The sequence below is a fragment of the Sphingomonas sp. genome (genome assembly GCF_025353885.1).
Classification (GTDB): domain Bacteria; phylum Pseudomonadota; class Alphaproteobacteria; order Sphingomonadales; family Sphingomonadaceae; genus Sphingomonas_O.
In genome coordinates, this window is the sequence record NZ_JANXNX010000107.1 from 1 (window position 1) to 41,378 (window position 41,378).

At 59.6% G+C, this 41,378-nt stretch carries 39 protein-coding genes, 1 tRNA gene and 4 pseudogenes; 23 read left to right on the top strand and 21 right to left on the bottom strand.

What is annotated here, in order from left to right; translation table 11 throughout:
• Nucleotides 1-253 (bottom strand): hypothetical protein (locus Q0R02_RS11715; protein ID WP_293883711.1); only part of this gene is annotated, 253 nt, incomplete at its 3' end.
• Nucleotides 254-269: 16 nt separating this feature from the next.
• Between Q0R02_RS11715 and Q0R02_RS11720 the strand changes: the two genes are divergently transcribed.
• Together Q0R02_RS11720 and Q0R02_RS11725 are read left to right on the top strand one after the other, a co-directional pair.
• Nucleotides 270-416, top strand: coding sequence for a hypothetical protein (locus Q0R02_RS11720; protein ID WP_293883712.1), 147 nt, complete (start codon nucleotides 270-272; stop codon nucleotides 414-416).
• Nucleotides 413-655, top strand: coding sequence for a hypothetical protein (locus Q0R02_RS11725; RefSeq protein ID WP_293883713.1), 243 nt, complete (start codon nucleotides 413-415; stop codon nucleotides 653-655). The genes Q0R02_RS11720 and Q0R02_RS11725 overlap by 4 nt, the downstream gene beginning before the upstream one ends.
• 38 nt (nucleotides 656-693) lie before the next feature.
• Here the strand turns inward: Q0R02_RS11725 and Q0R02_RS11730 are convergent.
• Nucleotides 694-769 (bottom strand) — tRNA-Ala (locus tag Q0R02_RS11730).
• A gap of 207 nt (nucleotides 770-976) precedes the next feature.
• Between Q0R02_RS11730 and Q0R02_RS11735 the strand changes: the two genes are divergently transcribed.
• Nucleotides 977-1,768: a DUF2171 domain-containing protein gene (locus Q0R02_RS11735; RefSeq protein ID WP_293883715.1), complete on the top strand. Its 792-nt coding sequence runs from the start codon at nucleotides 977-979 to the stop codon at nucleotides 1,766-1,768.
• A 110-nt stretch (nucleotides 1,769-1,878) separates the two neighbouring features.
• Nucleotides 1,879-2,865 (top strand): NADP-dependent oxidoreductase, encoded by a 987-nt coding sequence (locus Q0R02_RS11740; RefSeq protein ID WP_293883716.1) that lies wholly within the window; start codon nucleotides 1,879-1,881, stop codon nucleotides 2,863-2,865.
• A gap of 5 nt (nucleotides 2,866-2,870) precedes the next feature.
• Here Q0R02_RS11740 and Q0R02_RS11745 read toward each other — a convergent pair whose 3' ends face one another.
• Nucleotides 2,871-3,761 carry a neutral zinc metallopeptidase gene (locus tag Q0R02_RS11745; RefSeq protein WP_293883718.1) on the bottom strand — a complete coding sequence of 297 codons (891 nt, stop codon included), beginning with the start codon at nucleotides 3,759-3,761 and terminating at the stop codon, nucleotides 2,871-2,873.
• 84 nt (nucleotides 3,762-3,845) lie between these two features.
• Between Q0R02_RS11745 and Q0R02_RS11750 the strand changes: the two genes are divergently transcribed.
• The 4 genes from Q0R02_RS11750 (at nucleotide 3,846) to Q0R02_RS11765 (ending at nucleotide 9,207) form a co-directional block, all read left to right on the top strand.
• Nucleotides 3,846-4,994: a patatin-like phospholipase family protein gene (locus tag Q0R02_RS11750; protein ID WP_293883720.1), complete on the top strand. Its 1,149-nt coding sequence runs from the start codon at nucleotides 3,846-3,848 to the stop codon at nucleotides 4,992-4,994.
• 52 nt (nucleotides 4,995-5,046) lie between these two features.
• Nucleotides 5,047-7,650, top strand: a complete 2,604-nt coding sequence (locus tag Q0R02_RS11755; RefSeq protein WP_293883722.1) for a M1 family metallopeptidase — start codon at nucleotides 5,047-5,049, stop codon at nucleotides 7,648-7,650.
• A gap of 73 nt (nucleotides 7,651-7,723) precedes the next feature.
• A complete protein-coding gene (locus Q0R02_RS11760) occupies nucleotides 7,724-8,509 on the top strand; it encodes a 3-hydroxybutyrate dehydrogenase (protein WP_293883724.1) in 786 nt (261 codons plus the stop codon).
• A 74-nt stretch (nucleotides 8,510-8,583) separates the two neighbouring features.
• A complete protein-coding gene (locus tag Q0R02_RS11765) occupies nucleotides 8,584-9,207 on the top strand; it encodes a DUF4893 domain-containing protein (protein WP_293883726.1) in 624 nt (207 codons plus the stop codon).
• On the opposite strand, the gene Q0R02_RS11770 is transcribed toward Q0R02_RS11765, so the two are convergent.
• Nucleotides 9,153-9,569, bottom strand: coding sequence for a response regulator (locus tag Q0R02_RS11770; RefSeq protein WP_293883728.1), 417 nt, complete (start codon nucleotides 9,567-9,569; stop codon nucleotides 9,153-9,155). The genes Q0R02_RS11765 and Q0R02_RS11770 overlap by 55 nt on opposite strands.
• A 343-nt stretch (nucleotides 9,570-9,912) precedes the next feature.
• Between Q0R02_RS11770 and Q0R02_RS11775 the strand changes: the two genes are divergently transcribed.
• Nucleotides 9,913-11,301, top strand: a complete 1,389-nt coding sequence (locus Q0R02_RS11775) for a short-chain fatty acyl-CoA regulator family protein (protein ID WP_293883730.1) — start codon at nucleotides 9,913-9,915, stop codon at nucleotides 11,299-11,301.
• On the opposite strand, the gene Q0R02_RS11780 is transcribed toward Q0R02_RS11775, so the two are convergent.
• Complete coding sequence (locus tag Q0R02_RS11780; protein ID WP_293883732.1) at nucleotides 11,298-12,368, bottom strand: mannose-1-phosphate guanylyltransferase/mannose-6-phosphate isomerase; 1,071 nt, start codon at nucleotides 12,366-12,368, stop codon at nucleotides 11,298-11,300. The two genes, Q0R02_RS11775 and Q0R02_RS11780, sit on opposite strands and share 4 nt — an antisense overlap.
• A gap of 122 nt (nucleotides 12,369-12,490) precedes the next feature.
• Here Q0R02_RS11780 and Q0R02_RS11785 point away from each other — a divergent pair, with 122 nt between their 5' ends.
• The 5 genes from Q0R02_RS11785 to Q0R02_RS11805 are packed head-to-tail and all read left to right on the top strand — an operon-like array spanning nucleotide 12,491 to nucleotide 18,821.
• A complete protein-coding gene (locus tag Q0R02_RS11785; RefSeq protein ID WP_293883734.1) occupies nucleotides 12,491-13,879 on the top strand; it encodes a TIGR03013 family XrtA/PEP-CTERM system glycosyltransferase in 1,389 nt (462 codons plus the stop codon).
• Nucleotides 13,879-15,303, top strand: coding sequence for an XrtA/PEP-CTERM system histidine kinase PrsK (gene prsK / locus Q0R02_RS11790; RefSeq protein WP_293883736.1), 1,425 nt, complete (start codon nucleotides 13,879-13,881; stop codon nucleotides 15,301-15,303). Before Q0R02_RS11785 ends, prsK begins: the two co-directional genes overlap by 1 nt.
• The gene (gene prsR, locus Q0R02_RS11795; protein ID WP_293883738.1) at nucleotides 15,300-16,652 is read left to right on the top strand and encodes a PEP-CTERM-box response regulator transcription factor; all 1,353 of its coding nucleotides are present in this window, start codon (nucleotides 15,300-15,302) and stop codon (nucleotides 16,650-16,652) included. Before prsK ends, prsR begins: the two co-directional genes overlap by 4 nt.
• Nucleotides 16,636-17,964: a hypothetical protein gene (locus Q0R02_RS11800; RefSeq protein WP_293883740.1), complete on the top strand. Its 1,329-nt coding sequence runs from the start codon at nucleotides 16,636-16,638 to the stop codon at nucleotides 17,962-17,964. The genes prsR and Q0R02_RS11800 overlap by 17 nt, the downstream gene beginning before the upstream one ends.
• Nucleotides 17,965-17,996: 32 nt before the next feature.
• Nucleotides 17,997-18,821, top strand: coding sequence for a DUF815 domain-containing protein (locus Q0R02_RS11805; RefSeq protein WP_293883742.1), 825 nt, complete (start codon nucleotides 17,997-17,999; stop codon nucleotides 18,819-18,821).
• Here Q0R02_RS11805 and Q0R02_RS11810 read toward each other — a convergent pair.
• Both Q0R02_RS11810 and Q0R02_RS11815 read right to left on the bottom strand, forming a co-directional pair.
• Entirely contained in the window at nucleotides 18,818-21,508 is a 2,691-nt protein-coding gene (locus tag Q0R02_RS11810) for a TonB-dependent receptor (protein ID WP_293883744.1), read from the bottom strand. The genes Q0R02_RS11805 and Q0R02_RS11810 overlap by 4 nt on opposite strands.
• A gap of 78 nt (nucleotides 21,509-21,586) precedes the next feature.
• A complete protein-coding gene (locus tag Q0R02_RS11815) occupies nucleotides 21,587-22,132 on the bottom strand; it encodes a DedA family protein (RefSeq protein WP_293883746.1) in 546 nt (181 codons plus the stop codon).
• A gap of 115 nt (nucleotides 22,133-22,247) precedes the next feature.
• Here Q0R02_RS11815 and Q0R02_RS11820 point away from each other — a divergent pair, with 115 nt between their 5' ends.
• Entirely contained in the window at nucleotides 22,248-22,712 is a 465-nt protein-coding gene (locus tag Q0R02_RS11820; protein ID WP_293883748.1) for a GreA/GreB family elongation factor, read from the top strand.
• 147 nt (nucleotides 22,713-22,859) lie between these two features.
• On the opposite strand, the gene Q0R02_RS11825 is transcribed toward Q0R02_RS11820, so the two are convergent.
• A complete protein-coding gene (locus Q0R02_RS11825) occupies nucleotides 22,860-24,080 on the bottom strand; it encodes a polyhydroxyalkanoate depolymerase (protein WP_293883750.1) in 1,221 nt (406 codons plus the stop codon).
• A gap of 169 nt (nucleotides 24,081-24,249) precedes the next feature.
• Here Q0R02_RS11825 and Q0R02_RS11830 point away from each other — a divergent pair, with 169 nt between their 5' ends.
• Nucleotides 24,250-24,756 carry a DUF1993 family protein gene (locus Q0R02_RS11830; RefSeq protein ID WP_293883752.1) on the top strand — a complete coding sequence of 169 codons (507 nt, stop codon included), beginning with the start codon at nucleotides 24,250-24,252 and terminating at the stop codon, nucleotides 24,754-24,756.
• Nucleotides 24,757-24,788: 32 nt separating this feature from the next.
• Here the strand turns inward: Q0R02_RS11830 and Q0R02_RS11835 are convergent, their stop codons facing one another.
• From Q0R02_RS11835 to Q0R02_RS11865, 7 genes are all read right to left on the bottom strand, one after another.
• The gene (locus tag Q0R02_RS11835; protein WP_367271468.1) at nucleotides 24,789-25,295 is read right to left on the bottom strand and encodes an NUDIX hydrolase; all 507 of its coding nucleotides are present in this window, start codon (nucleotides 25,293-25,295) and stop codon (nucleotides 24,789-24,791) included.
• An 80-nt stretch (nucleotides 25,296-25,375) separates the two neighbouring features.
• Nucleotides 25,376-27,346 (bottom strand): acetyl/propionyl/methylcrotonyl-CoA carboxylase subunit alpha, encoded by a 1,971-nt coding sequence (locus tag Q0R02_RS11840; protein ID WP_293883754.1) that lies wholly within the window; start codon nucleotides 27,344-27,346, stop codon nucleotides 25,376-25,378.
• Nucleotides 27,347-27,399: 53 nt separating this feature from the next.
• Nucleotides 27,400-28,401, bottom strand: coding sequence for a biotin synthase BioB (bioB, locus tag Q0R02_RS11845; RefSeq protein WP_293883756.1), 1,002 nt, complete (start codon nucleotides 28,399-28,401; stop codon nucleotides 27,400-27,402).
• Nucleotides 28,402-28,442: 41 nt separating this feature from the next.
• Nucleotides 28,443-28,811, bottom strand: coding sequence for a lysozyme inhibitor LprI family protein (locus Q0R02_RS11850; protein WP_293883758.1), 369 nt, complete (start codon nucleotides 28,809-28,811; stop codon nucleotides 28,443-28,445).
• On the bottom strand, nucleotides 28,808-30,955 hold the full coding sequence (gene scpA, locus Q0R02_RS11855; protein ID WP_293883760.1) for a methylmalonyl-CoA mutase: 2,148 nt from the start codon (nucleotides 30,953-30,955) through the stop codon (nucleotides 28,808-28,810). Before scpA ends, Q0R02_RS11850 begins: the two co-directional genes overlap by 4 nt.
• Entirely contained in the window at nucleotides 30,945-31,361 is a 417-nt protein-coding gene (gene mce / locus Q0R02_RS11860; RefSeq protein WP_293883762.1) for a methylmalonyl-CoA epimerase, read from the bottom strand. The genes scpA and mce overlap by 11 nt, the downstream gene beginning before the upstream one ends.
• Nucleotides 31,362-31,371: 10 nt before the next feature.
• Nucleotides 31,372-32,898 (bottom strand): acyl-CoA carboxylase subunit beta, encoded by a 1,527-nt coding sequence (locus Q0R02_RS11865; protein WP_293883764.1) that lies wholly within the window; start codon nucleotides 32,896-32,898, stop codon nucleotides 31,372-31,374.
• Between the two features lie 231 nt (nucleotides 32,899-33,129).
• Here Q0R02_RS11865 and Q0R02_RS11870 point away from each other — a divergent pair, with 231 nt between their 5' ends.
• Entirely contained in the window at nucleotides 33,130-33,531 is a 402-nt protein-coding gene (locus tag Q0R02_RS11870; RefSeq protein ID WP_293883766.1) for a hypothetical protein, read from the top strand.
• Nucleotides 33,532-33,533: 2 nt separating this feature from the next.
• Here Q0R02_RS11870 and Q0R02_RS11875 read toward each other — a convergent pair whose 3' ends face one another.
• Nucleotides 33,534-33,926: a PaaI family thioesterase gene (locus Q0R02_RS11875; protein ID WP_293883768.1), complete on the bottom strand. Its 393-nt coding sequence runs from the start codon at nucleotides 33,924-33,926 to the stop codon at nucleotides 33,534-33,536.
• Entirely contained in the window at nucleotides 33,916-34,344 is a 429-nt protein-coding gene (locus Q0R02_RS11880; protein ID WP_293883770.1) for a PaaI family thioesterase, read from the bottom strand. Before Q0R02_RS11880 ends, Q0R02_RS11875 begins: the two co-directional genes overlap by 11 nt.
• A gap of 84 nt (nucleotides 34,345-34,428) precedes the next feature.
• Here Q0R02_RS11880 and Q0R02_RS11885 point away from each other — a divergent pair, with 84 nt between their 5' ends.
• The 3 genes from Q0R02_RS11885 to Q0R02_RS11895 all read left to right on the top strand — a co-directional run bounded on the left by Q0R02_RS11885 (nucleotide 34,429) and on the right by Q0R02_RS11895 (nucleotide 36,455).
• Nucleotides 34,429-35,226, top strand: coding sequence for a crotonase/enoyl-CoA hydratase family protein (locus Q0R02_RS11885; RefSeq protein ID WP_293883784.1), 798 nt, complete (start codon nucleotides 34,429-34,431; stop codon nucleotides 35,224-35,226).
• A 387-nt stretch (nucleotides 35,227-35,613) separates the two neighbouring features.
• Nucleotides 35,614-36,063 carry a DNA/RNA non-specific endonuclease gene (locus Q0R02_RS11890; protein WP_293883786.1) on the top strand — a complete coding sequence of 150 codons (450 nt, stop codon included), beginning with the start codon at nucleotides 35,614-35,616 and terminating at the stop codon, nucleotides 36,061-36,063.
• Between the two features lie 92 nt (nucleotides 36,064-36,155).
• Complete coding sequence (locus Q0R02_RS11895; protein ID WP_293883772.1) at nucleotides 36,156-36,455, top strand: hypothetical protein; 300 nt, start codon at nucleotides 36,156-36,158, stop codon at nucleotides 36,453-36,455.
• A 22-nt stretch (nucleotides 36,456-36,477) separates the two neighbouring features.
• Here Q0R02_RS11895 and Q0R02_RS11900 read toward each other — a convergent pair whose 3' ends face one another.
• Nucleotides 36,478-37,014, bottom strand: coding sequence for a DUF3617 domain-containing protein (locus Q0R02_RS11900; protein ID WP_293883774.1), 537 nt, complete (start codon nucleotides 37,012-37,014; stop codon nucleotides 36,478-36,480).
• 62 nt (nucleotides 37,015-37,076) lie between these two features.
• Here Q0R02_RS11900 and uvrB point away from each other — a divergent pair, with 62 nt between their 5' ends.
• Nucleotides 37,077-39,272 (top strand): excinuclease ABC subunit UvrB, encoded by a 2,196-nt coding sequence (gene uvrB / locus Q0R02_RS11905; RefSeq protein ID WP_293883776.1) that lies wholly within the window; start codon nucleotides 37,077-37,079, stop codon nucleotides 39,270-39,272.
• Between the two features lie 80 nt (nucleotides 39,273-39,352).
• Here uvrB and Q0R02_RS13845 read toward each other — a convergent pair.
• A pseudogene (locus Q0R02_RS13845) lies at nucleotides 39,353-39,972 on the bottom strand (enoyl-CoA hydratase-related protein).
• Nucleotides 39,973-40,282: 310 nt separating this feature from the next.
• Here Q0R02_RS13845 and Q0R02_RS11920 point away from each other — a divergent pair.
• Nucleotides 40,283-40,687, top strand: coding sequence for a hypothetical protein (locus Q0R02_RS11920; protein WP_293883780.1), 405 nt, complete (start codon nucleotides 40,283-40,285; stop codon nucleotides 40,685-40,687).
• Here the strand turns inward: Q0R02_RS11920 and Q0R02_RS11925 are convergent.
• Nucleotides 40,657-40,773 (bottom strand): annotated as a pseudogene (locus Q0R02_RS11925) (IS5/IS1182 family transposase); the annotation flags it as partial. The gene Q0R02_RS11920 and the pseudogene Q0R02_RS11925 overlap by 31 nt on opposite strands.
• Nucleotides 40,772-41,026: pseudogene (locus Q0R02_RS11930) on the bottom strand (transposase); the annotation flags it as partial. The pseudogenes Q0R02_RS11930 and Q0R02_RS11925, both read right to left, overlap by 2 nt.
• A gap of 131 nt (nucleotides 41,027-41,157) precedes the next feature.
• On the opposite strand from Q0R02_RS11930, the pseudogene Q0R02_RS11935 reads away from it, so the two are divergent.
• Nucleotides 41,158-41,378 (top strand): annotated as a pseudogene (locus Q0R02_RS11935) (hypothetical protein); the annotation flags it as partial.

Sequence of the window (41,378 nt, forward strand, 5' to 3'; positions counted from 1 at the left end):
CGCTGAAATCGAGTTCGGCAAGTGAAGTGAAGACCCTATCTCTTACCGCTTGGCTGTCGGTGGTGGCATGAAAATAGTCACCCACTGCGATGCCTTCATGTATAAGCGAGTGCCGAAGATCTTGGAGGGCCATAGCAGCTGGTCGCCAATCATCCAAAACCACCGTAGCTATAATAAAGTACTTACTTATATTATTGTTGCGATTGAACGTGAGGCAACCAGCCTCATCAGCATATATGAATTTCTTGGACATGTGTTAGCGTAGTTGCATGGCAAATTCTGAAAAACAAGAAACCCAACTCGACAAGTTCAAAGCCGCCGCGCGCGAGCATGAAACCGACGACGATCCTGCGCGCTTCAAGGAGAGGCTGGCGAATCTGGTGAAGCATAAGCCCGCGCCGGAGAAGCCAGAGTGATCGTTCTTGCCTTAGCGGCAGCAGCGGCGGCGATGCCGATACCACCTTCGCACACAGCAAAAGATGCGCGCGACATTCGCGCAAAGTGCCACGTCCCTCGCTCTTGGGTGAGCTTTACGGGCGGGGCGCTTCGCCTGACTCCACCTAAAGGTGCGTCAGATGATAAGATTGAATGCATCTTAGCGGAGGCGACCAAAAACTTTCCAAAAGACGCTTTCATCGGCAATGAACAGCAGTAGGTTTGTAAAGTACATAATCGCCAAATATTTTAACTGCCTGGTGGAGCTGAGCGGGATCGAACCGCTGACCTCGTCATTGCGAACGACGCGCTCTCCCAACTGAGCTACAGCCCCTCACCAGGTTCGCACATCCCCTGCGAGGGGACGACCATATCGTGGCAATGGCACCGATGCAATCGTGGTCGGCAACCCAGATTGTTTCGATGGCGACCAACGGTTTGCCGAATGCTTGGTCCGAGAGCGGGAACAGCGTGGCGCTCCCGAAGTTTCTACTGGCGTGGATGGGAGCCAACGAGCGCCGCCCGGCAAGAGGAGATAACAATGGCCTATCAGGATGATGACTATCAAAATCGTGGTCGCAGCGACGGACGCGGCCCCGATCAGGCGCGGGGCAGCTATGGCGCAAACCGTGGCGACCGAGGTCGTCAGGTAAGTGGCGACCGTGATCAGCATCACGGCTCCAGCGACAGTGAACGTGGTTTCCTCGACCGCGCCGGTGACGAGGTAAGGTCCTGGTTCGGAGACGAGGACGCGGAACGCCGTCGTGACCATGACGGTCGCGACGGTGGCACTTCGGATTACAACAATGAAAATTACGGTAGGGGCGCCCGTCCCGGCGGGGCGATCGGCAGTGGCACCGCGCGCAACGACCATGATCCCCATTACCGCGCTTGGCGTCAGCAGCAGATCGATGCACTGGACCGCGATTATCATGAATACCGCCAGCACAGTCAGTCGAAGTTCGAGAATGATTTCGGCAGCTGGCGCAACGAACGGCAGGGCCAGCGCTCACTGCTGAACCAGGTTGAAAAGCATCATGAAGTTGTGGGTTCCGATGGCGAGCACGTCGGAACAGTCGACAAGGTCACGGGCGATCGCATTGTCCTCACCAAAAACGACCCCGATGCCGGTGGCCATCACCATTCGATTCCGTCGATCTGGCTGAGATCGGCAGATGGTGAACGTATCACGATCTCGAAGACTGCGGCTGAAGCGAAGCAGGCGTGGCGCGACGAAGATCGCAATACAATGTATAACGGTACTCGGAACAATCCCAGTCACCAGTCCGATGGCCCACACGTCCTGAACAAGAGTTTCTCGGGCACTTATTGAATCGAATGCGCGAACGTCAGGGACGAGCTGTGCTTCCGCGCGGCCCGTCTTTGCAAGTTCAGCAGGGTCGCTTTATTGCGGTCGGATAATAACCTTTGGAGGATGACGAGATGGCGAAGGCATGGAGCTTGAGATCGCGTCCGTCGGGTATGCCGACTGCCGATAACTTTGATCTGCTCGATCGCCCCTCTCTTCCGCTTGGCGAGGGCGAAATTCGCGTCGCCAATTCCTGGCTGTCGGTTGATCCCTATATGCGCGGACGTATGAATGATGTGAAAAGCTATGCTGAACCATTCCAGATCGGCGAGCCGATGCAAGGCGGAGCGGTCGGCACGGTTGTTGAAAGCCGTACCGCCGACTTTGGAGTTGGTGACCAGGTCCTGCACATGCTGGGATGGCGTGATGAAGCCGTCATGGCCGCCGCCGCTGCCCAGAAACTTCCGAAAATTGGCGTGCCGATCCAGACCTTCCTCCACAATCTTGGGCTTACGGGCGGGACGGCCTATTTCGGCCTGCTGCATTCAGCATCGGCAAAGGCGGGCGATATTGTGTTCGTATCGGCTGCGGCAGGAGCAGTGGGTTCGGCGGTTGTCCAGATTGCCAAGGCAAAGGGGATGACCGTCATCGGTTCGGCAGGTGGTACCGACAAATGTGCCTGGGTTCGCGAACTGGGCGCAGATGCCTGTATCGACTACAAGGCAGGGCCGGTGCTGCCGCAACTGCGGGATGCCGCGCCAAAAGGTATCGACGTTTACTTCGACAACGTCGGCGGCGAGCATCTCGACGCCGCCTATGCCACTGCCCGACTCCATGCGCGATTTGCGATTTGCGGGATGATCGACGTTTATAATCACGGCGAGCCGATGATCTTCAAGCATTTCGTCCGCACGATCCCCGCGCGCATTCGCTCGACCGGCTTTCTTTTTACCGACTTCCTTCCCCAGATGGGTAAATTTACGGCCGAGGCGGGAGCGCTGATCGCAGCGGGGAAGCTGAAGGCGCGCGAGACGATATTCGATGGCGTGGAAAGCGCCCCCGAAGCATTCCTTGGGCTGTTTTCCGGGGCCAATACGGGAAAGATGCTGGTCAGGCTGTAACCGGCCTAGCTATTAAAGGTGTTGCATTGTGCGGGGTCGCCAGTTTCTAGCCCGCGTTTGAGCCATTGCTGGCGCTGGGCCGCTGATCCGTGGGTAAAACTTTCGGGAACCACCACGCCCTGTGAGGCCCGCTGGAGCGTATCGTCGCCGATCGCCTGTGCGGCCCCCATGCCCTCCTCGACATCGCCAGCTTCGATCAAATTCTTGTCGTTGGCGGCCCATACGCCGGCATAGCAATCGGCCTGTAACTCCATGGCGACCTGCAGGGCATTGCCCTCTGCCTTGCTTGCACGCGACTGTTGACCGCGCACTTTTTGTTCGATGCCGTTCAGATCCTGAATGTGATGGCCAACTTCATGCGCAATAACGTAACCGATCGGGAAGTCACCCGTCGCGTTGAAGCGAGTCTTCAACTCCTCGAAGAATTCCGTATCGAGGTAAATCTTTTGATCGCTTGGGCAATAAAAGGGTCCCATCGCAGACTGAGCAGCGCCGCATCCCGAAACCCCGTTGCGCGTGTAGAATACCAGCTTTGTAGGCACATACGTCTCACCAGACCGCGCAAAGATGTCGGTCCAGCGGCGCTCGGTCGATCCCAGAACCTTCAGTGAAGTTCGCTGGATGTCGGTTAGCTGACCGGGGCTGGCGGTTTGCTGCGGCGAGGTCTGGCTGACGGGTGCGAGCAGTGATCCCCCGCCGCCGATGCCAGGTACCATACCGAACACCAGTGCGACGATGCCAAGCACCACAATCCCGCCTATCCCGAAGCGGCTGAAAACAAAGGGGATAATCATGCCCAAGATGCCGAGCCCGCCACCACCGCCGAATCCAGCGCGGTTTTGCCCGGCGCCTTGCACTTCGAAATTGCTGCTTTCGGACTCGTCGTCGAGGCGCATTGAAATCTCCCAAACTCTGCAGCGGTCAATGCACTGGCGGAACATTCGTTGCAATGCGCCGACACTGGTCCCAGATAGGATGTAATGGCCGACATCGACAATTTCCCGATCCGTCGCACGCGCAAGGCGTCGCGGCTTCCTCTCCCCGACAAGGTTGCCCTGGTGTTGCAGGGCGGCGGGGCGTTGGGGTCGTTTCAAGCAGGCGTGTATGAGGCGCTCGAAGGCGCCGGGATCGAGGTTGACGAGGTCGCCGGAATATCGATCGGCGCTGTCAACGCTGCATTGATTGCTGGCAATCGACCCGAAAACCGAGTGGCTGCGCTGCGTAAATTCTGGGACCGGGCGACCGCGGCGCTGCCGAGCTTTCCGATCTGGCACAATGATTCCACCCGCGAGCTGCTTCATGAGATGTCAGCTGGTTTCGTGGCGATGTTTGGCGTGCCGGGATTTTTTTCGCCCCGGATGATGCCGGTGTTTGCCGCCATGCCCGGGACCGCCGAGGCACTGAGCTTTTACGACTCGTCCAAGCTGGCCGCGACGCTGGATGAGCTTGTCGACTGGGACTTGCTCAATTCGGGGCCGGTCAGGATCGCCGTCGGCGCGGTTGAGATCGAAAGCGGCAACTTCAATTATTTCGACAGCGCCAAAGAGCGGCTCGATGCGCGTCACATCATGGCTTCGGGCGCCCTGCCTCCCGGCCTGCCGCCGGTCGAGATCGATGGCAAACTCTGGTGGGATGGCGGCCTGGTTTCCAACACGCCGTTGCAGCATGTTCTCGACACGCAGGATACCGAGATGCTGGTGTTCCAGGTCGATTTGTTTCCAGCGGCGGCCAATCGTCCGAAGACGATCATGGACGTCATGGCGCGTGAAAAGGAAATTCGCTTTTCCAGCCGAACTCGCCAGGTCAGCGACCAGATGCTGAAGTTGAGACGCGAACGTGAGGCGATCCGCAAGGTTTTGAAGAAACTGCCCGCCGAATTGCAGGACGATGCCGATGTCCGGCGACTGGCCGCGATGGCAAAGGAATTTCCGGTCAGCGTCGTTCAGCTGATCTATCGGGCCAATGCCTGGGAGGGGGGATCGCGAGACTATGAATTCTCCGCCCGGACAATGAACGAACATTGGCAGGCGGGGCGTGATGCGGTGAGTGCAACGGTCGAGAACTCGGCGCTGATTGCCCAGAATATCGGCACCGGGCACACGGCGGTTTTCGATTTAATTCCGCGCTAGATTATTACAGAAACGCGCAATAAACATGCTCCTGATTTTTGGAGTATCGTAAATGTCGCGTCCTGTCTTTGCCACGCTGTCGGTCGCCGTTTCCTTATTGGCCTCCACGGCGTTGGCCGCACCGGGGCGCCTGCCCGGCGGCGTTACGCCATTAGCCTATGATATAATTGTCGAACCCGATGCGGCGAAGCTGACCTTCACCGGCAGCGAGACCATCACGATCCTGGTCGACAAGCCAACGCGGTCGATCACGCTGAATTCGGCCGACATCGTGATTGCCAGCGTCAAACTGGATGGGTCGATTCCTGCCACCATCGCCATGGACGAGGCGGGGCAGCGTGCGACATTTACGTTTCCTGCGGCCCTGAAAGCAGGACAGCATCGGCTGGCGATCACCTATTCCGGGATCATCCACACTTCGGCGACGGGCCTTTTCGCGATCGACTATGATGGTGAAAGGGGCGCAAAGGAACGCCTGCTGGTCACCCAGTTCGAGGCACCGGATGCGCGGCGGTTCGCTCCCATGTGGGATGAGCCCGGTTTCAAAACGCCCTTCACGCTGAGCGCCGTTGCCCCCACCGGACAGACTGCATTTTCCAACATGCCGGTGACCGGAAAGTCGGTGCAGGCGCAAGGCAAGACGCTGTGGCGTTTCGCCCCCACCCCAAAGATGTCGAGTTACCTCCTGTTCCTGGGCATCGGTAACGTCGATCGCAAGACCGTGATGGAAGGCAATGTCGAGATCGGCGTGATCACGCGCAAGGGTGTTGTTGACCAGGGCGATTACGCCCTTGCCAGCGCCCGCAAGGTTCTCGCGGCATATAACGATTATTTTGGCACGCCCTATCCCTTGCCGAAAATGGACATGATCGCGGGACCGGGATCATCGCAGTTTTTCGGTGCAATGGAGAATTGGGGTGCAATTTTCTACTTCGAGCGTATCTTGCTGATCGATCCGAAATTGCAGACCGAGAACCAAAAGCAGGACATTTTCAACGTCGTCGCACACGAGATGGCCCACCAGTGGTTCGGTGATCTTGTCACCATGAACTGGTGGGACGACCTTTGGCTCAACGAAGGCTTTGCCTCGTGGATGGCGTCCAAGGTTTCGGGCGACCTGAATCCGAGCTGGGGTGCGACGACGCAGACCCTGGCGTTCGATCGCCAGTCGGCGATTACCCGCGACGCCCGGCTGACGACCCATCCAATTATCCAGCACGTCGAGACGGTCGATGAAATCTCAACCGCGTTCGACGATATCACTTATCGCAAGGGTGAGGCGGTCATCCGCATGCTCGAAGGTGCCGTCGGACCGGACGTTTTTCGCCAGGGCGTTCGCAGCTACATGGCGAAGTATAAATATGGGAACACCGTAACGGACCAGTTGTGGACCGAGATTGCTGCCGCATCGGGCAAGCCGGTGGCGGCGATGATGCACAGCTATACCTTGCAAGGCGGCGTTCCGCTGATCCGCGTTGGAACTCCAGTCTGTAAAGACGGCATGACAACATTGCCGCTTTCGCAGGACCGATTCGGGCTGGATGCTGCCTCCAGGGTCAAGAGCAAGTGGATCGTCCCGGTGCGGGTCGGCTCGGCAACCGGCGCGGCAAGTGCGCTGGTATCGGTTTCAGGGTCTGTCCCTGTCCCCGTAAGCGTTCCGACCTGCGGCCTGACGATCGCGAACAAGGGGCAGAGCGCATATTTTCGAACGCTCTATACGCCCGCGCATCAGGAGGCCCTGCGCGCAGGCTTCTCAACCTTGTCGGTCGACGATCAGATCGGTTTTGCCGCCGATACCCTGGCGCTCGCCAACGGCAGCTATCAGCCGATCGATCGATACCTGGCGCTTGTCGATGGGATTTCGCCCGATGCCAGTCCAATCTTGTGGTCGATGATTGCCGGGCAACTTGGCTCGATCGATCGCGTGTTGACCGATGCGCCCGAGCAATCGGCATTCCGCTCTCGTGCCACCACCCTGCTCCGCCCGGTTTTTGCGCGATTGGGCTGGGTAGCCAAAGCGAATGAGGCTCCAGCTGATGCGCAACTACGTGAGCATTTGATCCCGTTATTGGGCAGCTTCGGCGATCGCGCCGTCGTTGCGGAAGCGGTGCGCTATGCCGCGATGAGTTTCAGCAACCCGGCAGCGGTGTCGGGCGCAATACGGCAGCCTGCACAACGCGTTTATGCGGACACTGCCGACGCTGCACGGTGGGACGACCTGCACGCCAAGGCAAAGGCAGAATCGAGTCCGGTCGCCAAGCTCATGCAATATAGCAACCTTGGCACCGCGCAGGATATTGCCCTCGCCCAAAAGGCCTTGGACCTTGTCCTCACCGACGAAGTTCCCGTCCCGATGCGTGGAAACATCGTGCAGGCGGTCGCGGGCGAACATCCGGCGCTGGCGTTCGACTGGGCGGTTGCCCATGCGGCGCAGGTCAACGCTTTCCTGGAAACGAGCACGCGGTCGGCATTCATAGTCGGACTGGCAGCGGGATCGGGTGACCCGGCAGTGGGAAAGCGGGTGGCGTCCTATGCCGCAACCTTGCCTGCAGCATCGCGCAAGCCCGCAGAGCAGACGATCTCGGCGATCAGCTATCGTGCCGGGTTGAGGTCTTCACAAGCCGCCGCACTCGGCAAATGGGCCATGCGCAAATAGTCACGCGAGACACACGGTGATTCACGCGTTTGGGCAAACCTGCTAAGGGCGCGTGAGTTTCCAGGAGAATCATATGTTCCTCGCAGGCAAGACCGCACTCGTCACCGGGTCCACCTCGGGGATCGGCCTCGCCTACGCAAAGGCGCTTGCTGCCGAGGGTGCCAACGTCGTCATCAACGGGTTCGGTGACCGGAGCGCAATCGAAGCCGAGCGGCTGGGACTGGAAAAACTGTCCGGAGGCAAGGTGCTTTACAGCGATGCCGATCTGACGAAGGTCGATGCGATCGAAGCCATGATGAAACAGGCAGCCTATACCTTCGGTGGCGTCGACATATTGATCAATAATGCCGGGATGCAGCACGTCAGCCCCGTCGAGACTTTCCCAATCGACAAATGGGATTTGATCATCGCGCTGAACCTGACGGCCGCATTCCACACCGTTCGCCTTGCGGTCCCCTTCATGAAGTCGCGAAAATGGGGGCGGATCATTGCCACAGCGTCGGCCCATTCGCTCGTCGCATCGCCTTTCAAATCGGCTTATGTCACGGCCAAGCACGGCCTTGCCGGTTTTCACAAAACTGTCGCGCTCGAACTCGCGACGTCCGGGATAACTGCGAACTGCATCTCGCCCGGCTATGTGTGGACGCCGCTTGTCGAGGGGCAGATTCCCGACACGATGAAAGCGCGGGACATGACCCGCGACCAGGTCATCAACGATGTCCTGCTGGCCGGACAGCCTACCAAGCAATTTGTCACCCCCGAGCAAGTGGCGGCGATAGCGTTGAATTTGTGCCGCGATGATGCCGCCCAGATAACGGGGTCGAATATTTCGATCGATGGCGGCTGGACGGCGGGTTGATCGCGAACGCGTAGATGGTTCCTTTTAGCCAGCGAAGCGTTAGTGTTGAGGAAAGCCAACAAGGGATCGCATAAATGAAGCTTTCGGGCGTACTCGCTGCGACCTTGCTGCTCGCCGGGTGCGGCGGTCGTGATATTAAAAGCGCATCGTCATCGCCCACTGCCGCCGATTGGAAGCGGGTCGTTACGCCCGAAGACATGGACCGCCTGCGAAATTGGCGGGTCGCGTTTGTCAAAGCACTGGACGAGGCAAAAGCCAGCGGATCGAGCGCAAAGATCGCGCGCGAGGGTGATTTGCTTGTGCCCGATGCCGGGATGCAAGACGTGGCGCTTGTCAGTGGGCGCTACCACTGTCGGGTCATCAAGCTTGGATCGACGCAATCGGGGGTTGCGGCCTTCACGCCCTATCCGGCATTCGACTGTCTGGTGAATGACGAAGGCGAAGTCGCAAGTTTTGCAAAAATCGGCGGATCACAGCGGCCTGTCGGTCTGATCTTCGACGATGGCGGCTTTCGAAAGATTTTCCTGGGCACGATGATGTTCGGTGATGAAACCCGCCCGCTGGAATATGGGCGCGATGCCGCGCGCGACATGGCGGGAGCGTTTCAGCGGATCGGTGAGAAACGCTGGCGACTGATATTGCCTTATCCCCGGTTTGAATCGGTCATGGACGTTGTCGAGCTCGTGCCCGCGACCTGACATCTGTCGGCGCATTGCAGCAGCGCCATCTCAAGGTCGGCAATCGAATATGGCTTAGTTAGAACCGGCATGTCGTGATGCACGCTGTCTATTCCGTGGGCTCCGTATCCTGTTGTAAACGCAAACGGTGTGCGGCGCTGTTTCAATGTGGCCGCCAAACCCATGCTGTTGCTGCCATTAAGGTTCACGTCGAGGATTGCCACGTCGAAAATGACCTGGTCGAGCGCCTGCTGGGCATCCTTTACAGACGCCGCCAGTCCAGCAACCACACATCCCAGGCTATCGACCATGTCCTCGGCCATCATTGCGATCAGGGCTTCATCCTCGACGATTAAAACGCGCAGTCCATTCAGTTTACTCACGCGGCGCCCCGTTTCTGTTTGTCGTGATGTCCGAGCATGCATCTGCCATATGACGGCGAGGTTTGCTGTTCAATCCGATTGCGCGCAACGGTTAAATGATAACGCCTGCCGGGTTTCTCCGACAGGCGCCATTTCCTCCCCAGGAACTGAAACCCGACGCCGTCTTGGTCCGGTCCTGATTGCTTGGACTTTCGAGCGTGGGATAAGGATCGATGCGGGTGCGGGCGCTTTTCCACAATATCAATATCGCGCTTTTGATGTCGTCGTATCGCTATCGGCAGGCCAGGGCTTGTCGTCTTGTCACAATTTGACAACGCTGGACGACGCCCGCATCTGTCGGCCCATGGTAGATACAAAACTGTTCGCGGGCCATGCCGTGCGGCGACTCCGCCGGGGGGCGGGTCTTAATCAGATGATGATGGCCGAAATGCTGGCAATCTCGCCGAGCTATCTCAACCTCATCGAACGAAACCAGCGGCCAATTACCGCCGCTGTCCTGCTGCGAATGGCCGAAACTTTCGATTTCGATCCGCGTACGCTTTCGGCCAGTGAACCCGGGGGCGGTATCGACGCGATCCGCCGCCGCCTGGCCGACCCGCGCTTTGCCGACCTCGCCATTGATCGAGCCCAGGTTTCCGATTGGCTGAGCGCCGCGCCCGAGAGCGCCGAGGCATTCGCGCGTGCATTCGATGGCATGGGCGTCGGGTCGGGCATTGCCTCGGTCGATGCCAACCCAACCGAGGCAGTGCGGCGCGAACTGGAGCGGTGGCGGGGACATTTTGCCGATCTTGATAGCCTCGCCGAAACCTTGGCCGACGACCTGCGGGTCGGCTCGGGCGATCTGTTCGGCGCATTGACCGAACGGTTGCGCGTAACTCATCAGTTGTCGATCAGGATTTTACCGATCGACGTGATGCCCGACACCTTGCGCCGCCTCGACCTGCACGCGCGACAACTTCAGCTTTCTGAACTGCTGAATCCTGCGAGCCGAACCTTTGCCGCTGCGTTTCAACTGGGGCAGATCGTGGCAAAAGCGGAAATCGACGCACTGGTGAAGGGCGCCGGCCTTGCCGATCGGATCGCCGAACGCCTGCTGCGTCGTCACCTCACGGGCTATTTCGCAGCTGGCGTGATGATGCCTTACGCCCGCTTTCTCCGCGCGTGCGATGCAACAGGCTATGATGTCGCGCTTTTGCAGCGCCGTTTCGGAGCCAGTTTTGAACAGGTCGCGCACCGGATGACCACATTACAACGGGTCGGAGCCCGCGGCCTCCCCTTCTTCATGCTTCGCATCGACCGCGCCGGACAAGTCTCGAAGCGTTTTTCGGGTGCCAGCGCCTCTCCCTTGGCCGAAGCCGAAGGGCGTTGTCCGTTATGGAAATTACACGATGGCTTTGCCCGGCCCAAACATCTGGTCCGGGATATCGTTACCCTGGAGGATCAGAGTCGCTGGTTCACGATGTCGCGATCGGTGCATCCCCCGGGCCGCAGTATCGGCGGCGTTGATCCCGTGTTCGTGGTCGGCCTTGGCATAAATGCCACTCTCGCGGCTCCGTTGGCCGCTGCGCGCGGTATCGATCTGAAAACGGGTGAGGCAACGCCGATCGGCCTTGGCTGCGTCGCATGCACCCGCTCGAGCTGCCCCCAGCGGAGCGCGCCTCCGCGAAGCAGAGCGCTAATCTTTAACGAGCGCGAACGCGGCGTCAGCCCCTTTGTCTTCGCCGAAGACTAGTCGCTCGCCTTAGTCAGGTCCGCCTTTTCCTTGATAGCCTGGACAACGCGCTTCACATGCTGGCTTTGGCCGCGCGGCAGGATGAGAACGCGATCACCGCTCGCGACGATGATCAAGTCGGCAACCCCGACAGCGGCAATCTGGATACCATCGCTCCGGATCAGACAATTGCTGGTATCGAGCGCAATCACGTCGCCATGATGCGCATCACCGTCCTCATCGGCACCAAGGGTGTGGAGCGCGTCCCATGATCCGACGTCGGACCACCCCATGTCGACGGGAACGACCGCGACCCGCTCGGCCTTCTCCATAACCGCATAGTCGATCGAATCTGCTGGAGAGATGGCAAAACTGTCCAGGTCGGGCAACACCCGTGCGCCGGACTGGACCGCCCGGTCCATTGCCGCCTGCGAGGCGGCCAACATGGCCGGGGCATGTGCCGCCAGAGCACGCAGGAAAGCATCGGCGCGGAACATAAAGATGCCACCGTTCCAGACATGATCACCACTCGCCAGCATGATCGCGGCTGTCGCAGCGTCGGGCTTTTCCACGAAACGCGAGACCTTGTGCGCGCCGGGACTGATTTCTTCGCCGATCCGGATATAGCCATAACCCGTTTCCGGAGCATTGGGAGTGATTCCGAACGTCACGAGCCATCCCCGCTCAACCAGCGGCAGTGCTGCGTCGATTGCCTTGTCGAAGGCCTCGACATCGACGATCACATGGTCACTTGGCATCACCAGTAGCGGCGCATCGCCCCCGCCCGCAGCGATTGCCGCCAGCGCGATCGCTGGCGCGGTATTCCGGGCGAGCGGTTCCAGAAGAATCTTTGCCTGACGGTCGCCCAATTGCGCTTCGATAAGGTCGGCGTGGCGCGCATTTGCGACGACTATGGGTTCTGCAAACCGCGCAGGATCAGTCGCGCGCTCAAGCGTAAGCTGGAACATGGTCAGGTCGTCAGTCAGCGCCAGGAACTGTTTTGGCCGTTCCTCGCGGGACATCGGCCATAATCGAGTCCCCGACCCGCCAGACAAAATTACGGGAACAATGCGCGGTCGCTCGGTCATACTTTCCCCCATACACAGCAAAATGCCCGGCCCTTCAGGAAATTTTCGTCAATTTGGCCGACAGAAGCCATAAGTGTCGGAAATCTTGACGCACAACGTCGGAAAACAGGCAAGACAGCCATATGTTCAGATTGTTCAAACATTATGTACCTTATCCGGTGCTGCTGCTTGCCCTGTTCGATTTCGTCATTCTGACGGTATCCGCCGAAATTGCCTGGGTCATCCGCGCCCATCAGATCGGTATGGGCGTCGATTCTTTTCTCAATCGACTGCCCCCCCTTATCAGCTTTGCCATCGCTCTCCAGCTCGCCATGATCGCCGTCGGGGTGTACGGTGTAGACGCTTTTCAATCGCTCCGCTTCGCGTCCGCCCGGCTGTTGGTGGCGATTTGTCTTGGCGTTATATTTCTGTCGGTTACCTATTTTCTGATCCCCGGCAAGACATTGTGGCGCTCGAATTCACTCTACGCGATGGTGATAGCATTCGCTTCGCTAGTCCTGGTGCGCACCCTGCTTGGTCGCATGCTGGGCAGCGAGGCATTCAAGCGACGCGTGCTTGTGCTTGGCGCCGGACAGCGGGCAAATCGCCTCAATAAACTTGGTGAGGTCAGGGGGGCCGCGTTCACCGTGGTCGGAAACATCGACATGGGCGACGTCGTCAGTGTCATTCCAACCGCAATCCCCCGCCAGCTGATCGGCAACCTGGTCGAACATGTCGCAAGGCTGGGCGTCAACGAAGTCGTTCTCGCGCTTGAGGAGCGCCGCAAGGCGATCCCCATGGAGGACCTTCTGCGAGTCCGTACCGTTGGCGTCCATGTCAACGAGATCTCGACGTTTCTGGAACGCGAAACCGGGCGTGTCGATCTGCGCAGCACCAATCCCTCATGGCTGATCTTTTCGGACGGGTTTTCCAGCGGCAGGCGTTTTGCGTCCTTTGCCAAGCGAGTGTTCGACATCGTTGCCAGTGGCGTGCTGTTGCTGCTCTGTCTGCCTTTGATCCTGATCACAGCGATATTGATCAAACTCGAATCACGCGGACCGGCATTCTACCACCAGAACCGGGTTGGCCTTTATGGCCAGGAGTTCGCCATCGTGAAGCTGCGCTCGATGCGCAACGATGCCGAAATGGCGGGCAAGGCCGTGTGGGCCGAAAAGAATGATCCTAGAGTCACCCGCATCGGTCGGGTTATCCGCAAGGTCCGTGTCGACGAATTGCCGCAATTATGGACCGTACTGTGCGGAGGCATGAGCTTTGTGGGTCCGCGCCCTGAACGACCATCGTTCGTGGCTGAACTGACGCAGAAAATGCCTTATTATGCCGAACGGCACATGGTGAAGCCGGGCATTACCGGGTGGGCGCAGATCAATTACCCCTATGGCGCGAACCTGGACGATGCCCGTCACAAGCTTGAGTACGATCTTTATTATGCCAAGAACTACACGCCGTTTCTCGACGTCGTCATCCTGCTACAGACAATCCGGGTGGTCTTGTTCCCCGATGGAGCTCGCTGATGGCCAGCCTGCGCGGTAAACTGCGGCCGTCACGAACTGCCGCGCTTGGCCTGCTGGGGCTGTTGGCGGGGGCGACCTATTTCCTGGTAATCGTGGGGCTGTCGGCGCTGCTGCACGCCCAAGAAGGAACGGCAACCGCGATTGCACTGATGATCGTGCCCTTGGTCAGCGCGGTAGTGGCGGCGGTCGTGCTGCCTGCCGAACGCACACGAGCCTGGTTTCGGGTGATGACGGCGAAGCACTTGTTTGCGCACCGCTATGACTATCGCGCCGAATGGCTGCGCTTCACCGATACGTTAAGCCGACCCGGCGAGGCACCCGCCGCGCTCGAAGTCCGGGTCATCAAGGCGATTGCCGACATCGCCGATTCACCCGGCGGACTGTTGTTGTTGCCCGATGGCGGCGAGATGCTTGTCAAGGCGAACTGGAACTGGGCTGTTGCATCGCATGGGGCGACCGCGCGGCTGGCTGATTTCCTGGCGAGCGGTCGCATCGTCGAACTTGATGCAGTGCGCGCCGACGATATCCATCCGGACGAGGCTGGCGCTATTCCGGAATGGATTTTGGCAGCGCCGGGCGCATGGGCGATCGTACCGCTCATCCATGTCGATCGGCTGGCTGGCGCCGTGCTCCTGGAACGGCCGTTGATCGGTCGGACGCTCGATTGGGAGGATTTCGACCTTCTGCGGGTCGCCGGTCGGCAGGTGGCGAGCTATCTTGCGGAGGCGCAGGGGCAGGATGCCTTGTCGGAGGCGCAACGCTTCGACGAATTCAACCGGCGCTTTGCCTTCATCATGCATGACATCAAAAATCTGGTCAGCCAGATGGGATTGCTTGCGCGCAATGCAGAGCGCCATGCCGATAACCCCGCGTTTCAGGTGGACATGATCAGCACACTCCATAGTTCGACCGCGCGCATGAACGATCTTCTTGCGCGCCTTTCCCAGCACAACAAGGCCCGGCCCGAGGAGCCGCGTGCGATCGCGATCGGCACGATCGTCGCCAGCGTCGCAGCCGCGAAACGGGCGGTGCACCCGATTGTCCTGGCTGGCGATACTGCTTTGTTGGCCATTGCCGACCCGGCGCGACTGGAAGCGGCCTTGGCCCATCTGGTGCAGAATGCGATCGAAGCGAGTGAGGGTTCGGAGCCAGTGACGCTGACGATCAGGGGGGAGGGGCGGGAAACGGTGATCCAGATCATCGACAAAGGTTGCGGGATGACCGCCGATTTCCTTCACAGTCAGCTATTCCGTCCATTCTCATCGACCAAGGACAGCGGTTTCGGGATTGGCGCGTATGAAGCGCGAACCCTGATCGGCGCGATGGGCGGACGACTGAGCGTCAAGAGCGAGCTTGGCCTGGGCAGTTGTTTTACGATAGCCCTGCCAAGTGCGCGTGGCTGGGCAGAGGAGCGTGCGGCATGAGCGCCATCAAGCGAAAGCTCCTGATTGTCGAGGACGACGAGGGTCTGCAGCGCCAGTTGCGCTGGGCATATGATGATTACGAGGTCATCGTGGCGGGCGACCGGGCATCGGCCATCGCAGCATTGCGCGCCGAAGAACCCGACGTCGTTACGCTCGATCTTGGCTTGCCGCCGGAGCCCGATGGGACCGCGGAAGGGTTTGCCACGCTCGACGCCATCCTGGCGCTCAAACCCGATACTAAGGTAATCGTCGCGTCAGGACATGGCGCGCGCGAAAGTGCGTTGCGTGCGATCGCGGCAGGCGCATATGATTTTTATCAAAAGCCGGTCGATATCGACGAACTCGGCATGATCGTCGCGCGGGCATTTCATCTTCATGCCATCGAAGCCGAAAATGCACGGTTGGCCGAGGTCAGCGGGGGGGGAGTGCTGGGTGGTCTGATCACCGGCGCCCCGGAAATGTTGAAGGTTGCACGCACCATCGAACGCGTCGCCAATGCCGATGTCTCGGTCATGCTGCTCGGCGCGAGCGGCACTGGCAAGGAACTGCTTGCGCGCGGTGTCCATGACAGCAGTGGGCGAAAGACAGGAGCCTTCGTCGCCATCAATTGCGCGGCGATCCCCGAAACCCTGCTCGAATCCGAATTGTTCGGCCACGAAAAGGGCGCGTTCACCGGGGCTGTCAAAACGACCGAAGGCAAGATCGAGCAGGCGGAGGGCGGCACGCTGTTTCTCGATGAAATAGGGGACGTGCCGCTCCCCCTTCAGGTCAAACTGCTGCGCTTTTTGCAGGAGCGCGTGATCGAACGGATCGGCGGGCGCAAGGCCATTCCCGTCAATACGCGAATCGTGTGCGCCACTCATCAAAACCTGGAAACGATGATTGCCGAAGGACGGTTTCGCGAGGACTTATACTATCGGCTCGCCGAAATTGTCGTGACGATCCCCTCGCTTGCCGAACGACCGGGTGACGCGGTCCTCCTCGCACGACATTTCGTGGCGCGCTACGCGCACATGAACCCGCAAGTGAAGGGCCTGGCACCTGACGCGCTCACTGCCATCGACCAGTGGGGCTGGCCGGGAAATGTCCGCGAACTCGAAAATCGGATGAAACGCGCGGTTATCATGGCTGATGGCAAGATGGTAACGGCGGGCGATCTCGATCTGCCAATGAACGACGGCGAGCCGGACATCATCAACTTGAAAGCGGTGCGTGACGCCGCCGACGGGCAAGCAATCCGCCGTGCCTTGGGTCGCACCGACGGCAACATATCCAATGCCGCCAAACTGTTGGGTGTCTCTCGGCCCACGCTGTACGACCTGTTGAAATCGCATGGTATCTCGGCTTAAAATTCTGGCGCCGCTGCTTTTGCTGGGGGCAGCAACGCCTCCGGAAACGGCGCAACAACTGGTCGCCAGTGCGCGCGGGCGGCTGGCGGCAAACGACTTTTCGGGTGCTCTCGTTCTGTCGCAACGCGCCGTTGCCTTGGCACCACGTGATCCAGCGGTGCTGCTACTGGCGGGCAATCTCGTGCGCGATCGATATGGCCCGATGGCGGCGTTACCCTGGTATGACAGGGTGCTCCAAATCGATCCCGAAAACGTGTTCGCCCTTAGCGACAAGGCGGCGACCCTCGGCGATTCCGGCCAGTCGATCGCCATGCTGGCGGTTACCCGTCGGATACTTGCGTTGACTCCCGGGCAGCCGATCGCCTTGTACCAACAGGCCGTTCTCGCCGCGCGGGCGGGTCAATGGGGGTCGTCCCGCGCCCTGCTCGACCGCACAGGGGGAGCGTTTGCCAGGGTTCCTGCAGTGATGTTGTTGCGGGGAGCCATCGCGCTACAGACCGGAGCAACCGAGACCGCCATAGCGGCACTTAACTCGCTGGTCGAAATACAGCCCGGCAATCGTCACGCCCGTCGCCTGCTGGGACTGGCGCTCTGGCGCAGCGAAGATGACCAAGGCGCGCTCGATACGCTCCAGCCGATCGCTGAGGATGGTGACAGTTGGGTGTTGACGGTCATGGCGCGCGCCGCCGAAAATCTTGGGGATCGCGTGCGGGCGGCGAACTTGTTGGACCGCGCCGCAAATGCCCCGGCCCAACCGGTCGCATGGCAGGGCGGCGGACCAGGGGATGCGATGATGGCGTCGGGCCAATGGCCCGCGGCTGTGGTTGCTTATACAGAAAAGGCCAATGTCCGTTTCACCGTGCCGACCGCTTTACGCCTGATCGATGCGCTGAATCGCGTCGGGCAGGTCGAATCGGCGGGAGCAGTCATGACCACGCTCGTCTTGCAAAATCCGGCCAGCCTCCCCGTGCTGCGGCTTGCCGCGAGCGATGCGCTCGGTCGCCACGAATGGGCGCGCGCGGCGACCGCGCTGGCCGCCGTCCGCAACCGGGTCGGCGATCATGATGCCTTCATGCTCGGCAATCTTGGATGGGCTTATTTCAACCTCGGCTATTCTGACAAAGCCATTCAATACAGTCGCAAAGCCTATGAACTTGCCCCCGCGAATGCGCTGGCGGCGGCAAACCATGGCTGGTTCGTTCATCGGGGTGGAAATCGACAGGCGGGGCTCGCGCTCTTGCAGAAGGCGGTCGCGATTGCACCCGATGCCGCGCCTTTTCGCCGGAAGCTTGCCGAAGCGCAACGACCCTAGCGAAGCTGGCGTGAGTCGCTTACGGCAAGCCGATGAATGAAATTCAACTTCGCCGGATAGCCGATGCTCTCGATCGGATGGTGCCCGTGCCACCAGCGGCGCCACGGGCCGACTGCGCCGCCTATGTCTGGCAACATGGCAGGCTGGTCGTTGCAGACTTCGCACCGCTGGACCTCGACCTGTTGACCGGCATTGACGATCAGAAAGCATTGCTGGTCGCAAACACCGGTCGCCATGCAGCCGGCCATGCCGCGCACGATGCGCTCCTGTGGGGATCGCGCGGTGCCGGCAAGTCGGCACTGGTGAAATCGAGCATCGGTCGCCTGCGTGCGAAGGGATCCGATATCGCTCTGGTGGAGATTGCGGCGGGCGAGATTGCCGCGCTTCCCGATCTGTTCGCGATACTGGCCGGTTGGTCACGCCCGGTGATTGTGTTTCTGGACGACCTGGGTTTCGATTCCACCGACGGCGTCGCCGCCGCCCGTGCGCTCCGCTCGGTCCTCGACGGCGGCAGCGCGGCGCGTCCCGGCAATGTCCGGCTTTACGTCACCTCCAACCGCCGCCATGTCATCGCGCGCGATATTGCCGAACAGGATTCCGCGATCAACATGCGTGACGTGGTCGACGATCGCCTGGCGCTCGCCGACCGCTTTGGCCTTAGCATCGGATTTCATGTTTGTGATCAGGCCACCTGGCTCGCGATGGTCGACGGCTATGCCCATAAAATGGGCCTCACGTTCGATCCGCAGGACGCGGTGTCATTCGCCACCCAGCGCGGCGCACGATCGGGGCGCATCGCCTGGCACTACGTCGTCGAACTCGCGGGCAGGGCCGGGCGCTCGCTGACACAGTCTTAAAACTTCTTGCGGAAATTCAATTGCACGGTGCGACCACGCGCGTCGAGAAATCCTGGCTGGTAACTGAGCGGCACCAGACCATTGGAATCGCGCACGTTGCGTATTGCCCCGGTGATATTGTCCACGCTTAGCCTAATCCGGCTCCCCGCCAAAAACGGCACGTTGGTAGTCAGCGTCTTGCGGCTATCGAAATTGATGAATGCCTGGACGTCGAACGTCGCCAATCCGTCGAAGAACAGGTCGGGAGCGGTCGACCCGGTTCCGGTCAGCCCGCCCAGGACCGTGCTGCCGGTCTGGTATTTGCCCTTCAGCCGGAACCCCAGTCCCTTGTTGAACCAGCCAGCGTCCAGATCCAAGGTATGACGCGACGATCCGCCGCTGCCGACGGCGCTTCCGCCCAGGAGATCGAGGGTCGGCAGATCAGATCGAATGACAATCTGGTCAATAAACTTGATGCTGTCGTAGATTGAGATTTGCCAGCGACCGCCTTGGTCAGCACCGGGGCGACCGAAACCGCCGCCGCCACCACCGCCACGCGGTCCATGGTCGCCTCCGCCGGGCCCACGCGGCCCGCCGCCAAAGCCACCAGCCCCTCCTGCGGGTTGCCCGAAGCTATGGCTAAAATTGAAGCCAACCCGCAGCACATTGCTACGGGTAGCCGCGTAGTTGATCGACCGCGTGTCGATCGAGACCAGCCTACCGGCATCCCGGGTCACGCGCCCTGGAAAAGCCCGTTCGACCTCGGGAGTCAGGACGGGAAAATCGGAAACCGGGTTGGTACTGCGATTGCGGAAGAAATTAGCACTGACTTCGAGGTCGGTGAACTTCGGCGGCTGGTATGTCAGCCCCAGTTTGAAATCACGCCGTTTTTCGGTCAGCAGCGCGCGATTGCCGCCGCTGACCTGGGTGACCAACACCGATTCGCCCCGCGTGTAGTCGTACGTCGTGACGTTCTGTGTCCGGATGGTCGGGTTGCCAAGCTGCTGGATCGAAGGCTCGGCTTCGTCGCCGATGGCAGTCCCGAGGACGGTGAGCCCTTTGATAGGCGACCAGTTCAGACCGTAGCCATAGCTGATCAACGAACCAAAATCGGAGAGGTGACGGTAAGCAAGGTTTCCGTTAAGCGTGAGGTTGCCGATCGCTGCGCCCACATCACGGTCGCGGCTTGTCAGCGGGATATCGAGATTGACGCGCGTATTGCCCTCGTCGCGCGCCAGATCGGCTGATGAGAACAGGCCTGCCCGATCAGCCGAACTGGTCAGACGCTGCGTTGCGAAGCCCGCGCGCATGGTGGCCCGAATTGTTCCTGCTGGCAGGTCGGCAACCGGGCCGGCCATCGTATAGATGCCGTTTATCGTGTTCGATTGCGACCGGGCCGTATCGCGTGGGCCATTGGCTGCCGAGAACGAGGAGGCGAATGGATTGACTGCCAGTGCGGGATCGGTGATGGCAACGCGTGCTTGCAAGGCGGCAAGGTCAACCCCGGTGGCGGTCTCCGTGCTGGTCGTGACGCGGTCGTAATTGCCGGTCAGCGTCCACTGCCACTTCGCAATGTTGCCATCGATCGTCAGGCCACCGTGTAAGGCGTCGGACCGGGTATCGCGCGCCAGCGCCGCTCCGAAATTTCGAACGAGGGTGACAGGCTGGGCGAAGGGAGAATTGGGCTGGCCGACCGGCACGGTAATCGCCGCCGATGACAGGCCAAAGAACGACCGGCCCTTGGTGAGTTGATAGCTGCCGTTCAGCGAGAGCGAGATCGCCTCGGTGAGGGGGCGCGCGACGACGGCATTGAACTTGATGTCGTCCGTCGCGGGCAGCAGCGTGCGATAATGGCCCTGATCGGTGGTGCCCGGCTGATTCGCGGTGCCCGCAAAATCCGATAATGTTGGCGCACGATCGCCGAGCGAACCGGGAACCGCCGCCGACGTTACCGGGGTGCCGGCAAGCACGCTGAGGACGGGGTCGATCTGGCCTCCGGGTATCGCACCAAAGACATTTCCCGCCAGCGACGCGGGCTGGCCCGGCGCGCGCTGAACGATACCTCGCTGGCTTTCGAAAAGCGATTCCGCGCGGTTATAATCGACGGTTAGCTGGGTGCGCGCTGACCCGTTGATCCGGACGGCGGTTGCTTGGGATTCGGACTGACCGCCGCCGCCATTCAGTGACTGCCCATATTTGCCCTCTGCGGTGATCGACCGGAAGTTCGGCTTGAGGATGAAATTTACGACGCGCTGGTCCGCGGCATATCCGAATTTTAGTGCGACTTCTTCTGACAGCACCTGAACGCGCAGGATCGCTTCGGGCGGCAAGTCGCGAATTTCGGAAAAGCCTGAGATGCGGCGACCATTCAGTAAGACCACAGGCCCACCGCTTCCCCGCCCCCGCCCCGACGTCGTCTGGGGCGACAGGGCATCGAGCAATTCAGCGATCGAAGATGCGCCATAGCTCTCGACCGCAGCCTCATCCAGCTCGATCTCGGGCGGGATATCGCTCACGACCGCTCCCTGGATTCGCGGAGCTGTGACGATGATTTCGGACTGCGATTCGATGTCATTGTCGACAGGACTTGCAGCGGATGGCTTGGCAGAAGCTTTCTGCGCGCTTGCTGTAGCAAACATGGCCATGTTGGAGATCAAGGCGATTGCTGTCCCCGCAGTCAGACGAGTGACGGTCTTGAATGAGATCATGATACTCGCTTAACAGTTAGAGCCGATGACCTCAGGCCAATAATCAAATCAATCAGGTGATGGCATCGCCATGCAAGGTTACAGGTTTCCCGTCGATGAACGATCTTCGGCGCTGCGATATCGGCGGTAAATATAAAACGCGGCCCCTCCGGTCACCAAGGCCGCACCCCCGATTGCCCAGGGGTCGGAAATTGCTCGGTCGATGAACGTTTCGAAGGCCTTTCCGAAACGGAAGCCGATCGTGGTGAAGATCGTTGCCCAGATTGCTGCCGAAACCGCATTAATGATAAAAAACGTTGCGATGGGGACCCTGGAAATGCCGATGGCAATTGGCCCGACAGTCCGCATTCCATAAATAAACCGGAACACCATGCAGAACAAGACCGGCCGACGCTCTATGAAGCGAATGGCACGCGCAAATGTCGCCCGGCCTCGAACACGAACGATGCACCGCCTTTCACGGTGAAAGCGAGCGGAGAAGAACACGATCTGGTCAGCGACGAATGACCCGGAAAATGCGCAGACGGCGGCGAAATACGGATCGACAAGCCCGCGATGAGCAAGATATCCACCAGTCGTGACCGCAGCCTCACCTTCGATTGCGGCTCCCAGAAAGATGGCCACACCGCCATACATCCTAATCAGATGTTCAAAATTCACGAACATCCGTGCCACCTCACGGGGTTGTCGTGCGTCGTGTTTTCACTATCGCTGAGCATTGCCAACATAGGACCATCCAATGAGCGTAGCGTTCCGCCGCGAAAGCGACGAGGAGCATCTGGAACCAAAGTTCGAGGTGCCGATTCCACCCGGACCCAATCTGGTCACCGCCAATGGCAAGCGCCTGATTATTGAAAAGGTCGAGGCATTTGAGCGCGCAGTTGCCGAGAGCGTTGCCGATCCCGAGATGTTGATGAAATTGAAACGGGACCGACGGTATTGGCGGATGCGCCTGGCAACCGCGCAATTATCGCCTCCGCCTCCTGAAAACCATGTCGGGTTCGGCTCGCGAGTTCGGTTGCGGCTGAAAGGAACAGAGCGCACGATCCATATCGTAGGCGGGGACGAGGCCGATCCCGCGGCTGGCCTGCTGGCCTTTACGGCGCCGCTGGCGCGCGCGCTGATGGGGTTGCAAGAAGGCGACTTTGCTGATTTTGCCGGGAAGCCCGATGCGATTGAGATTTTACGAGTTGAATTCGAATGATACTGCTGGTGGGCCTGTCAGGCAGCCTGCGGAAGTCCTCGTACAACAGCGGGTTATCGCGCGCAGGGGCAACCTGAGCGACGAAACGGTCAAACGTTGGCGGCAATTCATGGAAGACTTGGGACAAGCCTCCACAAATAAGCATGTTCAGCTCACGGCGAGGACAAGGTTGCGGATTTGGGGGTAAACCTGGTTTTCCCATTTGCGACCCGCGAACAGCCCGTAGTGGCCAACGCCCGGCTGAAGATGGTGGCGTTTCATGTGTGGAACGAGGCCCAAGCACAGGTCGTGCGCGGCAGCAGTCTGACCTACCGAACAGATATCGTCGCGTTCGCCTTCGACAGTCAGCAACGCAGTTTGCTTGATCTGGCCCGGATCGACCAGCCGGCCCCGGTAAGCAAATTCACCCTTGGCCAGCAGCGTTTTCTGGAAAACCTGCTCCACAGTCTCGAGATAAAATTCAGCCGCGAGATCGAGCACGGCAAAATACTCCTCGTAGAAATCTTGAATCACCGCCGCTTCTTCCACCTTGCCTTCTGCAAGCAAACGATAAAGTCGACGATGCTGGCTGGTATGGCGATCCTTGTTCATCGACATGAAGGCGGTCAGTTGCAGAAACCCGGGATACACTTTTCGCCCGGCCCCGGCGTAACGCGCTGGCACCGGCGAGATCAGCTTTTCAGCGAACCACTCGATCGGGTTGGCGGTGGCCAGGTCGTTCACCACGGTCGGTGAAATGCGGGTGTCGATCGGGCCCCCCATCAGAGTCATGGTCGCGGGCTGTGCGGGGTTTTGGGCCTCGGCCATGATTGCGACTGTCGCGAGCGTCGTGACACAGGGCTGGCAGACGGCCAGAACGTGCTGACGCGGGCCTATTTCTTCAAGAAAACGGATGGTATAGTCGATATAGTCTTCAATCCCGAACCTGCCTGCGCTCAGGGGCACGTCGCGCGCGTTGGCCCAGTCGGTGATGTAGACATCGTGATCGCGCAACAGAACCTGTACCGTTTCGCGCAACAGAGTGGCAAAATGTCCCGACAAGGGTGCGACGACGAGCATTTTCGGTTGGGGGGTGTCGACTTCGTCCTTGGCAAAATGAAGCAGGTTTCCAAAGGGCAGGGCGATGGTAATTTCTTCACGAACCGACAGGACGCGATTCCCGACCACGACGTGGTCGATGGCGAACGAAGGCCGCGTATGCGTGACCTGGGCGTTACCGACGACGTCCAACATCGCGAAATAGTTGCGGACCATGGGTAGTTCGCCGAACACCCCCATCGATTCGTGCATTTTCACCATCGTTTGCGCCGCACTGCGGAAGGGCGTTGCCGCATCGGTCCAAGCCTGAAAAACGGTATATAACGACACTGTGCATTGTCCCTGCATGCGAAAGACACCGATCGGCGCTTCCCTTCCCGCGACTTAGTGCATTAATTGCTGCGTCGCGTCATTGGATTTCTTTTCGGACAGACAGAGGACAACTCGACGTCGAGCTCCGATTGTCATACGCTCTCGTGATTGCCTTCAAGGGATGCCAATGACGCTCTCCATGTATCAGGCGTCCGCGCCTATTTTTCTGCGCCAGTTTGCCGCGTTGACCGCTATTATCACTAAGGCTGAGGCGTTCGCAGCAGCGGGCAACTTCGATGAAGCGCAGTTCATCGACGCGCGGCTGGCTCCCGATATGCTTAATTTTGCCAAACAAGTGCAGATCGCCACCGATGGCGCGAAAGCTGGCATCGCCCGACTGGCGGGCGTCGAAATCCCAGCTTTTCCAGACAGTGAAGTTACCTTCGCGCAGCTTAAGGCGCGGATTGCCAAGACGGTCGCCTTTATTGAAAGCGTGCCAGCGGCTGGCGTCGATGGATCCGAGAACAAGGCCATTGCATTCAAAATTCGCGACCGCGATTTGGCATTTACCGGCCAGTCTTTCCTACTCCATTTCGTCCTGCCGAATTTCTTTTTCCACGTCACGACGGCTTATGCGATCCTGCGGCACAAGGGCGTGCAGATCGGCAAGATGGACTTTCTGGGCGCCAGTTGAGATGCAATGCCAGTGCGTCCGCGCAATCTGACCTATCTGGCGATGACTGCTCGCAGCCAGCGCATCACCGAACCACTCGTCACCGCGGGCGTTTCGCAATTGGGCGTCTCCGGTTGATTGACGGCAGTACGAAAATTCTCAGGGCGAAAATTATGGATCATCGCCGCGAGATCGTCTTCGTCCACCGCTTCAGCAGCGGCATCTAGGGGAAACCACCGCCGTTCGCGCTCAGGCGCCTCTAGCCAGTCATCAAGTTCGTGAGTGACGAGGAACGGAAAAAGTGAGACTTTTGCCAAGCGAGAGCTACCGTCGTTGCGAACTTTCAGGTATTCAAAACTGCCAAGTGGCTTTGACGAAACCGCGCCCAGCACTCCCGCCTCCTCCTCGGCTTCATGTGCAGCCGCCGCATGTGGAGAAAGACCCGCAATCGGGTTCCCTTTTGGAACAACCCAGCGCCCGGTCCCTCGCGAAGTGATCAGCAGAATGCTAACGCCTGAAGCGGTATCAACACGGTAAGGGAGTACGGCAATCTGTCGGATGGCTTGGTTCCAAGTAAGAAATTACTTATTCTTACGCCTTTAAGCCTTCGGCAAACAGAACGTTCCCCTTGGTAAAACGACTATTCCATTTCGAGAATAATTGCATCGACCGCGAGGCTGTCGCCCGCTGCTGCGCTCAGGCTTTTCACCATGCCCGACTTTTCTGCCCGCAGGATGTTTTCCATCTTCATGGCCTCGACGACGGCCAGCGGCTGGCCGGCTTCGACCTTTTCCCCTGCCGCAACATGAAGAGTGACCAGCAGGCCGGGCATCGGGGCGAGCAGGAAACGGGACATGTCGGGCGGGACTTTCTCGATCATGTGGCGTGCAAGTGGGGCGATGTGCGCGGGCAGGACGCGGACGACATGGCTGGCCCCGCGCGTGGTCAGCTTGAACCCGGCGCGGGTACGGACGATCTTCACCGCCAAAGGCTCGTCACCGACTTCAGCATCGATGATCCGGTCGCCGGGGGTGTATTCCATGGCGAGGTCGAGCGGGACGCCGTCCACGGCAATGTCATCACCAGCAAGCGTCACATCGTGCGTGGCTTCGGCGATAAGAACTTGCCACGAACAGGGCGGTGACAGGCGGTTCCCGAGTTGTCCGTCGACGCGGCGGGCGCGGTCGGCTTCTGCGGTGGCGGCGAAGGCCGCAATGGCGGCGAGTGAGCGGAGGAGGTCGGCAGAAGCGGGGGCACCGTGGAACCCGTTGGGATACTCCTCCGCGATAAAGCCCGTCGTTAGGTGCCCGGCACGGAAGCGGGGGTGCTGCATGATCGCCGACAGGAAGTCGAGGTTGTGGCCGACGCCTTCCAGTTCAAACTGGTCCAGCGCAAGTATCTGCTTGTCGATCGCTTCTTCGCGGGTTTCGCCGTAGGTAATGAGTTTGGCGATCATGGGATCGTAGAAGATCGAGACTTCGCCGCCTTCCTTCACACCGTCGTCGACCCGGACGCCGCCGGTTTCTTCGGGCGGCTGGTAGCGCACCAGGCGACCGGTCGAGGGCAGGAAGCCGCGATACGGATCTTCGGCATAGACGCGGTTTTCGATGGCCCAGCCGGTGAGCTTCACGTCGTTCTGCGACATCGGCAGCTTCTCACCGTAAGCGACGCGGATCATCTGTTCGACCAGATCGACGCCGGTGATATACTCGGTGACGGGATGTTCGACCTGTAGCCGGGTGTTCATTTCGAGAAAGTAGAAGCTCTTGTCCGCACCAACGATAAGTTCGACCGTGCCTGCCGAATAATAGCCCACCGCGCGGGCGAGGGCGACGGCCTGTTCACCCATTTCCTTGCGCATTTCGGGCGTGACGAAGGGCGAGGGGGCCTCTTCGACAACTTTCTGGTGACGGCGCTGGATCGAGCATTCTCGCTCGCCCAGGTACAGGAGCGTGCCGTGCTGATCGCCCAAAATCTGGATTTCGATGTGATGGGGGCTGACAATGAACTTTTCGATGAAGACGCGGTCGTCGCCGAAACTGGCAAGCCCTTCGCGCTTGGTTGCTTCGAAACCTTCACGAACATCCTGTTCGGACCAGGCGAGGCGCATCCCCTTGCCGCCGCCGCCGGCGGACGCCTTCATCATCACCGGATAGCCGATGGCCCCCGCGATCTCGACCGCGTGTTCGGTGCTATCGATTTCACCGACGAAGCCGGGGACGACCGAGACACCAGCGGCTTTTGCCAGCTTCTTGGATTCGATCTTGTCGCCCATCGCCGCGATGGCGCCGATGGGGGGTCCGATGAAGGCGATGCCGTTGTCGGCCAGGGCTTGCGCGAACGAAGTGCGTTCGGACAGGAAGCCGTAGCCGGGATGGACGGCCTCTGCCCCAGTTTGCTTGCACGCCGCAATGATCTTGTCGGCGAGCAGATAGGACTGCGCGGCGGGGGAGGGGCCGATGTGGACCGCTTCATCGGCCATCAACACGAACGGGCTGCGCGCGTCGGCGTCCGAATAGATCGCCACGGTGGCGATGCCCATTTTCTTGGCGGTGCGGATAACCCGGCAAGCGATTTCGCCACGATTGGCGATGAGGATTTTTTTGAACACGTTGGCGGGTTTCCGTTAATTAAGGCGGCGAAGATAGGCGGTCGCGTGTCCTTCTATTCGGCAGCGACTGCCAAGGTGTTTGGCCGCATCGGTTCAGCACCTTCCATCGGCTTCAGCCCCAGTTTAGCGAACAGAGCATGGTCCGCGCCGTTACCGGCGTTGTCGGTGGTGAGCAATTTGTCGCCGGTAAAAATGCTATTCGCGCCCGCCATGAAGGCGAGCGCCTGTGTCGCGTCGCTCATGCTTTCGCGGCCTGCGGACAGGCGTACCATGCTGAGGGGCATGGCGATGCGGGCGACGGCGATGGTGCGGACGAATTCGATGTCGTCCAGTTTGGCCATCGGCGTGTCGGCGAGCATATCGCCCAGCACAGTGCCGCGCACCGGCACGAGCGCATTGACGGGGACGCTTTCGGGGTGTTTGGGCAGGGTGGCGAGCGCGTGGACGAAGCCGACGCGGTCAGCGCGGGTTTCGCCCATGCCGACAATGCCGCCGCAGCAGACCGAAATGCCTGCGTCACGGACTTCGGAAAGCGTGTCGAGCCGGTCCTGGAACGTGCGCGTCGTGATGACGTTGCCGTAATTTTCAGGCGAGGTGTCGATGTTGTGATTGTAATAATCGAGGCCTGCATCGCCGAGGCGTCGGGCCTGGTCGCCGGTCAGCATTCCTAAAGTCATGCAGGTTTCGAGGCCCATTGCGCGAACGCCCTCGACCATCTCGACGATGGCATCCATGTCGCGGTCCTTGGGGTTGCGCCATGCGGCACCCATGCAGAAACGCTGCGATCCGGAGGCTTTGGCTTCGGCGGCGGAGGCGAGGACGTTGGCGACATCCATCAGCTTTTCAGCTTTCAAGCCGGAGTCCGAGGATGACGATTGCGAGCAATAGCCGCAGTCTTCGGGGCAGCCGCCGGTCTTGATCGACAGCAATGTGCAAAGCTGCACTTCGCTGGGCGCGTGGTTGGTGCGGTGGACGGTCTGCGCACGGAACATGAGTTCGTCGAAGGGCAGGTCGAACAGCGCGGCGATTTCGGCGCGGGTCCAGTCACACCGCATTTCCGCGGCCTGCGCCGGGGAACGGTCAAGCGTCAAGTTCGTCATTTCGATTTCACCAATCCGGCAAGTTGTTTTGTCCGCGCGTCGGTCATACGTGCGCGGCAGTTGGCGATGACCATCGGTTGCATCGATCCGCCGGAAACTTCTAGCCCCTCGACCACGCATTGCCGGTCGCGATACTGGAGCCATGCACGCTGGGCGGCGAGCAGCGCGGGCGCATAGCCGGGGCCACCGCCACGCGACGTGTCGGACGCATCGCGCTTTTTCATCACGCCATAGGTTGCCGACCACTGACGGTTGATCCGACCATCGGCGACGTGCGCGTCCATGGCGGCGCAGGCGTTCATGTCGGTCTGCGTCGTTGCACTGGAGCAGGTCGCTGCGGTGGCGAGGATGAGAAGGGCGATCATTCTGCGGCGAGACTCTCTTCGAGGGGTGGCATATTATGGCCGAGCAGGCGGAGCACATCGGCGGCGGCTTCGACCACGTTGGTTCCGGGGCCATAGATGCCCGCGACGCCCGCGTTGCGGAGGAATTCGTAATCCTGCGGGGGGATGACGCCGCCCGCAATGACCTTGATATCGTTGCGGCCGTGTTCGCGAAGCTGGCGGATCAGTTCGGGGATGAGCGATTTGTGCCCGGCGGCAAGGCTGGATGCGCCGACGACGTCGACACCGGCTTCAATGGCGACGAGGACGGTTTCTTCCGGAGTCTGGAACAGCGGGCCGGAGACGATCTCGAAACCCATGTCACCGAACGCGGATGCGATGATGTTGGCACCGCGATCATGGCCGTCCTGACCCATTTTGGCGACCATCATCTTTGGCTTGCGGCCCAGGCGGCGTTCGACCGCGAGCACGCCGTCGAGCACCTGGTTCCAGCGGGTGTCGCCCTCATACGGTGCGCCATAGACGCCCTTTACGGGTGTCGGCGTGGTGCCGTAACGGCCGAAGCTTTCCTCCATCGCCGACGAGATTTCACCGAGGGTGGCGCGGGCGCGGGCGGCTTTTACCGCGAGGCCCAGCAGGTTGTTTTCGATGCTCGAAGGCTGGGCGGCTCCATCGCGCAGGGCGGCCAGCGCGGCTTCGCAAGCGGCGGCATCGCGACCGGCCTTGACGCGCTTGATCCGGGCGATCTGGCCTTCGCGGACCATGTCGTTGTCGATGTCGAGCGTGTCGAGATGGTCTTCGGTTTCGAGGCGGTATTTGTTGACGCCGACGATGACGTCCTCGGCGCGATCGACGCGGGCCTGCCGGGCGGCGGCGGCTTCCTCGATCATGGACTTGGGCCAACCGGCGGCCACGGCCTTTGCCATGCCGCCGTCGGCCTCGACCTTTTCGATGATCGCCCAGGCCTTGTCGACCAGTTCGGCGGTCAGCGCCTCGACATAATAGGAGCCGCCGAGGGGATCGACGACCTTGGTCATGCCCGTCTCTTCCTGGATGATGATCTGGGTGTTGCGGGCGATGCGCGCGGAAAAGTCGGTGGGCAGGGCGATGGCTTCGTCGAGCGCGTTGGTGTGCAGCGACTGGGTGCCGCCGAGCATCGCCGCCATCGCCTCGATCGTCGTGCGCATGACGTTGTTATAGGGGTCCTGTTCGGTCAGCGAGACGCCGCTGGTCTGGCAATGGGTGCGCAGCATCTTCGAGCGTTCGTCGTTTGCACCCATGTTCGTCATGACGCGATGCCACAACACGCGGGCGGCGCGCAGCTTTGCGATCTCCATGAAGAAGTTCATGCCTATGGCGAAAAAGAAGCTCAGGCGACCCGCGAATTTGTCGATGTCGAGGCCCGATGCCACGCCGTAGCGGACATATTCGGCTCCGTCGGCGATGGTGAAGGCGAGTTCCTGAACCTGCGTCGCACCCGCTTCCTGCATATGATAGCCGGAAATCGAGATGCTGTTGAACTTCGGCATGTCGCGCGATGTGTACCCGAAGATGTCGGAGATGATCCGCATCGAGGGTTCGGGCGGGTAGATATAGGTGTTACGGACCATGAACTCCTTGAGGATGTCGTTCTGGATGGTGCCGTCGAGCAGTTCCTGGGGGACGCCCTGTTCCTCGCCTGCGACGATGAAGAAGGCGAGAATCGGGATGACCGCGCCATTCATCGTCATGCTGACCGACATTTTATCGAGCGGGATGCCGTCGAACAAAATTTTCATGTCGTCGATGGTGTCGATGGCGACGCCCGCCTTGCCCACGTCGCCCGTGACGCGCGGGTGGTCGCTGTCGTAACCGCGATGGGTGGCAAGGTCGAAGGCGACTGAAAGGCCCTTTTGCCCCGCTTTCAAATTGCGGTGATAGAAGGCGTTCGAGGCCTCCGCCGTCGAAAAACCGGCGTATTGGCGGATCGTCCACGGGCGACCGGCGTACATCGTCGCGCGGACGCCGCGTGTGAACGGCGCAAAACCGGGAAGGCCGGGGTCTAGGTCGGCTGTGTCATCTGCCGTGTAGAGCGGTTTGACGTCGATGCCCTCGGCGGTGTGCCATGTGAGGTCACGGCCCTTTACCTCTTTGGCGGCGGCGGCTTCCCAGTCCTCAATGGTCACTGGGAGTCTCCATGATTTCGGTCAGCATACCGCCCATGTCTTTTGGATGGACGAAAAAGATCAGCGTCCCGTGCGCGCCGATGCGGGGTTCCCCCAGCACGCGTTTGCCGAGCGCGAGAAGCTCGTCGCGGGCAGCGTGGATGTCGGGAACTTCGAAACAGATGTGATGCTGGCCACCGAGCGGGTTCTTGGCGAGGAAACCGTGGATTGGCGAGTTTGCGCCCAGTGGCTCGATCAGTTCGATCTGCGCGTTTGGGGTGTCCACGAAACAGACCTTCACGCCCTGGGCGGGGAGGTCGAAGGGTTCATGAATTATGGTCGCGCCCATCACATCGCGCCAATGCGTGGCGCTGGCTTGGATCGAGGGCGTTGCGACGCCAATGTGGTTCAGTCGGCCTAGTTTCATGTGAAATCACTCAAAGTGGAATATTGTCATGCTTTTTCCACGGATTTTCCAGAACCTTGTTCCGGAGCTTCCGTAGGCCCGTCGCGATGCGTTTGCGGGTAGCGTGGGGCATGATGACTTCGTCGATAAACCCCTTGCTCGCCGCGATGAAAGGGTTGGCGAAGCGGGCTTCATATTCCTTGGTGCGTTCTGCGATTTCTTCCGGAGTCTTGCCACGGAAGATGATTTCGACGGCCCCTTTCGCACCCATCACGGCGATCTCTGCGGTCGGCCAGGCGTAGTTGAGGTCACCGCGCAGATGCTTGGAGGCCATCACGTCGTAAGCGCCGCCATAGGCCTTGCGGGTGATGATCGTGATCTTCGGCACCGTGGCTTCGGCATAGGCGAACAGCAGTTTGGCGCCATGCTTGATGATGCCGCTGTGTTCCTGACCAACGCCCGGGAGGAAGCCGGGAACGTCGACGAAGGTGAGGATCGGGATGTCAAAGGCGTCGCAGAACCGCACGAACCGCGCGGCCTTCTTTGACGAATTGATGTCAAGGCAACCGGCGAGGACCATCGGCTGATTGGCGACGACGCCGACGGTGCGGCCTTCGATACGGCCGAAACCGATCAGGATGTTGCCGGCATGGGCAGGCTGGATCTCAAAGAAATCGCCCTCGTCGAGCGTCTTCACGATAATCTCGTGCATATCGTATGGCTGGTTCGCGTTGGCGGGGATCAGCATGTCGAGGCTGTCCTCGATCCGGTCCCACTCGTCCGCAGTCGGGCGCTCCGGCACGGGCGAACGGTTCGATGCGGGGAGAAAGTCGATCAGGTCGCGGGCGGCCAGCAATGTCTCTATGTCGTTTTCGAACGCATTGTCCGCGACGCCCGATTTGGTGGTGTGGGTGAGCGCGCCGCCAAGCGCTTCCTGCGTCACGATTTCGTTGGTCACAGTCTTCACGACGTCGGGGCCGGTCACGAACATATAGCTCGAATCCTTCACCATGAAGATGAAGTCGGTCATCGCTGGCGAGTAAACCGCACCGCCTGCGCACGGCCCCATGATAAGGCTGAGCTGGGGTACGACGCCCGATGCCAGCACGTTGCGCTGAAACACTTCAGCATAGCCACCGAGCGAGGCCACACCCTCCTGAATACGTGCGCCGCCGCTGTCGTTCAATCCGATGATGGGGGCGCCGACCTTCATGGCGGAATCCATCACCTTGCAGATTTTTTGTGCGTGCCGTTCGGAGAGCGAGCCGCCGAACACGGTGAAGTCCTGGCTGAATACGAAGACTAGTCGTCCGTTGATGGTCCCTGAGCCGGTGACGACGCCGTCGCCAGGGATGATCGTCTCGTGCATGCCGAAATCAACACAATTATGTTCCACATACATGTCGAGTTCTTCGAAGGAGCCTTCGTCCAGCAACACGCCGAGGCGCTCACGGGCGGTCAGGCGGCCCTTGCTGTGCTGTGCGTCGATCCGCTTTTGGCCACCGCCCATATGCGCGGTAGCACGACGTCGCTCGAGATCTTGAATAATAGACTGCACACAGCGCCCTTCGCGAATGACTTGACTGTTAATTCCGCATAACCTGTGACGGCACAAATGTGAATTTGCAAAACCCCCGATCTCTTCTGTACGCCGATCCTGTCATCATCATTAACGCTTCATTCTCCCACCGTTCAGCGTCACCCGGTCAATATAGAATTAGTGGCATCGCGACTCGTAGGTTTTGGCGCAGCCTATTCCTTTCGGGGATGGCGTATAAGGAGATGTAAAATGGGAATGTTGAACAAGGCTTTGCTAGGGTTGGCGCTTAGCGCAAGCGTCCTTTCGATTGCCGCCCCTGCGGAGGCACAGCGCTACGAAGGACGGCATTACGGTGGTGATTATCATGGCGGATATGGGCACCGCGGCAGCGATGCCGGGCTGGCCATAGGTGTGGGAATTCTCGGATTGGCCGTCGGCGCCGCCATCGCTTCGGATCATCGTGACGGGGACCGCTATTATGACAGCGGATATCGTGGTTATTACAACGACCCCTATTATCGCGACTATTATCGTAATGGTGGGGGCTACTATTACGACGCTCCTCGCTACCGGAACTACCGTTCTTGCTGGAGTGAGCGGGTCTGGGATGACTACCGTGGTGGCTGGGGCATTATCCAGCGCTGCCGTTAACCCTATCGAACGATGAGATATTTGAGGTCAGCCCGAACAATCGGACTGGCCTCATCGTCCTGCCAGCCCCAAGCCTCGACAAAAGCGAGCTTGCGACCTAGGCGTGTGCATCGAGCGGCGGCAAAAGTGTCGACCAGCTTGCCGCCGCGCAAAAACTCGACTGTTACCGAGATGGGTTTGAACACGACGTCACCCAAAACATCGCGTAACATAAACCAGGCAGCATTTTCTACCAGTCCGCTGATCGCGCCGCCATGAAGGAAAGCCGGCCGACCGACAAGATGATCGCCGGGGTGCATGACGATCATTTCACGACCCTCACGCTCCAGCTGTTCGATGCCGAGGACGCGCGCATAGGGTGAATGACCCACGAGAGGTGGTGGACTATTCGACATCGGTAAACATAAATGTCCCAGCAACATGAGCCAGCGGTTTTGCCGGGTCTCCATCGTGCGCCTCACCCCGCACAAACGCTATTGTCTTTGTCATGCAGTAACATTGGCCACGTCCGACGACCGTTTTACCGGGGATGGCAGGGCGGAGGTAATCGACGCGCATGTCGATGGTTGCGAGCGGGCGGAACCGCTTCGTTGAGGTCCAGACAGCCATGCTAGACGCCATGTCCATCAGGGTAAAGATTGGTCCCGACGCCAATATGCCCGTGGTCGGATCGCCGACCAGCCGTTCGGCGTAAGGCAATGTCAGTTCGACCCAGTCATCACCATGCGCGCCATAAGCGATCCCGATCAACGCATTATGCCCATGGGAAGCAAGTATCGTTCCGAGCTTGGTGGGATCAAAAGCCAGTATCATAGTCGATCATGATAGCAACGGCCTGACGTTCGCGTAAACCCCGTGACTCCGACAGTGTGCAAGCTAAAAGCAGCGTCAGGGAGAATTGCGATGCCGATTTCACTCAGCGTGACCGAACATGTCGCCGATGTCCGGCTGGATCGTGCGGACAAAATGAACGCACTGGACCCTGCGATGTTCGCTGCAATTGCTGACGCCATTGCCACACTGGCCGACACCGCGGGCTTGCGCGCGGTTGTCCTGTCGGGAGAGGGCAGTGCGTTCTGTGCCGGCCTCGACATGGTGAGCATGGCTTCCGGATTGGGTGTCGGACCGGGGGGCGGGCAGGACTTGGGCGCGCGCACTCACGGCGATGCCAATATCTTTCAGCATATTGCATGGGGGTGGCGGACGCTGGCGGTGCCGGTGATCGCTGCCGTCCACGGCGTCGCTTTCGGGGGCGGTTTCCAGATCATGGCTGGCGCCGACATCCGGATCGCTCATCCGGCCACAAGGATGTCGATAATGGAAATAAAATGGGGGCTGGTGCCCGACATGGGGGGCATCGCACTGTGGCGGACGCTCGTGCGTGACGATGTATTGCGCGAACTGACCTATACCGGGCGCGAGTTTTCGGGCGAAGAAGCGGCGCGCTTGGGATTCGTGACGCGGCTTGCCGACGATCCGCTGACCGAGGCGATGGCACTGGCGCGGGAGATTGCGGGGAAAAGTCCCGACGCCGTGCGGGGGGCGAAGCTGCTTTATAACTTCGCGGCGGACGGTGATGGGCCGCAAATTTTAGCGCATGAAACCGAGGAGCAGATGGCGTTACTCGGGTCGGTCAACCAGATCGAGGCGGTGACGGCCAATATGGAAAAGCGGGTGCCGGATTTTCGAGGGTGAGTATCTGGACTTTGTGCCATAGGTAACTCGTTAATGTTCTTTATTTGTTCCGATTTATGGTTATAGCGGCCGACACCATCACGGGGAGATTGGCGTGCCGGGAACCAAGAGCAACATCGCATGCGACGGGTACTTGGTAGCGTTCGGCACCTACCTACGGACTGGGCATCGGCGCGCGCCCGATCAGGTTGAACTGAAATATAACCATAATCATGATCCCGCGATGGGAGGTTCACCTTTGGTACGGGCGGACGCTTTTATACCGAGGGCGGTGGAAGTGCAGGCGGCGGTGGAGCGACCGGACGTTGGAATTCGCCAACGAAACATGTCCTTCCCCGTAGACCCAAAAGCAAAGTCGGCCCGGTCGTTTTTACCCGTGAAGTTCCAATTGGCCGCGCAGGAAGACCGGCGTTAGGCGAGGTCGGAACCCACGAGACAAGAAACGGTTACGATTTTGCATTGGATAGCGCCAAGCGCACGCGGTTGGTGACGGGCACTTTGAGGCTGGCAGATGCCAAGCGGTCGCAGGCCAGTCAGCGGAACGCAGGCAAGCCGGATCGTTTGTCCACCGACCACGATGGTCATTGCATCGCACGCCGCTTCGACGGTCCGACAGAAGCATTCAACCACTTCACGCAAGACGGGAATTTTAATCGAGGCGCCTACAAATCGATGGAGAATGTTTGGGCAAATGATGTTCGGGCGGGTCATAAAATTACTGTAAGCATCACACCTACTTATCAAGGTCAATCCAAGCGGCCATCGTCGATCGATGTAAATTACTTTGTGGATGGAGCACGTCGTCGGCAGTCCTTTAAGAACTCCCCGGGAGGATGACGTGAAGCCACTGGAGATCGGTGAAATCTATGCGCATATTGGCAGACTCATTGTCAAGGATCTTGGTATCAGCGGGGAAGGAGCGTTTCTCTATGCAGAAGCGGGGCGCGCTTGGGCAGGGGGGGATATTCCGGGAATTGGGCAACCGGATTTTGTATAGGGATCCTTCGAAAGAATTGCTCGACCGCATTATGGATGCTTGGGACGCTACCGAGGCCGATAAAAAGTGGGAAGTCATGCAATACACGGTTATAAATGGGACGTTTCAAGCCACATTCGAGTTTCCCGATGAACTGGACCCCGACGAAGGCGGGCATTGGAGGCGCGCGCGTGTGCTGAGAGAGCGGTATGGCGACAAGCCCGTCGATTACTCCGACCCAGAACCGCGCTGAGCCCGATCAACCGTCCTGTCCCTCAGGCCTTGCAAACCCCCGTCCGCACGCCCTTCGTATGCGCTTTCATCGACATGCCGCCGCCGGGCATCTGGGCGTTCGACGTTACCATCTTCATCGTCATGTCATAGGCGGTCGAGGAATAAGTGCCGTTCATCGCCATCTTCATAACGCCGCCCTGCGGCGTACATGTCATCGTCGCGTCGATCCGGCCGTTCGCCATTTGGAAATTGTTGTATTTGCACTGACCATTGGCCTTGCTCGCAAACATTTCGGACGATGGCTTTTCGGCTTCGGCAGCGGTTACGCAATGCGTAAACTCGGGGTTCTTGGCTCCTTTCATGGAATTGGTGATCTGGGCGGCAATTGCCTTGTCCTTGATGCCCGGCATCTCGATCGACAGGATTTCGGTGTTGGATGTCCACAAGCCGGGTTCGATCTTCAGCGCCGCCTTGGCCTTTGCAGCAACGTCTTCAACAGAGGCATTCTGGACGTCGACCGATGGCCCCTTGTTGCAGGCCAGCAGCAGTAATGGGGTCAGGACGATGAAATATTTCATGATGGAAACTCCTGGATCAATGACGTTGCGCCCGTCTTTGTAAGCCACCATATCTGACCCTTATGGCAATTCAAATCCGCACGTCGCTCGCCGAGCCTGAAACCAACGAGAGCTTTGTCCCGCATCGCCCGACGCGGCCGCAAAAGGCGGAGGGTAGCAAGCGCTTCAAGGTCGTTTCCGACTATGAAGCGGCGGGCGATCAGCCGACGGCAATCAAGGAGCTGGTGGCGACGGCGCTCGACGGTGAGCGCAATCAGGTCCTGCTTGGCGTGACGGGTTCGGGCAAGACCTTCACTATGGCGCGGGTGATCGAGGAGTTGCAGCGGCCTGCGCTGATCCTTGCGCCCAACAAGATATTGGCGGCGCAGCTCTACGGGGAAATGAAAAGCTTTTTCCCTGAAAACGCCGTCGAATATTTCGTCAGTTACTATGACTATTACCAGCCCGAGGCCTATGTGGCGCGGTCGGACACTTATATCGAAAAGGAAAGCTCGACGAACGAATCGATCGACCGGATGCGCCATTCGGCCACCCGGTCGTTGCTGGAACGCGACGATGTGATCATCGTGGCTTCGGTGTCGTGCCTTTACGGTATCGGATCGGTTGAGACCTATTCAGCGATGATCTTCGATCTGAAAAAGGGTGCAGGGGCGGACTTGTCAGAGATCGTCCGCAAGCTGGTGGCGCTTCAGTACAAGCGCAACGATGCGGCATTTCAGCGCGGCAATTTCAGGGTGCGCGGGGACAATCTGGAGATATTTCCTTCGCACTACGAGGACAGCGCGTGGCGGATCAGTTTCTTTGGCGACGAGATCGAGGGGATCGTCGAGTTCGATCCGCTGACGGGCAAGAAATCGGCGACGCTGGATTCGGTGCGGATTTATGCCAACAGCCATTACGTCACGCCCGGTCCGACGATGAAACAGGCGATGGACGCAATCAGGCATGAGCTGAGCGAGCGGCTGAAAGAGTTGGTGCTGGAAGGCAAATTGCTCGAGGCGCAGCGGCTGGAGCAGCGAACGAACTTCGATCTGGAGATGATCGCGGCGACCGGAAGTTGTGCAGGTATTGAAAATTACTCGCGTTTCCTGACCGGGCGTTTGCCGGGCGAGCCGCCGCCGACCTTGTTTGAATATCTGCCCGAGAACGCGCTGCTGTTTGTCGATGAGAGCCATGTCACCATCGGGCAGGTCAACGGTATGTCGCGGGGCGATCACCGGCGGAAGCTGACGCTGACGGAATATGGGTTCCGGTTGCCCTCGGCGATCGACAACCGGCCGCTGCGGTTCAACGAATGGGATGCAATGCGTCCGCAGACGGTGTGCGTGTCGGCGACGCCGGGGCCGTGGGAAATGGAACAGACCGGTGGCGTGTTTGCCGAACAGGTTATTCGTCCGACCGGACTGATCGATCCGCCGGTTGAGATCAAGCCGGTTGAGGACCAGGTTGACGACGTCATCAACGAAATCCGCAAGACGACTGCGGACGGCTATCGGACTTTGGTGACGACGCTGACCAAACGGATGGCCGAGGACCTGACCGAATATCTGCACGAGGCGGGGATCAAGGTCCGCTATATGCACAGTGACGTCGAGACGCTGGAGCGTATCGAACTGATCCGCGATTTGCGGTTGGGCGTGTATGACGTGCTGATCGGCATCAACCTGCTGCGGGAGGGGTTGGATATTCCCGAATGCGGACTGGTTGCGATCTTGGATGCCGACAAGGAAGGGTTCTTGCGATCGGAAACGTCGCTGATCCAGACCATCGGGCGCGCAGCGCGTAACGTCGACGGGCGGGTGATCCTGTATGCCGACCGGATAACCGGCAGCATGGAGCGGGCAATGCGCGAGACCGACCGGAGGCGCGAAAAGCAAATGGAGTATAACGCGCTTCACGGCATTACGCCGATGACGATCAAGCGCAATATCTCTGACGTGATCGGGCACTTGTCATCGCGTGACCAGGTGACGATCCCGATCGACGATGACCGCCCCCACATGGTTGGCCATAATTTGCGCGGGTATATCGAGGAACTCGAGGTCCGGATGCGCAAAGCAGCAGGCGATCTCGAGTTCGAGACCGCCGGGCGTATCCGGGACGAGATACGTTCGTTGGAGGCTGAGGAACTAGGCCTGCCCGCGCACGAGCAGTCCAAGGCGCCGATCATGGGACGCAGCAACGAGGGCAAGCCCGGCACGCGCAAGACGCGCTATGGGGCGAGTCAGAAATTCAAGAGCGGGCGGGTAGCGAAATAAACCCAGCCCCAGGGTAATATGCGGCGGTTATCAGCGCCGGGTGCGGCCTGCCCACCTCATCAAAGAGTGCCCGGTCGGCGCTACCGGCCAAGAAAGCGGGCAAAGAGGGCGCGGCAATAGTCCGACTTGACCAGTTCCCCGAAGACGCGTCCTTCTTCATTCATCTGCTCCTGCACCGATTTGCGTTGGCTATATCCAAGCAGCCGCTTCGTTTCCTGGACTGCGCGGGGCGAGCGCGACGCTACACGCTCGGCGATAACCAGCGCTGTTGGCACGACGGGGCCATCTATCACATAACTTATCAATCCCATGTCCAACGCCTGTTGGGCGGCCAGCGTTTCACCTAGCAGGAACAGCCGGTTCGTTGCCTTCTGTCCAAGCTGGCGCGGCGCAAGATACGTCGATCCGGCTTCCGGCGTCAGGCCCAGATCGATAAATGGGGCCGAAAGGTCGCCTTGACGGATGCGACCACGAAATCACAATGGAACAGCAACGTGACACCGATGCCGACCGCAACGCCGGAAACGGCCGCGCCCAGCGGTTTGGGAAAGGCCGCCAGCACATTCAGAAACTCCATGACGCCCCCGCCCTCGGCCGAAAGGGGCGCCTGAAGAAAATCCTTCAGGTCGTTACCTGCAGTAAAAACCTCTTCTCTGCCACTTATAAGCACACAGCGGATAGACTCATCATTTGCCGCCAAGTTACGCTCCGCGCTTCAACACGGAACCTCATGAATCAGACATCAAGACCGTTGCGAACCCTGGATGTCGATCCGGCCTAAGAAACTTTGAGCGTTCGTCAGGCGGGGGCTGCCTGGCGCTTGCGACGGCAGCCACACGTCGACACCGAGACACAGCCCTGCAAGTAAGATTAGGCTTTCGCCGAGAGCATCTTGATCTGAGACGTCTCACCGGACTCCGATGCCCGCTGGTCATCGCACACCGGGAATTGCAGAATGCCGGTGTTCTCAACTTGCACTAATCTGCCCTGAACGAAAGGCGGAGAGTGCGATGAGCGAGCATAGGGGGAGCCAGCCGTGTTCTCAGTTAAAAATCAGCGAAACGATCCTGAAGACCGGGCAACTCGACGTGATGAAATCTTGGTACGCGACCGTGCTCGGAGTTGCGCCTTTTTTTGAACATACGCCGCTGGCGGGTACCAGTCCGCTCGACTTGGGGGGACAAACCCGCGCCTCCGACCTGTGCATGTGCTTTTTCCGCCTCTCGCTCGATTTTCCCTACACCCAGACAATTGGCCTGTTTGAAGAACCGGGGACAGCAATTGTGCCGACCAAGGGCGCACCTGGATTACATCACATTCAGTTATCGGTGGCCAACCACCATGCACTTTGCTCGACAGGGGGATGCGTCCGCATCGCAGCTTTGAGGACCAGCGGCGCACCGTCGCGGTCCTGAATATCGGTGGTGTGGATCACAGCGTGGACAAGGTAACCGCAGATTTCAGTCACGATATGACGCTTGCGCCCTTTGATCTTCTTCCCCCGCCATTTTGATCAGGCTCGCAACCAACCCCGTCACTTGCCGCAAAGGCAGGTTGAACAGCGTCTTCAGCGTCAGGCACAGCTCGATCGCGCTGTCTGAAAACCGCATCGGGCGACCAGGGCCACCACACAGCTTCGAGAGCCAGTGCATCTCTGGATCAAACCATATTTCCAGCGACCCACGCCACTTCAGCGCAGCATTATAATCAGGCCAGTTCGTCGTGCGATACCCAGGTCCGGAAGGGTTGGGCATCACGCCCATCTAGTTCGCTCGATTCCCTGCGTGAATCCCCAACGTCAGTTTGCAACAAAACCTTGCGGCTCTATAAAAAAGAGTGAAGGGCTGCCGTTTGCCCCGCCTTCTTACAACGGAAAGCGGGTTATATGGCCGAAGCGACAAATGAGCGAAGCCATCCACATGATGACACTAAAGCTTCGGCAGCTCGAATATATCAAGATTTAAAAAGGGATCTTAGTCTTACTGCGTGCGGGAATGACGAACTGTCATTCGCTAGAAATATTCTCGCGCCGTTGATGCAGCCCCATACCGGAGTTTATCAGGAGCTGAGAGGCACAATTTTTGGAATTCGATTTGGGCGCGAGTT

Coding starts and splice junctions, on each gene's coding strand:
- Q0R02_RS11830 (WP_293883752.1), top strand. CDS start 24,250: ATGACGCTCTCCATGTATCAGGCGTCCGCGCCTATTTTTCTGCGCCAG.
- mce (WP_293883762.1), bottom strand. CDS start 31,361: ATGAAACTAGGCCGACTGAACCACATTGGCGTCGCAACGCCCTCGATC.
- prsK (WP_293883736.1), top strand. CDS start 13,879: ATGGCCAGCCTGCGCGGTAAACTGCGGCCGTCACGAACTGCCGCGCTT.
- Q0R02_RS11805 (WP_293883742.1), top strand. CDS start 17,997: ATGAATGAAATTCAACTTCGCCGGATAGCCGATGCTCTCGATCGGATG.
- Q0R02_RS11800 (WP_293883740.1), top strand. CDS start 16,636: ATGGTATCTCGGCTTAAAATTCTGGCGCCGCTGCTTTTGCTGGGGGCA.
- Q0R02_RS11870 (WP_293883766.1), top strand. CDS start 33,130: ATGGGAATGTTGAACAAGGCTTTGCTAGGGTTGGCGCTTAGCGCAAGC.
- Q0R02_RS11785 (WP_293883734.1), top strand. CDS start 12,491: ATGTTCAGATTGTTCAAACATTATGTACCTTATCCGGTGCTGCTGCTT.
- prsR (WP_293883738.1), top strand. CDS start 15,300: ATGAGCGCCATCAAGCGAAAGCTCCTGATTGTCGAGGACGACGAGGGT.
- Q0R02_RS11740 (WP_293883716.1), top strand. CDS start 1,879: ATGGCGAAGGCATGGAGCTTGAGATCGCGTCCGTCGGGTATGCCGACT.
- Q0R02_RS11745 (WP_293883718.1), bottom strand. CDS start 3,761: ATGCGCCTCGACGACGAGTCCGAAAGCAGCAATTTCGAAGTGCAAGGC.
- Q0R02_RS11880 (WP_293883770.1), bottom strand. CDS start 34,344: ATGATACTGGCTTTTGATCCCACCAAGCTCGGAACGATACTTGCTTCC.
- Q0R02_RS11780 (WP_293883732.1), bottom strand. CDS start 12,368: ATGACCGAGCGACCGCGCATTGTTCCCGTAATTTTGTCTGGCGGGTCG.
- Q0R02_RS11920 (WP_293883780.1), top strand. CDS start 40,283: ATGAGCGAGCATAGGGGGAGCCAGCCGTGTTCTCAGTTAAAAATCAGC.
- Q0R02_RS11900 (WP_293883774.1), bottom strand. CDS start 37,014: ATGAAATATTTCATCGTCCTGACCCCATTACTGCTGCTGGCCTGCAAC.
- Q0R02_RS11750 (WP_293883720.1), top strand. CDS start 3,846: ATGGCCGACATCGACAATTTCCCGATCCGTCGCACGCGCAAGGCGTCG.
- bioB (WP_293883756.1), bottom strand. CDS start 28,401: ATGCGGTGTGACTGGACCCGCGCCGAAATCGCCGCGCTGTTCGACCTG.
- Q0R02_RS11755 (WP_293883722.1), top strand. CDS start 5,047: ATGTCGCGTCCTGTCTTTGCCACGCTGTCGGTCGCCGTTTCCTTATTG.
- Q0R02_RS11765 (WP_293883726.1), top strand. CDS start 8,584: ATGAAGCTTTCGGGCGTACTCGCTGCGACCTTGCTGCTCGCCGGGTGC.
- uvrB (WP_293883776.1), top strand. CDS start 37,077: ATGGCAATTCAAATCCGCACGTCGCTCGCCGAGCCTGAAACCAACGAG.
- Q0R02_RS11720 (WP_293883712.1), top strand. CDS start 270: ATGGCAAATTCTGAAAAACAAGAAACCCAACTCGACAAGTTCAAAGCC.
- Q0R02_RS11850 (WP_293883758.1), bottom strand. CDS start 28,811: ATGATCGCCCTTCTCATCCTCGCCACCGCAGCGACCTGCTCCAGTGCA.
- Q0R02_RS11760 (WP_293883724.1), top strand. CDS start 7,724: ATGTTCCTCGCAGGCAAGACCGCACTCGTCACCGGGTCCACCTCGGGG.
- Q0R02_RS11875 (WP_293883768.1), bottom strand. CDS start 33,926: ATGTCGAATAGTCCACCACCTCTCGTGGGTCATTCACCCTATGCGCGC.
- Q0R02_RS11775 (WP_293883730.1), top strand. CDS start 9,913: ATGGTAGATACAAAACTGTTCGCGGGCCATGCCGTGCGGCGACTCCGC.
- Q0R02_RS11820 (WP_293883748.1), top strand. CDS start 22,248: ATGAGCGTAGCGTTCCGCCGCGAAAGCGACGAGGAGCATCTGGAACCA.
- Q0R02_RS11810 (WP_293883744.1), bottom strand. CDS start 21,508: ATGATCTCATTCAAGACCGTCACTCGTCTGACTGCGGGGACAGCAATC.
- Q0R02_RS11895 (WP_293883772.1), top strand. CDS start 36,156: ATGCAGAAGCGGGGCGCGCTTGGGCAGGGGGGGATATTCCGGGAATTG.
- Q0R02_RS11735 (WP_293883715.1), top strand. CDS start 977: ATGGCCTATCAGGATGATGACTATCAAAATCGTGGTCGCAGCGACGGA.